The organism is Candidatus Poriferisodalis sp. (assembly GCF_965262965.1).
GTDB lineage: Bacteria > Actinomycetota > Acidimicrobiia > Acidimicrobiales > Poriferisodalaceae > Poriferisodalis.
The window spans coordinates 749729-807399 of record NZ_OZ253573.1 but is presented as its reverse complement, the minus strand read 5'-3'; the positions used below and the strand labels follow the sequence as shown (position 1 = coordinate 807399).

The following is a 57671-nucleotide window of genomic DNA, read 5'->3' as shown; positions in this document are numbered from 1 at the left end:
CGTGCCCCTGTTCCTGGGTGATCGAGACGAACTCCGCCGGCAGATCGCTGGATCGGGGCACGCGGTAGTCGACAAGCCTCCCGTTGGCAAGCACAGGGCCATCGAAGCGCATGGTCTCGAACAGAGCACCGCCAAGCCCCATGATCGCGGCACCCTCGTCCTGGCCACGGCAGGCTCCGTCGTGCAGCACAGTCCCCGCATCGCCGGACACCACCAAGCGGTGCACGGTGACCACTCCGGTGTCGGCGTCGACGGAGACTTCCGCAGCCCCCCAGCCGTACTCCCACGACACGCATGGTGATTCGAGCGGGGCCCGGCTGTCGCTGGGAGCCTTGAAGAAGCCCTCGCCGGTGAACTCGTATCCGGTCCCGCCGTAGGTGCTCATGACCAGTGGGGCAAGCGGGCGGCGGTCCGGTTCGCCGGCGCCGTCCTGGGGTGAGACCAGCACCATGCCGTCGGTGAAATCGGTGCGCTCCACCGGTACCTCCAGCGCTGTAGCTGAGAATTGCAGGATGCGCAGACGAGCGGCCTCGGCGGCTTTCTGCACGGCCTGACCCATCACCGAGATGGACGAGGAGGCATTCGTGCCTTGGTCGAACGGGGTGTGGTCGGTGTCGAGGTCAGACCAATGGACCCGTGATCGGGGCACGTCGAGCACACGAGCCGCGACCTCACGCAACGCTGTCTGGGCGCCCTGGCCCATCTCGACGGTGCCGCATTGCACCCACGCATCGCCGCTGGTGGCCACCTTGATACGGGCTTGTGCCGGCTTGTTGACCCCGCCCGAATCCTTGAAGCCCACTGCCACGCCTCGGCCTCGGCCCGCAGGGCGCGCCTGGTCCATGCCGATGCGGTCGGCCACGAGCTCGAGTCCCTCAGCGAGGTCGGAGTCCATGGCCGATTCGCCCGGCACGTAGGCCTCGCCCAATCCGATCAGGTTGCGGCGGCGAAGCTCGACGGGGTCAATTCCCAGCCGTTCGGCGATCATGTCGATCTGGCTCTCGCAGGCGAAGTTGGCCTGGGGGCCGCCGAAGCCCCGGAACGGGCCCGCGGGAGTGGTGTTCGTGAGCACCGCATCGGTGACCGTGCGGATGTGCTGCCATCGGTACGGCCCGGCGACCCGGTAGCCCGCCTTCTCTGCAACCAGGGGACTCGCATCGGCATAGGCACCCGCGTCGAGCAGCACCTCGGCCTCGCGGGCTACCAGGGTGCCGTCGGACATCACGCCGGTGCGCAACCTCAGACGTGCGTTGTGCTGGCGCATGGTCAAGAAGCCCTCGTCCATCGTGAGGCAGTACCGAACCGGCGCTCCGGCCTTGCGTGCGAGCAGCGCCGCTATCGGCTCGGTCTTGCAGCCGTTCTTGGCGCCGAAGCCGCCTCCGAGATAGCTGACCTGCATGCGCACCCGGTGCTCGCCGATGCCCAGCAGGCGTGCCATCTCCTTGCGGACCGGGAACGGGTTCTGGCAGCTCGACCAGAGCTCGAGGCGGCTGTCGTCAGATGTGCCGCCCGCCCATCGGGCCACTGCGACGAACGGTTCGAGATGCAGGTGCTGCTGGCGGCCGTCGAAGCCGAACTCGTCAACGAAGACGTGGTCGCAACAATCGAAGGCCGCAGGGTCGCCGGTCTCGTAGGCGAACCGGTAGCAGACATTGGGCCTGGGCCGGGTACCGCCGCTGGCGCCTTGCCCGTAGACGGGAGTCATAGCCAGCGGCGCTTCGGGGAATATCTCAGGTGCGTTGTCGGCGAGTGCTGCGTCGAAGTCGGCCACAGGGGGTAACAGCTTGTAGTGGACCTTCACACGCGACAGGGCGCGCGCCGCTGCCAGCTCGGTGTCCGCGGCGATCGCGACTACGGAGTCTCCGACGTAACGCACTCGATCGAGTGCCAGGATCGGCTGGTCCTTCACGAAGTAGCCGTAGCTGTGCGACGCCACGAGCGGTCGATCTGCGGGTCGATGCTGCACGTCGCCGCCGGCCCAGCGCTCACGAAGCTCGGTGTCGAGCAGATCGCGCCGTGTCAGGATGGCCCGAACGCCCGGGGTCTGCTCGGCCTCGACCGTGTCGATGCGGGTGACGAGCGCGTGCGGGTGGGGCGAGCGCAGCACCTTGGCGTGCAGCATCCCGGTGATCGCGACGTCGACCGCGTACGGAGCAGTGCCGGAAACCTTCGCCGCAGCGTCCGAGCGCGTCATTGCGTCTCGTCCTGCGCAGAATCGGGCGCGGAGCGCAGCGCAGCAGCGGCAGCTTCGACTGCCTCGATGATCATCAAGTAGCCAGTGCAGCGGCAGACGTTCGAATCGAGCCAGTCGCAGATGGTCGTGCGGTCAGGGTCGGGATGGCGCGCCAGCAGGGCGCTCGCGGTGAGGATCAGGCCGGGCGTGCAGTAGCCGCACTGGAAAGCGCTCAGCTCGGCGAATGCTCGCTGGACCGCCGGCAGTGCAGCGGCAGGACCAGTCACGACGTCGCCGGCCGCTGCCGAGCGGCCCGATTCGATCGTGAGCACGTCACGACCGACGGTCTGCCAGGCGAATGTGGAGCACGACGCGATGGGATAGCTGTCGGCGAGCACAGTGCAGGCACCGCAGACGGCCTGGTCACAGCCGACGCGAGTGCCCCCCAAGCCGGCGCGTGACTTGATGGTGTCCACCAGCATCTCCGACGCCGGCACAGTGACGCTGAGCGGTAGCCCATTGAGCCGCAGCTCGATGTCCACTGAGCCGTCCGACGGGGAGTCCGCAGGCTGGCCGGATGCCGCTAGGGCGTCGCTGTGCGGTGCACCAGGCCGAGGCGGATCGTCGTCTCCGTAGCCACCCTGATCAGCCCCACCTGTGGCATGGCGCTGCAGACATCGGCCGACAAGGACTTCGATGACACGGCGTCGGTAGGCGGTCGAAGCGAAGACGTCATCGGTCGGATCGGCTAGTTCGCCGAGTCCAGCGCGTACAGCGTCGGCATCCGCAGCGCCATTCGGGAACACCTCGACATCGGGATAGGCGCAGCCGATTGCAATGTGGTTGTCGCCGACAGCCACAGAGGCAACCGGCTTCAACGATCGGTCATAGACGACACGGCCGGCGAGCGGCACCTCACAACCGACGAGCAGGCGGTCGCGTGGCCGGTCCGCCACGGTGCAGCGACGCTCGGAGCCATCGGGCTCGACGAAGACCAGCACCGCGCCGGCGGCGGCCAGGATCGGTGCGGCGTCGTAGCCAGCGTCGAACGCCATGAGGTTGCCCCCCAGCGTGCCGGTGGACCGGATGCGCACGTTGCCGATAGTCCGCCATGCATCAGCGAGGTCCGGTCGGTGAGTCCACACAAGTCGATCGCTCTCGATCCGGGCGTGGGTGACGGCCGCACCGATGAACAGCACACCGTCCCCCAGCGAGATCTCATCGAGCAACGCCAGCCCGTCGGCGGATCCACGCCCGGGCCTGCACAACGGGACGAGGCTTGGGGCCACCTCGCCAGAACGGAGCCGCTGTGCAACGTCGATCCCGCCGGCATGCGCCCACGCGCCCGCAGCGATCATCGAAGCGGCCTCTGCCAGCGAGGCAGGTCGGTTCAACGAGAACGGCTCGATGCCCAGATGGCTCCGGGAGATCAGTCCAGCCGGAGCCGCGTTTGCAGCGGGATCAGCGTCGGCCTTCATGTCGGAGTCGTCGGTGGCATCTCGACCGGGGGAACGAACGGCACCGGCATGGGTCCGAGCGCCTCGCAGTCCACCCGGATCATCTGCGGGCATCCTGCTGCGGTCGTGGTTTCGAACGCGCTGGCGAATTCCTCGGGCGTCGATACATCGAAGTAGCCGAAATCGAACGCTGCCGCTGCCGCAGCCAGGTCCGGGGTGAACAGATCCACGCCGGAGCGGCGACCGAGGTGCCGGTCTTGCGTGTTGCGCAGCACCCCGTAGCCGCCGTCATCGAAGGCCACGATGGTGACGGACAGGTCTTCTTGGGCCAGCGTGGCCAGTTCGCCGAGTTGGGAGACGAGACCCCCGTCGCCCACCACCACCATGGTCGGCTCATCTGCACGGGCAACGGCTGCGCCGATCGACATCCCGACGGCCTGTCCAATGCCGCCTCCTCGGGGAACCACATTCGTGGAGGAGTCGATCACGGGCAGCAGACGATTGCCCCACGAACTGTTCGGGATGGTGATATCGCGCACGCGGGGTGACCGGTCGCCGAGCACGTTCGCCATGATGTCGCAGATTGACGCGTACGGCCCGATGTCGCGCCGCAGCTGGGCCCTGCACTGTTCGCGTGCGGCAGTAATGCTTCCTCGCCACTGGGGCTGGCAAGCACCCGGACGGCCGGCAAGCCGGTCCACGAGCGAGGCGATCACTGTGCATGCGTCGCCCACGATCCCGACCTCTGCGAGGTAGACGCGCCCGATTGCTGCTGGGTCGATGTCGATCTGAATGTGGGCAGGGGGCACCGCGAGTCGGTAGCTGCGGGTCTCGTTCGAGCGGAAGTGCGTGCCGACCGAGATGAGCAGGTCGGCGTGGGCAAGCAGCTCGGCTCCTGTTGCAGACGCTGCGAAATTGCCGATGACGCGGTCGTCGGTCTCGGGCACGACGCCACGGCCCGCGTTGGAGGTGAACAGGCCGGCACCTGTGCAGCGCAAGAGCTCGTCAATCGGGCCGCTGCAATCGATGGCGCCCCCTCCTGCCCACACCAAGGGGCGCTCCGCTGCGGCAATGAGCTCGGCGACCCGATCCAGCGTTGCCTCGTCGGGCTCAGGCGCACCCTCGATGTTGGCCGAATTCGGCTTCGTGGCGGCGGCCTCAGCGCCATTGTGTGACGGTGCTGGCTCGCCGTATTGCAGGTCGATCGGCCATTCCAAGCTGACGGGGCCACGCGGGTGCTGGGCCAGTCGCCCGGCGGCTCGGGCGAAGTCGTCCGCGGCATCGGGCCCGACGGTCGCCGCCCATACCGAGCAGGACCGCAGCATCCCCAACTGGTCACGGGTCTCGTGAATGACCCCACGGCCGGCGCCGAGATGCTCGCTGGGAATCTGACCGGTGACGTGCAGCACGGGCGAACCAGCCGTGAGCGCCTCCACCAGCGCGCCGGCTGCATTCGCTGCGCCGGTACCCGTCGAAGTCACCGCGCACCCGGGCGTGCGTCGGACCCGGGCGTAGCCGTCGGCCGCGTTCACCGCGGCTGCTTCGGTGCGCGTGGGAACCCACCGCAAGCGATGCGCCAGCGCGTCGACCAGCGGGAGATTGTGGACGCTCACCACACCGAAGGCAACATCGATGCCGAGCGATTTCAGCACCTCGACGAGCAAGTTGCCGCCGTTTCTTGGCTGGGCTGCGCTCATGGCATCACGAATCCGCCGTCGACGACGATCGTCTGCCCGGTGATGTAGGCAGCAGCATCCGAGAGCAGGAATGTCACAGTGCCTGTCACATCACCGGGCTGCTGCGGCCGGCTGATCGCTCGATTCTCTGCGTACAGAGCGTGCCGCTCGGCGGGGATCTGCTTAGACGAGGGCCCCTCGACGAGACCGGGCGCAACGGCGTTGACGGTGATGCCGTGGTCGCCCAGCTCGCGGGCCATCGCCCGCGTGAGAGCAATGAGCGAGCCTTTCGAAGCGATGTAGTGCGAGAGGCGCGGCGAGCCGTACAGCGCAGCATCCGAGGCGATGTTGACGATCCGGCCTTCGCCCGCAGCCAGCAGCTGCGGAACCAGCGCCCGACTCACCAGCCACGGTCCGCGAGCATTGGTGGCCTGAATGCGATCCCATTCGACGGGCGTGATATCCCAGAACGTCTTTCCGCCCACGGCGTCGGCCAGTCCGGCATTGTTCACGACGCCCCAGAGGGCCCCCCCGGAGCCGAGACGCTCGGCCAGATCGGCGACTGAGTCTTCATCGCTCACATCGGTCGGGACGAACTCGGCGGCGCCGCCGCTGGTCCGGATCTCGCTGACGACACGTTCGCCTCGTTCGGGAAACAGCTCGGCCACGATGACCGACCCGCCTTGCGAAGCGATCGCGTGTGCCATTGCTTCGCCGAGCCCGCGCCCGGCACCGGTGACGACGACACGGCGACCGCGCAGGCTCATGATCGAGGATCGAGTGGGTGGCTCAGTCCCGCGTGATCCCCGCCATGGGGGAATGCGGGGGGTAGGTGGGCAACTGCGGCCTCGACGCCCCGAGCATCACCACGAACAGCGCGTCGGTGTCACCGACGTTGCGCAGCGACCGGGCGGTGCCGGCGGGGATCTTGATCAGGTCGCGATAGCCGAGCAGCCGGCTGGCGGAGTTGTCTTCGTCATAGATCGTGACTTCGAGCTCGCCTTCGAGCACAAAGAACGCCTCCTCCACGTCATGGTGAGTGTGCTCGGGACCCTCGGCGCCCGGTGGCAGCAGCATGTTGGAGAACGTGAAGTGCTCGGCGGCCAGGGCTTGCTCGTCGCCCTCATGATTGCCGGTGCCGCCCGAGCCGATATAGCGGATCTGGGCGCGCCGGTACTGTGGTCCCGCCTTGGTTTGGAACGCCAGCGTGTCCCAATCCTCCCGCCGGGTGTCGCGCATAGCGCACATGGAGTCGATGCGCGCCATGAGGTGTCGTGATTCCTGGGGTGACGTATCCATTGCTTTGATCGGGTCGGCGGCGGTCTGGCTCATCGTTCGTGTCCTGGGGTCGTCAACGGTTGGCGGCTAGGTGCGGGTCGGCGTCAGTCGGCGAGCGCTACGGGCGCCTGAATCGACTCGGGTGCCAGCCCAAACCGTGCCCGTTGTGCCTCGAAGTCTGGTTCGAGCGCCCGGCGCAAGTGGACCACGGGCCGGTCGGCTTGGGCGAGATGCTCGTCACGCCGAGCCTCCTCAACGGTGCGCAGGCTCTCGAGCATCTCCTTGTCCTGGTTGAGCACGTGGAGATGGGTGCCGCGCAGGCGCAGCCGGTACAGCGCCCGCCAGATGCGGCGCTCCCGGCCCGCCACCTCCCGAAAACGCGGGAAGTGCACGAGCGTTGCAGCGTTGTCGCGTGGCGTCAGGAATCCCAGGATCCGCAGCGGGGGACCGGGCCCGGCACTGGGCGGCAGCGGGATATCGAGACGAACGTAGGCAAGTGCACCCGTGTGGATATCGATCCAGTCGAAGTTGGTGCCCGCCTGGTCGCGCCGGCGAATTTCGAAGCCGTCCTCGTGATCGTCGACAACGACGCGGTCGTCGGTGATCCCATCGTTCAGCGTGATCGAGCGTGCGTGCAGGAACGGCGCATGCATGAGATCCACGAGATTCTCGAGCGCGAGCAGCCAGTTCGCGCCCCATTCCACGGTCTCGGGAAATGTCGAGTAGCGGCTGTCGCTGAACTCCGTCGGAAGGTCGAGCGGAGCAGCCTCGGCTTCGCCGATCCAGGCCCACAGGTAGCCGGCCTGCTCAACGACTGGGTAGCTCACGCTGACCCGCGTCCGTTCGGCCAGCGAGCACGCACCTCCCTGGGACGGCACCGAGATGCACTGCCCGTCGCCGTCGAAGCGCCAGTGGTGGTAGCTGCATCGCAGCTCCCCATCCACGACATCGCCGATCGACAGCCGGGCTCCTCGATGGGGGCACAGATCGCCCATGAGGCGTGGCGCGTCGCTGCCGTCGCGCCAGAGCACCAAGTCTTCGCCGAGCAGGCGAGTCGCCACGGGTTCGTCGGACACCAGGTTCGAGGTGCCGAGCAGGTACCAGCGGTCTCGCAGCCCGAGCCTCGGGTCGCCCTTCGGCAACTCGGGCGACGGCAGCCAGGCCGGTGGTCGCCGCGCGATTCGCCGGGTCCCGATGCCGGTGTACTGCGAGACGCCAGCCCGTGCGCGCCCGGTCAACGCCCGAGCGGTCTGCTCCAACGTCGGTCGGGCGGGCACCGGCGTCTCAGTCCCCGGCGAGGTGCGCCACCCGCGGCATGACGTCATTGGCCAGCAGATCCATCGACCGCCTCCACGCTTGTGCCGTCTCAGGCGTTTCTGCGTAGTCGAAGCAGAACAGAAGCAGGTGGCCGAAACCGCCCACGTCGGCGTACACCTTCTCGATGTCTGCAGCGACCGTCTCGGGGGAGCCGATGAACCAGTTGTTGCGGGCGCAGTACTCGACGGTCACTTCGCCGCCGACGGGCGGGTTGCGCTCGTCGATGAGGAACTTGTGAAAGTCGAACGCGCCGAGCAGCGGGATGAAGTAGTCGGTCATCATCCGGCCCATCATCCCGCCGTAGGACAGCTCCCAGGCTTCCTCGTCGGTGGGGGCCACGAACACTTCACGCACCATGCGCCACTCGCTGCGGCTGGCCTCGCGTCCAGCACGACGAGCGCCGGCTTCGTAGGAGTCCCAATGCCCGCTGACGTACTGCGGGTTGAGATTCAGGCTCATCGGGATCCAGCCCTTTTCCCCGGCCATCTCGAGCGTCGGCGATGGCGAGTTCAGTCCGGCGACACCGATCGGCGGGTGCGGCTGCTGCAGCGGCCGCAGGTGATGCACGAGCTCCATGTCGGGCATGCCATGGGGTACCGAGCCCTTCCAGTGTTTTCCCTCGTGTGTCCAGCCGGGTTCCTGGCTCCACATGTTCAGGATGAACTCAACGGCTTCCTGGGTCATTTCGCGGTTCTCGCCGGCCATGCCGTCAACACCGAACATCTCCCAGTCGCTGGGCAGGCCGCTGGCCGCGACACCGAAGTTGAGACGGCCTTCGGAGAGATGGTCGAGCAGGGAGATGCGATTCGCCAGCTCCGCGGGGTGGTAGTAGGGCAGCAGGAAGCCGCCGGGACCGATCCGGATGTTCTTGGTGCGACGCAGCGCCTCGATCGTCAGCAAGTCCGGCGCGGGGTGGGGCTCCCATTTCGCGGCGTGATGCTCGCCGATCCAGGCCTCGCCGAAACCGAACTCGTCAGCCCATTCGATGACCTGCAGATCCCATTCCCAGCCCTCTCGCAGATCGCGCTCGGGCGGATGGCTCGGCATCGTGAACAGTCCCAATTCCATGATCTACCCCTGTCGTCCCGGCGACGCCACGAGCCGCAGCATCTAACAGCCGAAACTTAGTGCGGCAGACAGCCGGCGGGTGTGGCGACCTGAGCGGTCGCCGGGCGTGGCTTGTTCACCGTTCGAGCGTGCCCCGGGGCACCTCTCAGTCGGGCCGCCTGCTCCCATGCCATCGGCACTATCGAGCGTCGCCCCATACATTCGTAGTGATGCTGAGCGACCGCGTCTGCGGATTGCGCGGCCGAAGTTTGCGGGACGACGTCTCGTTGGGGAGATCGGAGCGCCGAGATGCCAATTGATCCGGATCGGGAGACGTGGAAGCCGGGGATGACCTGGGAGGACGCGCTTGACGAGATCGCGTACCTCAAGGAACTGGTCGCAGAGATGGGCGGTCCCGAGCGAATCGAACGCCAGCACCACGGCGGCCGATACACGGTGCGCGAGCGCATCGCCAAGATGGCCGATCCGGATTCGTTCGTCGAGATGGGCGGGCTCATGGGCGGTCCGGAGTACGACGACGAGGGCAACATCATCGGGTTCACCCCGGGCGGTTACGTCATGGGTCTCGCTGAGCTCGACGGTCGTCCGGTGGCCATCGGGGGCGACGACTTCACGCTCTCGGGAGGCAGCCCGCACAATGTGCACAAGATCCCGCACCAGTTCGCTCAGCCATTGGCGATCCAGTACGGCATCCCGTATGTGCAGCTGCGCGAAGGCGTGGGCCACAGCTCCAAATCCGACGAGGAATCGGGCCAGATGGCCTTGCCCTCGGGCGACATGTGGTGGCAGTCAGTGGAGATGATGACCAAGGTCCCGGTGGCGTCGGGGATTATGGGCTCGGTAGCGGGCTGGCCTGCTGCAGCCGCGTTGATGTCTCACTTCACCGTGATGGTGAAAGGCCAGTCGCAGATCTTCCCGTCCGGCCCGCCGGTGGTGCAGCGCGCCATCGGGGAGACGCTCTCCAAGGAGGAACTCGGCGGCTATCGCATGCACGTCTACGAGAGCGGCCAAGTCGACAACGTCGCCGAAGACGAAGAGGACGCCTTCAACCAGATCAAGCAGTTCCTCTCGTACTTGCCGAACACCGTGTCTGTCGTGGCACCGCGGGTGGACACCGGCGATCCCCCCGATCGCCGCCCCGAAGAACTGCTCAACATCATCCCGACGAACCGTCGGGCGGGCTACGACGCCCGAGCACTCATCCGACACGTCGTCGACAACGGCGAGTTCTTCGAGATGCGTCAGCACTATGCCGGTGCGATCATCACCGGGTTTGCCCGGCTCGACGGCTACTCCGTCGGCGTCGTCGGCAACGACCCGATGCGCCTCGCGGGTGCCATGGACGGCGACGGGGCCGATAAGTACGCGCACTTCATCGACCTGTGCGACGCGTTCAACCTGCCGATGGTGATCTTTCTGGACATGCCTGGTTTCATGCTGGGCTCCGTAGCCGAGCGCAAGGCCACGATGCGCCGTGGTGTGCGTGCGTTGATTGCTTCGGCGGAAGCCAACGTGCCCAAGGTGGAGTTCAACGTCCGCAAGTCCTACGGCGTCGCAGCAGATGCGCCCAACAGCATCGGGTTGCCCCATGGGCTGAACCTGCGTTTCGGCTGGCCGGCGGGGGAGTGGGGCGGCATTCCCATCGAGGGCGGCGTCGCAGCGGCGTACCGGCGTGAGATCGAAGCCGCGCCCGACCCAGAAGCGCACCGGGAGATGATCGAGGAGCGCCTGCTGCGCCTGCGGTCGCCGTTCAAGGCCGCCATGGGTGGCGATGTCGTCGATCTCATCGACCCCCGCGAGACCCGCAGGCTGGCGTGCACGTTCGTCAAGCTCGCTCAGCCCGTTCTGGAGGAATTGGCGCGACGCCCCCACAAGCGTGCCGTCCGCCCCTGAATGCGCCTGGTCGGGCGCGCTGAAACCCTAAGAATCCCCAGTGCTCACTTGGGTTGAGCCGCGCAGCACCGCAGCGCTGACTATGTCGTGGCAGTAACCGACCGCGAGAGCTCGGTCAGTCCGAGGTGTACAGACATAGGTTCGAAGTCACGATCTGCGTGGAGCAGCTGGTGCCCGTTTTCCATGCAGAAGGTCGCGATCAACATGTCGATGGTTTTGCGGGGGGTGATGCCCTCGGCGCGTAGCTTCCGATAGTTGAGAGCGCTGGCCATGGCGATATGCCGTCCCACCATCGGCTCGTAGAACAGCGTGTCCATCGTCGCTTGGGCGCTGCGCAGGTGAGCGTCGCTTCGCAACCCTTGCAGCACCTCGGCGAGAGTCAGGTCACCGATGAGAATCGGCTGCACTCCCAGCAGCTCGTCCAGCAGATCGGTCTGGCGAGTGTCGATGCCGTTGAAGAAGTCGATCCACACCGATGAATCGACGACAATCATCGGTCAGTGCGCATCTCGTCGAGCGATCCCTCCCACGGGAGCTTGCCTCGCAGACTGCGGATGCGGCCCTGCGTCCTCGTTTGAACCAGCAGGCGAAGTCCTTCCTCCACAGCTGCACGCTTGGTGCGAAAACTGCCCCATTTCATGGCCTCAGCCATCAGTTCGTCGTCGATCTCAATGTTGGTGCGCATCGCCGCCCTCCTGAGGCCCGGTTGTCGGTGCATGCTTGCTTGTCGATGTACGCGACGTGCTCGATGTGTATATTTCGTACAAATGTACACATTGCAGAGCGAGTTGAGAAACCTCAGAAATTGAGGTGAATTCTGTTCCCACCTGAGGGCACAATCGCGGGGTGGATAGAACTGAACGTGACTGGATTCGATTCGGCGATGCCGTTATCGACTACGAAATCAGGCGCAGCACGCGTCGGCACAAGACTTTGGAGATCACCACAGGCCCGGACGGCGTGCGTGTTGCGGTCCCGGCAGCAACACGTCCTGAAGATGTGGCGGCCTTCGTGCGAAGCAAGGCGCGCTGGATTCTGGATCGCATGGCGACCGTGCCCGCCGAGCGCCCTACGCCCCCGCTGCCTGACTCGCTGCCATATCTCGGACGCAGCCTGAGCTTGTCTGCATACAGTGACGACATCGCCGACGTTGACGTGAGATTCAGACCGTGGGCACTGCAGGTGATGTTGCCGCTGAAGATGGATCCTGACGATTCGGCACTCCAGATCCGCAGCGCCATCGTCGAGTGGTACTGGCTGCGTGCTAGCGAACATGTCTCGATTGGCGTCGATCGATGGTGGCCGGTGATGGGGAACGGCGCCAAACCTGAAGTGCACCTCGGGGATCAGCGCAAACGATGGGGGAGCTGTTCCGCCAACGGGCCCATCAGGTTCAATTGGAGGCTCGTGATGCTCGAGCCGAGGTTGCTCGACTACGTCATCGTGCACGAGTTGGCCCACCTCACCGAGCTCAACCATGGGCCCGATTTCTGGGCACTGGTGAAGTCAGTGCTTCCCGATGTCGCCAAACGCAAATCGGCGCTGCGGGCCGTCACAGGAACACTGCCGCTGTGACAGCGGCCTGCTTTGGCGATCAGTCGAAGAGAAGTCGAATTCGACGATCACGAGCGCAAACCTCGCTGACCAGGGCATTAGCGTGACGCGGTGAACGATGCTGCGGGCGCTTCAAGCGCACTGAGATTCGGGTGGCTGTCGCCGTGCATCGGGAACCGGTGGAGCGACTATCGGCCGATCGTTGCCGACCAGGTCGAGGCGCTGCTGCCTGAAGTCATCGGGCATTTCGACTCGCTGTGGATCGCTGACCACTTCTACGGGTTCGACGCCAAGACCGATCCGTTTCTTGAGGCCTGGACGACCATCACCTGGTGCGCCGCGCGTCTCGACGGAGTGGATCTGTGCCACCACGTACTCGGGCACGGGTACCGCCCACCTGCGCTGACGGCGAAAATGGCAGCGACGCTGCAGTACCTGTCCGGCAATCGCTTCATCCTGGGCATCGGGGCCGGCTGGCGCGGCGACGAATACACCGCATACGGCTACGAATTCCCGTCACCGAAGGTGCGTTTCGAGCAACTCGCAGAGGTCATCACGATCTGCCGGCTCATGTGGACACAAGACGACCCGAGCTTCGAGGGCAAGCACTACCGCATAGACGGAGCGGCGGCGCCGCCACTTCCTGGTGTTCCGCCGCCGATCTGCGTCGGAGCTTCGGGCGAGCAGATCGGGCTCAAGGTGGCAGCCCGGCATGCCGACATCTGGAACACGCCGTGGCGGCGCGATCTGGAATCGCTGCGCCGCAAATGCGGGATCGTTCTGGACGAGCTCGAGCGTGTGGGGCGAGACCCCACGGGACTGGAGATGTCCACCACCGTCGAGCGGGTACTGCCCACCACCGACAGCGAGTCAGCCGAGTACGCCGAGTTCCTTGCAACGCTCGCCGAGGTCGGCATCGGGCACTTCGTGCTTGACTTCGGCAACCCTGACAGCGCCGAGCCGGCACATCGCTTCGCTGAGCAGGTCATTGCTCCGCTGCGTAGCGGCGCTATCTGAGCAGTTCGAGTCGCACGGGTTGAGCGATCCGAGCGCAGCGTCAGTCGGCCAGGAGCTCCAGCTCGGCAGGGGTCGGCGGCCAATCTGGTGTTGCGGGCGAGAGTTGCTCGGCCCGCGCCAAGGTGTCGGTGTAGGCGCCGTGTGCTGTTCGTCCGTGCGGAGTGAATGCCACGACGTCTGTGCCGATGAACTCGACTGCGACGGAGTCGCCGCGGCTCACGTCGGGATCGGGCCCGCAGCGAACTCGAAGATGCGTGCCATCGAGGTTTGCCACAACCATCGAGTCGTGGCCGTAGAACTCCACGAGTTCCACTTCGGCCGTGGTGCCGGTGGCCAGCCGGAGCTGCTCGGGTCGCAGCATGACGTCAACCGGACCGGCGCTCGTGGTGTCATCGCTTAGCTCGTGTCCGCCCGACGGCGTCGCAGGGCTGATTGGCAGACGCCCGAGCGCGGTGTGGGCAACTCCGCCCGAGGCGATGCAACGCAGCCACGATGCTGTTCCGACGAAGTCGGCCACGAACGGGTCGTTCGGTCGGCGGTAGAGACCGTCGGGCGCGTCCATTTGGGCAAGACGGCCCTCGCGCAACACACCGACGCGATCGCCGACGACGAACGCCTCATCCTGGTCGTGAGTGACGAACACCGCCGTGATCCCCAACTCGAGCAGCAGGCGACGTACCTCGCTGCGGACTTCCTCACGCAGAGACGAGTCGAGATTCGAAAACGGCTCGTCCAGCAGGAGCACGCCGGGACGAGGTGCCAAGGCCCGTGCCAGGGCGACACGCTGCTGCTGGCCTCCCGAGAGCGTCGAGGGTATCCGGTCTTCAAAGCCGGCCAAGCCCACTAGGTCGAGAGCCTCAGCGATGCGACGTGGCGTCCGCTTGGCCCGCTCGAGCCCATAGCCGACATTGCGGCCCACGGTGAGATGGGGAAACAGCGCCCAGTCCTGGAACACCATTCCGACGCGGCGGGATTCTGGTGCGATCCAGATGCCGCCCCGCCCAGACGGGCCTGCGACAAACCTGTCGCCGAGTTGGATGGTTCCCGCGAGGGGACGCTCGAGACCGGCGATCAGACGAAGCAGGGTGGTCTTGCCGCAACCGCTCGGCCCGAGCAAGGCAACCGACTCGCCAGGCTCGACGTGCAAGGACAGGTTGCACACCGAATAACCGTCGCCGGCTGGCGGAGCACCATCAGCCGGGCGCGGCACCTGAGCTTGGCTGTACGCATGTGAGACGCCGTCGAGCGTGATGGAGCGTGCAGCCGGCCAGTGGCGCTCGTGACCGCGATGACGAGGTCCAGCCGATGCCGCCGGAATGGCTGATCGTCGGCTCCGCTTCGACCGAAATGCCCGGACGGTGCGCACCGCAGCAGTATAAGCAGGCGCTTCAGGTTGTATCCAGATGGGTGAATGCTCAGTAGTGGTGAACCCTGTCGCGCGACGGTAAGCATGGCTAACGAGGTTGAGTACCGATGCCGGCGCCGCCCGCGTCGAAGTAGGTTGACGCCAACACGCTTGAAGAGCACTGGGGGAGCGCTGTGGCCTTGACAAATGACGACCGTGTCGAGATCCGTGACTTGATCTCTCGTTACAACAAGGCCATCGACACCGGCGACGCCGATGGCTACGCCAACACGTTCACTCCCGACGGCGAGTTCATCGGGATCGTCGGGACGTTCAATGGGCGTGACGAGCTGCGGGCCTTTGCCGCCGCGTACTCAATCGAGGAGCAGTACGCCGAGTTCGCCTCTGCGCAGCACTGGGTGACCAATGTCGTGGCCGACGGCGATGGTGGGGAGGCCACCGTGTTCAGCCATCTCCAGATGGTCAAGCCCCTGCCTGACGGCGGAAGGCTCCTGCTGGTGGGGCACTACGACGACATCGTCCACAAGGTTGACGGGCAGTGGCTGTTCGCTCAGCGGATTGTCGTCTCTGACGCCTGAACCATCGGACGCGCAGACAATATGTCAACGACAGAACAAGCGCACGCTTCCTTTGACGTGCGGTCGAAGATGGCGGCGGGTCTGCCAAGCCCCGCACCCGAGTGGGGTCCGATCCCGCGGTACAGCTTCGTCGGTGGGAACAATGACTCGCCGAGCGTGCCGGTAGGCGGGCTAGCCGAAGCCGCCGTCAACGCCATCAACAAGCACGGACCGGCACTTGCCACCTACAACCTCGGTGGCAACCCGCAGGGCTACGACGAGCTGCGCGAGTTCATTGCCGCGAACCTGGGGGTTGAGGCCGCCCTGCCGATCAGCGCCGATGAGGTGCTGGTCGTTTCGGGCTCGTTGCAGGCACTCGATCTGGTCATCGAGACCTTCGTCGAGCCCGGCGACGTTGTGGTTGCCGAAGAGGCGACCTACGGCGGGATCATCTCGAAGCTCACTCGCGCCGGTGCAATCTGCGAGCCCGCCCAACTCGACGACGACGGCATCGTGCCCGAAGCGCTCGACGGGCTGCTCTCACGGCTCGCCTCGCAAGACCGACTGCCGAAGCTCATCTACACGATCCCGACTGTGCAGAACCCGACTGGCTCGGTCATGCCCGTCGAGCGGCGCCGCGAGTTGTTGAGCGTCGTCCGGCGATGGGATGTCGTGATTTTCGAAGACGACTGCTACGCCGATCTGGCATGGGAAGGCGATCGCCCGCCGGCCATTGCGGCGCTCGCTCGTGACGGTGGCGATGTCGGCCGCGTCGTGTATTGCGGCTCGTTCTCTAAGTCGATCGCGCCGGCGCTGCGACTCGGTTTCGTGGTGGCAGAACCTCCGGTGATGCGCCAGCTCGTGGCGCTCAAGGACGATGCGGGCACCGGAGCTGTCGAGCAGCTGATTCTGGCGGAGTACTCCTCGGCACACTTCGTCGACCATGTCCGCGAGCTGAGGGCCACGTTGCGTGAAAAGTGCCGTGTCATGCGCCATGCCGTCGCCACCCACTTCGGCGCATTGTCCGCGGTGGCGATTGCGCTCGGCGGGCCGGTGCAGGTGACCGATCCCAAGGGCGGAATCTTCGTTTGGCTGACGTTTCCTCGAGGCACCGACACCGCCCGTTACCTCGCACCTGCTGCGGAGCGGGGGATTCAATTCAACGAGGGCGCGGCCTGGTCAGTCGACCCGCAATGGGGGGCGCGCCGCATGCGCCTGTGCTTCGGAAGCCTGTCTCACGAGGACATCCGCGCAGGTGTCGCCACTTTGGCAGAGGTGATCGCTGCGGCGTGATGCGGCGCGGCCGCTCGCCGCTCTGTGTTGTTGGGGCCGCTAGCCGCGGCCGTGGCGCAGGAGCTTGCCGGGCGTGGCCCCAGTGCACTCGCCGTCTTGGAAGGTCTCGACCCCGTTCACCAGGATGTGCCGGTAGCCGTGCGCACGCTGGACGCGCCGCCACTCGCCGCCGGGCAGGTCGTAGGTCGCCTCGCCGATCCACTCGGGATCGATCGCCAGCTCGTCCATGTCGTACACCAGCACGTCGGCCGGGGCGCCTTCGGTGAGCACGCCACGGTCCTTGAATCCGGCCGCATGGGCTGCGAGCGCCGACATCCGGTAGTGCGCTTCCTCAACGGACACGCGCTTCTCGTCCCGGACGATCCAAGCCAGGAAGTCGGTCGTCCACGCACCGCCGGAGAAGAACTTGGTGTGCGCTCCGCCGTCGGACACGCCGGGGATCGTGTACGGCGAGTCGGTGTACACGGCGGACATGTGGTCCACGTTGAAATCGGGACCCTCGCCCAGGAACTCGGTCCGAAGGTCTGTCTCGAGCGAGAGGTCGAGCATCACGTCGATGTAGTGCTTGCCTTCCGTTTCGGCAATCTCGCCGAGCGACCTGCCCACGTACTTCTGCAGGTCTTCGCGCCGGGTCACGCCCTGCACGATCAGCTTGCGGGGCGGCCCGCCGACTGCGCCTTGGGTGTTGGCGAACAGCGTCGCGGCCTCGTCGGTCTCGGCACGCAGCCGTTCCCGGATCGCCGGGTCGGACATCTTGCGGATCTTCTCTTCGATGGTGCCCGTGGTGGCCTCGCGCCATGCGGGGCTGGAGTCGTACAGGTTCCACTCGTCGAGCGAGAACGCGAAGCCAGTGCGAATCGAGGCGCCCTGACCGAAGATGCGCAGCCCGTCGTTGTGCGCCTGCTCGAGCCATTCCAGCCGTTCCTCGTGCACTCGGGGGTTGCGTTGGCTCACGGGCACCACATTGTCGATGATCGGGCGGCCGCACACCTCTGCCAGCCGGCGCTTGAAGTCAAGGTCTTCGGCGTTGTTGACGTCGGCGCTCGTGGCCTGCGTCAGCTGGATGAAGCCCTCATCACGTTCGCGCAGCACTTCGGCCAGCACGAAGATGTCGTCGTCGATCATGGTGTCGGTGACCATCGGTGTGCCGTCGAAGTCCGATTGCGTCGAGTTCGGTCCGAGTCGCTGGATGGAAAAGCCGCACAGCCCGGCGTCCATGCCCTCGTGAAGCAGGCGTTGCATCTCCTTGCGCTCTTCGTTGTTGGCCGGCCGCGACTTCGCCGCTTCCAGGCCCATCACGTAGATCATCAGCGACGCGGTCGGCATGTACTGCAGGACGTTGACGCCCTTGGGTGCCGCGTCCAGCGAGTCCAGGTACTCCGGGATGGTCTCCCAGTCCCACTTGGGCAGCATTCCCTCTTGCATGGCGGCAAGCGGGATCGCCTCGGTGCGGACCATCGTGAGCATCGACCGCTCGCGGAAGTCGGGCTTGCACGGGGCGAAGCCGAAGCCGCAATTGCCCAGCACCACCGACGTCACCCCGTGCCAGCTCGAAATCGAGCAGTACGGATCCCAGCGGATCTGCGCGTCGTAGTGGGTGTGCAGGTCGATGCTGCCCGGGGCCACGATGCAGCCGCCAGCGTCGATGACCTCTCTGGACGGCTTATTCGGCCGGCCGCCGATCTGGGCGATGCGACCGTCGGAGATCCACAGATCGCCCCGATAGCTCGGCACCCGTGTCCCATCGACGATGGTGCCGTCCTTGATGTGAATGTCGTATTCGTCCACTGTTTCCCCTCGGCAGTGATCGGCGCGTAACGAGACCGTTTACGCCGTGAAGTTCGAGCGAGCACCGGCGTGCACCCCGTGCGCCGCATGTCGCCGCTGATTGGAATGTTAGGCGCGCCCGGTCGCGCGGCGCTGAACCGCTGCTGACGCGGCAGTGCCGCTAGCGCTGTGTTGTCGCCGTCGGACTCAGAAGATGCTGAATCCGCCGTCGATCTTGATCACGTCTCCGGTGTGCCAGCGCGCCGCATCGCTCATCAGGTACACGGCGATTGCGCCGAAGTCGTCCGGCGTGCCCCAACGCCGCATCGGGATGCGGGGCATGACGGCGGTGACGAACTTGTCCCAGTTGAAGGCGCGCTCGGTCATGGCCGTTTCGACCCAGCCCGGGATGATGGCGTTGGCGTTGATCTTGTAGCGAGCCATCTCCACGGACAGCCCCATCATCATCGCCAGCATGGCGCCCTTGGTCGCCGCATAGGCCTGACCCCGCGCCGCCCCCTGTATGGCGGTGCCGCTGGAGGTCAGCACCAGCGATCCGCCTCCGCCTTGGGCGATCATCTGGCGGGTGGCCGCACGCAGTGTGTAGAAGACGCCGTGAAGGTTCACGTCGATGACTCTGAACCAGTCCTCGTTCGAGTGCTCGTGGAAGCCCGCTCGGTTCTGCGTGCCGACGCCGGCGTTCGGAAAGCACGCGTCGACGCGGCCGTAGCGCTCGATGACCGCAGCCATGCATTCTTCGACCTGCTGCTCATCGGAGACGTCACACCCCAGGGCTGACGCCGACGGGTTGAGTGCCTGCAGTTCGGCCTCGGCGACAGCGTTCTTGTCGGGATTGGTGCCCCACACGCTGACATCGGCACCGGCCGCGGCGATGGCGCGGGCGTAGCCCAGCCCGATGCCGCTGTTGCCGCCGGTGATGACCGCGACCTTGCCGGTCAGGTCGAATCCGTCGTAATTGTTGGCCACGGCCGGTTCAGCCGCCCTTGATCTGGCGCATGAACGTGCCTTGGTCGAAGTAGTCGCGCCAGAACGTGATGAGGCCGTCATTGACCTCGAAAATGCCCATGACGGGCAGCTCGATCTGGCGGCCCGAGCCGGTGTGGAACCGGTCGACACGCTCGTTCATGACCGTGTTGCCGGTGACAGTGTGGCGCAGGACTTCGAATTCCACGGGGCCGTCGCCGCCCAGCATCGGGGTGAGGAAGTCGCGCATCTCGTCGCGGGTGTTCATGTCGCCGATCGGGACGTTGTCGTAGTAGCAATCCTCCGCAACGTGGCTCATCGCGGCATCGAGATCCTTGCGACAAATGTCGGCGATGAAGTGATCCACCACTTCGACCGGTGAATTGCCTTGGCTTTGTGACATCGGTTCCCCCTTCGGGTGACGGCGGCATCCGACTGGACACGCCGACGTGAGTGTTCGAACGACAGTGGTGTACCACGCCCGAAGCCCAGCCGCAGCCGGAAGTCACGGCTGCAAGGCCACCGGACGGCGAGGACTAGTGTCCCGCCCATATAGGGGAGGCACAGGTGGCGGACGAGCAGGGCAGCGAGACCGGCAGGGGCGCAGATGCGCGACCGCTGGCAGGTGTTCGGGTATTCGAGATCAGCATCGCGGTCGCGGCGCCGTGCTGCGGCAAGGTCTTGGCGCATCACGGCGCTGAGGTCTTCAAGGTGGAGGCCCGCAGCTACCCCGATGTGGCCCGAGCATTCGGCTCGGCGTGGGCCCGTGACCCCGAGCTCGCCGATGTGTTCTGCGACACCGGCCCGTACGTGCCGGAGATGTCGGCCGGCAAGCGGTCGGTGGGTTTCGAGCTGAAGCTGCCCGGAGGACTCGAAGCAGCACGGCGCTTGCTGACCACCTGCGATGTCTTCCTCACCAACTTCGCTGCTCCGGGCATCGCCGAACTCGGGCTCGACTACGAGTCGGTGACCCAGGTGCGGCCGGACATCATCTACGCGGGCATGACCGGCTTCGGAGTGGACCCCGAGATGCCGTACTACCCGTTTCGCGCCTTCGGACCGAACCAGGCGCCGCTGGTGGGGTGGGACGCGCTCACCGGCTTTCCTCACGAGGAACCTGCGGGCATCCCCTCGATCGCTCCGCCTGACTACATGGGCGGCCTGCACACGGCCGTGGCGATCCTGAGCGCCCTGGTTGAGCGCGACCAGACCGGCCAGGGCCGCTTCATCGACATCAGCCAGCTGGAGACCACGGTGTCGTTCTTGGGGCCGTACCTGGTGGGGCAGGGCATGGGTGTGCCCGAGCCCTTCCGCAACGGCAACCGGGTGTCGTGGGCAGCACCCGCAGGCATCTACCCCTGCGCCGGCGACGACCGCTGGGTGGCCGCCGAAGTGCAGAGCGACGAGGCATGGCAGTCGCTTGTTGGGCTGGCCGAATGGTCGGGCATCGAAGGACACGACGGCAGCGGGCAAGCAGCCCTGTCCACCTATCCGCACGAGACGCTGGCCGAACGCATCGCCAACCATGACGCCATCGATGCGGAGCTGTCTGCGTGGACCTCCCGCCGGAGCGCGCAGCAGGCCGCTGCTCAGCTGCAGGCCTTGGGCGTCGCGGCCTATGAGGTACTGGATCATCGTGGCGTGCTGGCCGACCCGCAGGTTCACGACCGCCGCCCCTACTCGGTGGCGCCATGCGCGCGGCTGGGACGGGACCTGTTCGTGCGTAATCCGCTGCGCATGAGCCGGACACCGCCGTATGTCACACGGGCAGGTCCAAACATGGGGGGCGACACGGCCGACGTGCTGGCCGAGATCGGATATTCCGGCAGCGAAGTGGAGCAGATGGTCGCCGACGGAGCCGTGTTCACCGATTCGCGACCTGAATTGGTTCTCGAGCGTCCCTTCGACCGGTGGTACGAGTCGGTGGGGATCGCAGAGTTCTACGACGCAGAGGGCCGTGTCACAGGCGGCAGGCAATGAGCGCCGCACAGCAACAACCACATCAACGACGCGGCCCGTGGACCGGCGTCCGGGTGCTCGACCTGACGGGCTTGTCAGGCGCCTACGGAACTCGGGTGTGGGCAGCACTGGGCGCGGACGTGATCTGCGTGGAGCCGCCCGAGGGCAATCCCATTCGCCGGATGCCGCCGCTCGCTCCGGGCCATTCCGGCCCCGAAGCCAGCCTGTGGTGGGCCTATTACGGCGCCACCAAGCGCAGCGTGGTGCTCGACCTCTCCAGTGATGACGACATCGCAGCGCTGGTGGAGCTGATCGGTTCCGCCGATGTGGTGCTCGACGACGCACCTCCCGCCTCCCAGGAGACGTATCCCTGGTTGACGGACCGGGCGCAGGGCGCTCTGGGCGTTGCTGGGATGGTCGAGAAGTTCCCGCATCTGACGTGGGTGTCGATCACGTCCTTCGGCATGACGGGGCCGCGACGCGACTGGCGTTCGTCGAACCTCATCGGCTGGGCATCGTGCGGGTTGGCGTCCACCGTGGGCTTCCCCCACGGCCCGCCGCTGACACCTGCAGGGGAGATCGGCGTGCTCATGCACGGTGCTTCGCTGCATGCGCTGATCGGCTCGATGCTGTCGCTGCGTGCTCGCAATCAAGCCGTAGCAGCTGGTGCACCAGCGCTGGGTCAGACCATCGATCTCTCGCTGCAAGAAGTCGGCCTGTGGCTGTCGCCCGAGACCGGCGTCCCCATCTACCTGGACGACCAGGTGCCTCGTCCGAGGGCGGGCAATCGCCGTCCGGTCACGAGCCCGATGGGCATGTACCCGGCATCTGACGGCTATGTGGCGATCATCGCCATACAGCCGACTCACTGGAACGCAGTGGCGCAGTGGGTTCACGAGCTCACCGGCAACGAGGGCATTCTCGACGAGATCTTCGTCGACATCGTGGTGCGCCGCGAGGCGCTGGAAGCCGTGGACGCGTGGGTCGAGGAGCTGACCACTCAGTTCACCAAGCAGGAATTGTTCGTAGAGGGCCAGCGGCGGCGCATTCCCATCACGCCGGTCAACACCGTCGGCGACCTGCGCCACGACCCGCATCTCGAAGCGGTCGGCTGGTGGCGCACCGAGGAGCACCCGGTGCTCGGCACCTATACCGTGCCCGGCTCGCCATTCACGACCGACGGAGACTGGTGGGCCTGGCAGCGTGCCCCGATGCTGGGTGAGCACACCGACGAGGTGCGGGGCGAGCTGACCTGATCTGACCGGCAGCAAGTTGTTCTCGGAGGACCCGGATGATCAGGCTCACCCATGACGGTGCAGTGGGAGTGGTGACGCTGTCGCACCCGCCGCACAACCTGATCGGCGCCGAATTCATCGACCGGTACTGCACTGCGCAGGAGGACGCCTCACTGTCGCTGGCACGCCAGCTGGCCGCCGGTCCTACGGTTGCGCTGCGAGTCATCAAGCGGGTCGTCAACATCGCTGTGAATGAAGGCACTCGTGCCGCGGACGAAGCGCTGAGCGACGAGCTCGCAGCCATGTGGGCTTCGAACGACGTCCGGCGAGGCACCGAGGCCATGTTCACCGGCGGGCCTGGCACCGCAGTCTTCGAAGGCAACTGAGCGACGGGAGGCGACGACGTGACTGACGAATCACTCGACAGAGCCGATGATGCGGCTGCGCCCGACGCAGCAGCGCACGCGGCACCCCTGGCGGGCATCACGGTGGTGGACTTCACCCGGGTGCTTGCTGGGCCGACGGCAACACGGATTCTCGTCGAGATGGGAGCCTCGGTGACCAAGGTAGAGCCGCCGGCTGCCGACATCGCCCGAGCCGCATCACCCTCGGCGGGCCCGACCTCGGGCTACTACCTGCAGCTCAACGGGGGTAAGCGCAACCTCAGCATCGACCTGAACTATCCAGAGGGGCGCGAGGCGGTCTTCGAGCTGTGCAGCCGCGCAGACGTGATCGTGGAGAACTACCGGCCGGGCACGATGGCCACCTTCGGACTGGACTATCGGTCGGTCAGCGCCGTCAACCCTCGGGTCGTGTACGTGTCGATGTCGGGCTACGGGCAGGACAATCTGTGGTCGTCACGGCCGGCGTTCGCACCGACCGTTCAAGCAGAGAGCGGTTCCACGGCCACGCATCTAGCGCACTTTTCGGCGACCTGCTCGTCCGTCCGACGACCGACTCGACCAGTCAGGCAGACCTCTACACCGGCGTGCAGGGTGCCCTTGCGGCCATCACCGGGCTCTACCAGCGCAGTATGACCGGCCGTGGCACCCACGCCGACGTGTCGATGATGGCCACGATGCTGTCCGTCAACGAGCGGCTGCACGCTGAAGCCAACGGTCTGGACCCGTTGGGTGAGCCAACGGCACTGAGTGCGCCCGAATCGCCGATCTTCGAGCTGGCAGACGGCTCATTGATCACGATCGCCGCGTCACCGGTGTGGACGTCGGCGTTCGGGCGCTACTGCACGATGATGGGTCGCAACGACTTGAAGGCCGATCCCCGCTACAAGACGCCGGAGTTGCGTCGTGAGCACTACGACGAGTTGATGGCCGAGGTCGCAGCGTGGATCCGCACCTTCGGCAGCATCGACGAGCTGGAGCATCAAGTGTCGGGTGCGGGCGGGCTGGCCGTCGGTCGCATTCGGACCTCGGGCGAAGCGCTGGACACTGAATGGGCTGAAGCGACCCAGCCCTACTACTCCGTCGATGTGGACGGTCGCGAGCTACGCCTCATGCGTGGCCCTTGGCGTTTCGACGGCTTGTCCACGGCACCGCTGCGGTTGGCCGGCCCCCAGGGTGGCCACAACGCCGAGGTCATGGCCGAATTGGGGGCCACGCACGAAGAGATCGCCGATCTCGCTCAGCGAGGCATCCTCCGCTCAACCGAGTGATCGCAAGACCGCCTTCGTCTGCTGCAGCGGAAGGACTTGGTGCGAGTTTCTACCCGTTGGGGCTCTGCGTTGTTCGCACCACTTCTGCCCCGGCCGCGCCCGCTGCAGCCTCGGCTGGCATGCCGATGCCCAAGTAGCCCTCAATTCGCGCGAGACGTTGGCCGTTCTCGGTGGCTACCGAGTGCACCACTGCCAGCTCGTTGCGTATCCCGCCTGTCTCGTTGCGTATCCCGCCTATCTCGTTGCGCACATCGTCGCGGAGCTTGTCGTTGGATCTTTGCTGATGCCACACGATCGCCATCGCCGCCAGCACCATCGTGCCAACTTGTGCAAGTGCGCTCAGCTCCATGTACCGAACGGTAGCACTCCGCCTCCAACTGACCCTTCAGATTTATTGAAAGAGTCTGAAATGCCAACTTTCAGATCAGGTCACAGCATCAGCCGGAAGTAGCCGGAACGGAGGGCCGAGCAGTGCGGGGCCGGTCTGGGTGACCGCTACCGGATCGCCGACGTTCAGCACGGTGCCTTCGGGGTCGATGGTGCAGGCGATGCCGAAGATGGCGTTGCCTTCGAGGACCTTGCGCATACCGGGGGAGTGGCCTTCGGCGGTGTAGCACCAGCGGTGCTTGCGCATCACCAGTGCGGGTTCGCGGTGTCGCTCGCCGGTGTCCTGGTCAATCTGGGGCACGGCACAGCGTGGCCATGCGATCCGGGCGACGAGATCGGCATCGCCGATCGAGAACTCCGTCCAGGTGTCCTCTGACCAGGGCTCGTCGTTGGTGACGATGAGGTTCGCCCGGAAACGCTCGATCCCGAACGGCTCGATAGCCCGGGCCACGAGATCGTCGAGCGAGGCCATGTTGGCGACGAGCACGGGGGCGGCGTCGGCAAACGTGGCAAGGCGTCCCCGGAACAGCCGGACCGGGCGGGACGATTCGGGTGTGAGTGCGGCGAGCCTTGCCGGCATTCCCAGCACCTCGCTGAAGAACGCGGCGGCCTCGTCGCCCGCGTCTGCGCAGGCGACTTCGTCACCGATCAGCGCATGCACGGTGACGTCATTGGCGTCAGGCCGCTTCACGTCGATCGTGCCGATGTCAGATGCACTGATCGTCAGGCCGCCGTCGATCGGCACGGGGACGACCGTGGCGAGTACGGCGCTTTGGCGCTGAGTCACTGCCTCGCCGATGGCACCGTCCTCATCGGGTGCAGTCACCACCTGCCATTCGCGGTCGCCGTCGAGCCCGGCTGCGGACACCGTCACCGATTCCAGCTCGACGCGACGGCAGCCCTTGATGGGATGGATGGTGATACCGGTGAGCGTTCCGCCGTCGTGTCCCGATCCTGCGTGCTCCGATCCTGCGTTCCCCAATGAAGTCATTGCCAGACCCTAGGCTCGCCGCAGGCCGAGGGCTGGAGTAGGCGGACCGAACCGAGGGCTGTCAACTATGGAGCATTCGGGGTCTCAGTGGCGCCACCGACCGAAGATCGGAGTGGCTCGGGCTGAGCCGCCCGTATGGCTGCTCGATCATGCTGACCTCAACATGCACGCGCTCGGCCCCGGCGCAGAGCTGGAAGCCGAGTGGCTGGCCGCGGGACTTTCGCTGCCGGACCGGCCCGCTCTTCGGCGCTATCGGCTGGAACGGGTTCGCGAACAGTTGCGAAGCGCCGACTGCGACGCTGCGCTGCTGTACGACCCGGTCAATATCCGCTACGCCACCGATACGACCAACATGTCGCTGCGGGAGATCGCCGAGGGGGCGTGGTACCCCGACCCGGACGAGTACCGCCACTACACATCGGTCTCGCACGGGGTCGGCCTGTGCGATGAGTACCCGTCGGTGACGTTCCGGCACAAGTGGGAGCGGGTCGGATACGACGGCGTGCTGGAGCTGGGCATGGTCATGTGCATATAGGCGTTCGTCGGCCCCAGATCAGGCGGAGAAGGGGTCAAGCTGGAAGAGCAGGTCCTGATCACCGAGACGGGCAACGAGGTGCTGACTCGCCTGCCGCTCGGACTCCTCTAGCCGCGAGGTGTCCGGGTCGCAGGGGATGCGGATCAGGCGTGGACGAAGCTGACCAGGACTTGGTTGGCCTCGACGGCGTCGCCGGGAGTGCAGCGGACCTCAGCGACAACGCCGGCTCCCGCTGCGACGAGCGAGTGCAGCATCTTCATCGCCTCGACCGTCACGACAGCGTCCCCGGCTGCAACCGCTTCGCCCGCCACGACCGAGACCTCGACGACCACAGCAGGGAACGGTGCGGCGATGTCGCCGACCGAGCCGGTGCCGGCAGTGCCGGCCGGTGCCCAGGCATCGGAGCGGTCCGGCACCTCGAATGTGACGGTGTGCCCGCACACGTTGACCGCCACCGATCCCTCGTCGGAGCTGCTTGCCCCTGTACTCATCCCCGCAGCACTCATCCCCGCAGGTGCATTGTGTCCCTCGATCGCGTCAGCGGAGACTTCGTGAAGATCGCCTGCGGCATCGCGCAGGAGCACTGCGGCCTCTGGGCGGTGCTCGGTCAGTCGGAACGGCCCGAGCCGTGACCACGGCCCGTCGTGGCCAGCGTTGCGATCGTGGCGTAGATGCCTCAGCCAAGCCGCGGCGGCTGCGGGTGCTGCATCGGCTGCGGGAGGCGGCGCCGGGAATTCGGGGGCGCCCAATGCGTCGATGATGTTCGTCGTCATGTCGCCGCCTCGAAGCTGCGGCGTGCCGACAAGCCAGCGCAGGAATCCGGCGTTCGTCGGCACGGGTCCCAGCACGAGACCGTCCAAGGCACCACGCACGGCGTCCAAAGCAGCGGCCCGGCTGGGACGATGCACGATGAGTTTCCCAATCAGCGGGTCGTAGTAGGGCGAGATCTCGCTGCCCGGCTCGACGGCAGAATCCCAGCGGACGCCGTCAGGCACGGATACATGCCGGACATCGCCGGCTCGCGGGCTGAATCCGTCGGAAGGATCTTCGGCATTGATCCGAGCCTCGATGCTGTGCCCGCTGAAGGTCACCTCAGTCTGGGAGATGCCGAGGTTCGCGCCGATCGCTGAGCGCAGCTGCATCTCGACGAGGTCGAGCCCACAGATGGCCTCGGTGACGGGATGCTCGACCTGCAGCCGGGTGTTCATCTCGAGAAAGAAGAAGTCACCGCTGTCTGTGTCCACGATGAACTCAACAGTGCCAGCGCTGTCGTAGCCGATGTGACGGGCCAGAGCCACCGCGGCCTCATGCAGCCCCTCGCGGGTGGCGTCAGGCAGGTTCGGAGCCGGCGCCTCTTCGAGAAGCTTCTGGTAGCGCCGTTGCGACGAGCAGTCGCGCGTGCCGAGGTGGACGATGCTGCCGTGACGGTCACCCACGATCTGGACTTCGATATGGCGAGGTCGTTCGATGTAGCGCTCGACAATCAGGCGGTCGTCGCCGAACGAGCGAAACGCCTCGGTTCGGGCCTCGCCCAAGGCCGCCGCGAAGCCGTCGGGGGAGCGGACAATGCGGATGCCCTTGCCGCCCCCACCTGCGGAAGCCTTCACGAGCACCGGAAAGCCGATCTCGCTGGCCGCTGTGGCGAGATCTCCCTCGGATGCACCAGGGATCGTCGGCACCCCAGCTCGTTCTGCGATGGCACGCGCCTCGACCTTGGCGCCCATATGTGCAATGGCCTCCGGATGGGGCCCGACCCAAGTCAAACCGGCGTCAATGGCGGAGCGCGCAAACTCGGCGTTCTCGGACAGGAATCCGTAGCCGGGATGCACGGCATCGGCTGACGCGTCTGCGGCTGCGGCCAAGATTCGCGGGACGCTCAGATACGACTGGTCCAGTGCGGCGGGTCCGATGCAGCGAGCTTCGTCGCCTTGGCGCACAAACGGCGCATTGCGGTCGGGCTCGGCAAACACCGCGACGGTGCGCCAGCCCAGTCGGCGGGCAGTGGCGAACACCCGGCTCGCGATCTCGCCTCGATTGGCGACCAGCAGCTTCATGGCGCTCTCAGTCACATCCGGTAAACGAGACCGCTGCCGGGTTCCGGCGCGTCTTGGCGGGCGGCGAGCGAAAGGCACAGGCCGAGGGCGTCGCGGGTGTCTGCTGGGTCGATGAGACCGTCGTCCCAGAGGCGGGCCGTGGCGTAGTACGGGTCGCTCTGGCGTTCGTACTGGTCGGCCACCTCCGCCTGCATTGCGGCGATCTCTTCGTTCGTCGTCTCGGTACCGCGCATCCCGGCCAGCCTGATGTCGACGAGAACGGTCTGGGCTGTCTCGGCGGACATCGTGGCGATACGGCTGTTGGGCCACGCGAACAGGAACCTGGGATTGAAGCCCCGCCCGCACATGCCGTAGTTTCCGGCGCCGTACGAGCCGCCGATGAGCACCGTGTAGCGGGGGATCGTCGCGTTCGCGACCGCAGCAACCATCTTCGCCCCGTGCTTCGCGATGCCAGCTGCCTCAGAATCGCTGCCCACCATGTAGCCGGTCGTGTTCTGCAGGAACAGCAGCGGCACCCGGCGCTGCTCGCACAGCTCGATGAAGTGTGTGGCCTTGAGGGCGTCAGAGGAGAAGATGATCCCGTTGTTGGCGATGATGCCCACCTGGTGACCCCAGATGCGGGCGAAGCCGCAGGTGATGTCGGTGCCCCACTCGGGCTTGAACTCGCCGTAGCGAGAGCCGTCGACGAGCCGGGCGATGATCTCGCGGGCGTCGAAGCCGATGCGGTCATCCGCGGAGATGACCCCATAGATCTCGGTTGGGTCGTAGTGAGGCGGCTGGGGCTCGGTCCACGACAGCCAGCCTTCGCGATGGTCGACTGCCCGTTGGTTCACAGCCGAGCACAATTCGCGCAGCTTGCCGTAGGCAGAGCGCTCGTCGGGGGTCATGTAGTCAGAGACCCCCGAGACGCGGGTGTGCAGTGCCGCACCACCCAGGTCATCCGGCTCGATGATCTCGCCGAGGGCCGCCTTCACGATGGGCGGGCCGCCCAGGTAGATCCGACCGATGCCCGAGACCATGATGACCTCGTCGCTGAGTGCCGGAACGTACGCGCCGCCGGCGGTGCAGCCGCCCAGCACTACCGAGATCTGCGGCAGGCCCATGGCCGAGAGCCGAGCTTGGCGGTAGAAGCTGCCGCCGAAATGGTCCTTGTCGGGGAAGATGTCGTCCTGCAGCGGCAGAAACGCCCCGCCCGAGTCAACGAGGTAGATGATGCCGAGGCCGTTCTCGGCAGCGATGTCCTGGGCGCGCACGTGCTTCTTGATGCTGACCGGCAGCAGCGATCCGCCTTTGACCGTGGCGTCGTTGGCGATGAACATCCACGGCACACCGCACACCACGCCGATGCCGGTGACGATCCCGGCGCCGGGAGCGCTGTTGTCGTAGAGCTCCCAGCCGGCCAGCGTGGACAGCTCCAGCAAGGGCGTGTCGGTGTCGCACACGAGATCGATCCGGTCCCGCGGCAGGATCTTGCCCCGAGCGTGGTGCCGCTCGATGGAGCGCTCCCGGCCAGCCCCGCCAGAGATCGCGAATTGCTGACGTTCCCGCAGCACCGCCAGCAGGTCGGCATACGCGGCAGCGTTCTTGCCGAACTCATCGCTGCGAGGATCGATACGGCTCGCGAACTGTCTCATGTGCCGGGGGGCTCCTGATCGGCCTAGCGGATCTGGGTGATGCGAGCGCTTGCGCCCCATGATCGGTCTGCGGTGAGTATCACCGCATCGAGCCGCTCGCCGAGCGCGAAACACAGGCGGTCAGCCAGCGACAAGCCTTCTCCGGGCCTCCAGCGGTGGGCTGCCCACTCAGCGTCAGCGGAGGTGACCGGCTCAATTCGCAATTGGTAGCTCATCAACAGGGCGCGGGCTTCGTTCCATCTGCGACCGGCAGCCAACATCTTCTGTGCTGCCTCGCTCCAGTTTGCAGCACCGCATCGGGCGCCGCCGAGGAGAGCCTCCTCGACCAGTTCGGTGCCGGTCTCGCCCTTCAGCCGGGCGAGCAGCGCGGAAGCATCCAAGACGGTGGTCACCCGGCGTCTTCTCGCGCGGACTCGCTCCGACGGTCCCTCAGCAGCTCGCTGACGAGGTCCGTGCCTTGAAGATCGTGCCGCACGCGAGCACTCAGTTGCTCCCGAGTCATCAGGATCATCCCGTCCGGAGCGTCGAGGAGCACAAGCGGCGTTCCGGGTGTCAAGCCTGACCGACTCCGTACTTCGGCGGGAACGACGAGCCGGCCTCGGTCTCCCATCACGATATTAAATGTCCCACTCACGCTTCTACCATACCAATCATATATCCGTAGTGGGATTTCCGCGTCACCCCGGGTGGCAGCACCGCCCATCTTCTCATGTCCCCTCGGATCATCAGGACTCTTGGCCAACTCGGGATGGAGATTCGCCGTCTGTGGCACAAGGCCGAACTTTCTCAAGAAGCGCTCGCCGACATGGCGGGTGTATCGAGGCGCTGGGTTGGTCGCTTGGAACGTGGGCATCGGGGAGCTGAGATCGCCAACGTCATGAGTGTCGTGAGCGCACTCGATATGGGCGTGGCGCTCGTCCCCATCGAGGATCCGCAATGAACGGATCAGACGCACTCGTCGTGATGATGAATGGTGTCCGCGCTGCGGTGATCCACCACGGCGGCAATGGGCTCGAATTTCGCTATGACGATGACTACATGGACTCGGATGCTCCGCCTCTGTCATTGTCGTTGGCGTTCTCTCATCGCCCGTACATCGGTGGAGAGCCTGACCGTTGGATTGCCGCTGCTCCCAGACGACTCGCGCGTGCTCGCAAGGTGGTACCGCCGTCAGCAAGTTCTGGAACACACTCCATTCGGACTCCTGTCGACGAGCGCGGGTCTCGACTGCGCTGGCGCTGTTCAGTTCTGCCGGTCGGGCTACGAAGACGAACTCTCGGAGCCAGCAAACGGGCTTCGTTTGCTCAGCGACGCAGACGTCCGCGGAGAGATAGCGCAGATTACGAGCAACCCGGATGTGTGGACGCCAGACGATGTGGAGCCGTACTTCAGCCTCGGTGGCTTTCAATCGAAAGTGGCGTGGCATCGAACGGAGGATCGATGGGCTCGGCCGTTCGGCAATACGCCGACCACGCACATCTTGAAACCCCGTGCCGAGGCGGCGGAAACGGTTGCTATCGCAGAGCACTTGTGCCTCGGGGCTGCTCGCCGACTCGGCATTCACGTCGCAGAATCGTGGATCGCGAGCTACGGGACTGACGTGGCCACCGTAATTGTCCGCTACGACCGTTCGCTCGTCGGCGATCAGTGACAGCGCATGCACCCAGAGGACATGTGCCAAGCCATGGGACTTCCCGGTGCACGCAAATACGAAAACGATGGCGGACCCGGTATGTCGAAGATAGCTGATCTCATCTGGAACCATTCCGCAGCCCCCCACGACGACATCGGCAGATTCGCAGACGGGTTGCTGTGTGCTTGGCTGGTCGTGAACAGGGACGCTCACGCGCGCAACTACGGCCTGATCCATATGAATCTCGGCGAGACACGCCTAGCCCCGCTGTATGACGTGAACTCATCCCTGATGTTCGACCACAAGAAGATCGGCGAGCGGGAACTGGCGATGCGCTACCGCAGCGACTACACGGTGTGCAAGGCAAGTTCCAAAGAGATGGCGAACTCCATCGGTGGTTGCAAGTGAACGGTCATGGCCACACGGAAGATCATCGGTCGCTCCCCAGGAACCGACAGAGCGTCTCAACCACTGGTTACGCCTCCTGCGCTGTCAGCATGTCCCAAGCGCGTCAAATCCACGAACCTGCCATGCCTGCTGCGGTCAGGGCACAAGGGTTGGTGCAGAAGCCGTTGAGAAACCGGCGCCGCTGTCAGAAGTTGCGGTCGCCTGAATCCTGGCCCAGCAGCACCCGGCCGGCGGTGTCCATCTGGTAGCTGCCCACCATGAAGTGCCCGGCCACGGCTCGCACATCGTTGAGCAGGGCGCCGAGTGGCGACGCCGTGAAATTGGCAGTGCTGCCAGCGGCTGTCACGAGGGTCTCGACTGCCGCGATGCAGTTCTGCACGCTCCACGAACACGCCAAGCGCGCCCGGGCATGCTGTTGCGGGGTGACTTCGCCACCGGCCGAGGCCGTGTCCCACAGCCCGTCGAGCTGATCGGCCACGAAGGCTCGACCCGCGCCCAGCAGCGCCTCGGCGCGCGCCATCGCAGCGTGCGCGTCGGGCCGCGCCACCAGTTCCGAGCGGGCGAACAGCGGCGTTTTCGTGTCGGCCAGGGCGGCGAACTCGTCGATGGCTCGGCGGGCGATTCCTGAGGCAACACCGGTCTTGGGGAATGGGAAGCGGAGTCCCGACGGCAGCCGGTAAAAGGGATGCTCGTTGGGCTTGGGCAGCGAGTAGTTCTCGACGACTGCTGCGCGGTCGGCGGGCACGAACATGTCGGCGAGCACCACATCGTGGCTTCCGGTGCCTCGCAGACCCACGGTGTGCCAGGTGTCTTCGACGCACGCCGGGTCGGCCGGCATCAGGACGTGGCAGACCTGCTTGGGCATGGTGCCCTCGACGACGTTGGCGACGACCCACCAGTCGGCCGCCGTACAGCCGCTGACGAATGTCCAGCGCCCGTTGACTCTCCAGCCGCCGTCGACTGGGTTCACGATACCGCGCGGTACACCCGATCCGGCGATGACCACGTCGGGGTGGGATCCGTAGAAACCTGACACGCTCTCGGACTCGAGGTGGGCGGCGAAGATCTCGGCCTCCTCGTTGCAGGTCATGGCGACCCAGCCGGTGGAGGGGTGCTCGTACGACACGCAATGTGTGAACTCGATGAACTCGGCAGGGTGGCGACCCAGACCGCCCAGTTCCTCGGGCACGATCATCCGCATGAGGCCTCGTCGCCCCATCTGCGACAGAACGTCACGATTGGGATTGCGTTCGGCGTCGCTGCGATCGCCGCCGGCCCCGACGCGAGCCAGCAGGTCATCGCTCAGCTCTGCGGGCCTGTCGACTGGCTTGCCGGTGCGACGCGTGGACGCAGAGTCGGCCATCCGGGCAAGCTAACCGCAGCCAAGCCACGGCCGCCTGCGTATCGTCTCGGGCGACCCATGTCGGCGCTCGGCCGACGCTCATCTGTTGGACGGCGATGGACCCACACGACGACAGCGGCCCCGACACCTCAACTGCACCGCTCGCTGGCATGACCGTGCTCGACCTGACCGATCATCGCGGTGAGCTCGGGCCGTGGATGCTGGCCGAGCTGGGGGCCGAGGTCACCAAGATCGAGCCGCCCGGCGGCACACCGGCTCGCGGCGAATTGCCGTTGGACCCGGCTGCGCACAGCGAGGATCTCCGCAGCCTGCAGTTCTGCGCCTACAACTCCAACAAGCGCTCTGTCGTGGTGGATTTCACTGTCGAATCTGACCGGCACCTCTTCGGTGGCCTCATTGCCGGGGCCGACTTCGTCTACGAATCGGGTGTGCCAGGCGCCCTTGCCGAGGCCGGATACAGCCACGAGGATCTCACCGCGCTGAATCCGCGGATCATCCATGTGCAGGTCACGCCCTTCGGCCTCGACGGGCCACGCAGCGGCGACCCTGCGTCCGAGCTGTCCTTGGCGGCATTGGGGGGCTCAGCAAACTTGCAAGGCAGCCGCGATCGGCCCCCGGTGAAGGCATCCATCGCGCAGGTGTGGCGTCACGCCGGGGCCGAAGCGGCCGTCGCCGGACTGGTCGCCCATGCACGCATGCGGCTGCGAGCCGAGCCGCAGCACGTGGCTGTCTCCGCCCAGGCCACGGTCACCTGGACGCTGCTCAATGCGATGGAGACCCATGCCATCTGCGGCCGCGACTTCGAGCGCTCCGGCACCATGGTGAGGCTTGCGGCGCCGCTGCAGCTGCGCTTTGCGACTCAGGACGGCTGGGCCATCACCGTGGCACGGGGAGTGGCGATCGGTCGACTGCTGGACTGGCTGATCGACGAGGGTCTCGCAGATGAGAGCTGGCGAGTCGAGGACTGGGACACGTTCGATTTTCGGGCCAGCAGCGGCAAACCGGTCACCCGCACGTTCGACGAGCTCTACAAGGCGATGGTCGCTCTGTGCGAGCGCTACCCGAACGGTGTGCTGATGCGCAGATCGCTCGAATACGGCGAGACCATCGCCCCGATCCACACCGTGGCCGACCTGCTCGACTTCGACCACTTGCGAGCCCGCACATTTTGGCGTTCGCTCGATGCGCCGGCGGGCAGGCCGGGCGGGCAGGGCGAGTCGGGCGGACCCATTGAGCTGCCCGGAGGACCGACATCGATCGACGGTGCTCGCATCGGGGGAGTGCGCCGACCGCCGAGAGTCGACGAGCACGGCGCCGAGATCCGGGCCTGCGACGCTCAGGCCTCCGCTGGCCCGGACGGGCAGGTCGCTGCAGCAGACGAACCGCTGGCCTGGCAGGTGGGCGATGCCGATCTGCCGTTGAGCGGCCTGAAGGTCGTGGACTTTAGCTGGATCGGCGTGGGCCCGATCACGGCGAAGGCGCTGGCAGACCACGGCGCCACAGTCGTGCGTGTGGAATCCGGCGGACGTCTCGACGGGTTGCGGGTCAACCCGCCGTTCAAGGACGACGTGGTCGACGTTGACATGGCCCACTTCTACGGAACGTTCAACACGTCGAAGCTCAGCATCGACATCGACCTCAAGACGCCAGAGGGCGTCGACATCGCCCAAAGGATGATCGCCTGGGCAGACGTCGTGGTCGAGGCCTGGACGCCGGGCACGTTCGCCCGCAACGTCGCCGACGACGACCTCATCGCCGAGCTGAACCCCACAGCGATCGTGGTGCACACGTCGCTGATGGCGAGCGGCGGGCCGCTGTCGCCGCTGGGCGGCTTCGGTTATCACGCAGCAGCCATCGCGGGCTTCTACCCGATCGTGGGATGGCCCGACCGGCCCCCGGACGGGCCGTATCTGGCCTACACCGACACCATCTCGCCACGATTCATCACCGCCACGCTGCTGTCGGCACTGGAACGCCGGCGACGGACCGGCCGCGGATGCACCATCGAGGCTGCGCAACTGGAATGCGGCCTGCAGTTTCTTGCGCCCGAGCTGGCTGACTTCCAGGCCAGCGGCACCGTGGCGAACCGCACGGGCAACCGTGACCCCGACGTTGCTCCCCAGGGTGCATACCCGTGCGCCGGCGACGACCGCTGGTGCGCAATCACCGTGGCCGACGACGCTCAATGGCACACATTGGTCCAACTGATGGGCGCACCGTCGTGGGCCACAGCACCAGAGCTTTCCGAGATGGCCGGTCGTCAGGCTGCCCATGACGTCATCGATGATCACATAGCGGCATGGACGGCCACCCAAGACCCAGCCGACCTGGAGCGTCGCTTGCTTGATGCGGGAATCCCGGCGGGCATGGTGCAGCGCAGCAGCGACCTGCTCGCCGACCCGCAATACGCGCACCGAGGCTTCTACCGATGGCTGGAACATCCCCGAATGGGCGCCGTGCCCTACGCCGGTCATCAGTACCGGATCGCCGGCTACGACCACGGTCCCCGCTTCGCGGCTCCGATGCTCGGTCAGCACACCTTCGATGTGCTGAGCGGTCAGCTCGGCCTCAGCGACGAGCAGATCGCTGACATCGCCGCCGCTGGCGCGTTGGGGTGAGCGGCCTCTATGACGGGCACCGCCGGCGGTGTTTGCATCACCACGCTCTTGTGCGGGCGGCATGCGCATGGCGATCCTCCCAATTCATGTGGTTGTTCGCATGAGGCGAGACATCCTTCGGTCAATGGCGGACCGCAGCAACCCCGAATCCGCTCCGCGTCGCTGGTGCGCGGTGCCCTACCGCGATGCTGCTACAGCTAATGTCCGTGAATACCGGGGCATCGCTGTGAGCACGGGTGCCGACTATGAGCCGTTGCTGAATGGGCGCCTTGCGGACCTGCTGCGGGGGTTCGGCATTGATGCCCGGGCTGAACAGCGACGCCACGGTTGCCAACTCGCTGTACGGGCCGAGGTTGACCATCTCGTTATCGCGCTGGAAGCCGAAATCGGCAACGAGAGCGGAGCTTGGGCCGATGCCGACGCTCGGCTGCGCCAGGCGTCGGCTGGCGAGATCGATGTTCACGAGGCGGTTGCCGTGGTGTACGCCGGCGATCTCACCGCGGCCGAGTTCGATGCTGACACGGCGCTGAGTTGGGCACTGTTGCCAGAAAGGACATTTACTTCGGGAAACGCTGCTTCCCTGGCTGCGGTATTGCGCCGAGTACCGCAGGACCACGGCGATCCTGATCGCATTGCCAAGTCATTGGACGTGGCCTTGGAACAGGCCGTCCAGATGCTCTCTGCGGCACAGCGAGCGCAATTGTGCGCTGCTTTGGACTTGCCGACAGCACGCATCGTCAATGGGCGCGAACGCGACGTGTCTGAGGCGGCGGCGAAGCGGGCACTCTTGGTCCTCGCCTGCGCAGCAATGTTCCATACGCGGCTCGACGACCACCTCGTCTTGGAAACTCGGCCCGCAGTCCACTCAGCCACGGACGAGCCGTACATGGGGCCGTGGCCGCCTGCGATGAATTCGGCATGCGTTGCATCATCCGACGTGGTCGGCGCGATCGAAGCCGCGTGGCAGGCGATTCTCGCCATTGACTACCGGCCGATCTTCGAATCGGCGTGCCGGGTCCTGCGGGCCCCAGCCCAGAATCCGCGCTGGACCGATGCGGTGCGCAAGGTTGCTGCGGCGGCCGAACGCGCTGCACGCCATGCGGCCGCTGCCCGCCATGACCTGCTTGGCCGCGTGTTCCACTGGTTGTTGGACACTGCCCGCTACGACGGTTCCTATTACACGTCTTCTGCGGCAGCAGCATTCCTCGCCGAATTGGCGATCCGGCCGGACGATCTGCCAAGGGATCTTTCGGGCTGGAGTGTGATCGACCCCGCATGCGGAACTGGGACGCTGCTGATGGCAGCGGCACAGCGAGTCCACGACATACGGGGCCAGGCCACGGCGGCGGCTGACGGTGTAAGGCTGATCGAAGAGTGCATCACGGGCCTCGACATCAACACTTCTGCCTGTCACATGGCTGCGACAACTCTCGGCCTGCTGTCACCGTCTACCCGGTTCCACAGTATGAACATTCGACGGATGCTGTTTGGGGTGCAGAACCCCGACGCAGTCCACGACTCCATGCTCGATGCACGGCTCGGGTCGCTCGAATTGCTTGATCCTAAGGCCGCCGATGTGAATGAAGTCGGACAAGGACGCCTAACGACCGTGCACTGGTCATCAGGGGAGCACATCGACACTGGGGAACCACTGGGCATCCCCGCCAACAGCCACCGCCTCGTGATCATGAACCCGCCGTACACCCGAGACAGTCTCCGTCACGATCAACTCGGCCCGCGGGCTGAGCGATCGATGAAAGCCCGTGAGAAGCGGCTTACCGAAGGACGATCTGGGCACGGGTCGTCGTCGGGCACGATGTTCATGGATCTCGGCGAGCATCTCGCGTCGCTCGACGAGAGCTCGACACTCGCGGTTGTGTTCCCGCTCGCAGGCGCCGCCGCGCCTTCCGCTTTGCCGATGAGGAAGCTGCTTGGGCAGTGGTTCCATGTGGAGTGGGTCATTGCGTCGCATGACTCACATCGACCGTGGTTCAGCGAGAACACCACAATTTCGGAAATGCTGATCGTGGCCCGACGGCATCCGGCCGATGCGGCTAATCGTCCGCCTACAAGGTTCGTGCGGTTGCGACGGAATCCGCGCACCGCCGCAGAAGCGATTCAAGTAGCCGCAGCACTCAACTCTGGTGACGGTGGTGGAGCGCGTCAGGCCGAAGTCACTTCGTGGCCCGCGCAGCGAATGGCCTCTGGCCGTTGGGCGCCGCTTGGCATCACCTCGGCGCATCTAACTGCGGTGGGCGAGGAGATCGCGGCCGGCGAGATGATGCCGGTTGCGTCGCTGGGAGGAATCGCGGCAGTTGGACCGGCCGGTCAGCGCATTCGAGACGCCTTCACCAAGCATCCGCTTGCAGACGCGCACGGCCGCCGCGCACTCTGGCACAACGACACTGGCACGATTCGGACCATGCGCGCTGGTACGGACTCCTACATTCATGCAAAGCCCGATAAGGCTGATCTCGCCGACTCATACTGGGCACAGCGTTCGCGTTTGCTGCTGGCGGCCAATCTGCGACTGAATACTGCTCGGTCCGTTGCCGTGCGGCTAGACCAACCTGCGGTGGGCTCGGGCTGGATCCCAATACGACCGCACGCACCGGACGGCGACGTCGAAATGTGGACAAAGGTTCTGGCTACATGGTTGAACTCGACGCTTGGCATCATCACCATCACTTCGGCGGCATCACCGAAGACGCTGTCGCGGCTCGCCTTGTCCCTCGATGCCATCCGATCGCTGCCGATTCCGTCAATGACTGCTTCCCAAGCGTCCGCCATGGCAGGGGCCTATGACCAGTGGGCAAGCCAGCCGTTTCAAGCATTGGCGAACGCAAATGAAGGGGCTTATATCGGGTGTTAGCCGTTTGTTTGTGAGGATCTCGGTAGCCGCTGGTGCGGTTGGGCTGGTTTCCCTCCGGCCCGGTCCTCTTTCGACGGCGAAGTCCCGCGCCGCCGGTTTGGTGTCCTGGTTGGCTGTGAGGGCTTGCCAGGAGAGTTCTTTCACGTTGCGGGCTGCGAGAGTGTCGGCGTTGCCGACGATCCCGCAGTCTTTGCACCAGTAGCTGGATTGGCTTTCTCTGGCTACTAGCGCACCGCATCGGTGGCAGAACATCGACGTGCCCGCGGCAGGGACGCGTATCACAAGGATTCCGCGTTTGACGCCGGCGCGTTCGAGGGTGGTGCGGATCCCGCCGAAGCGGGCGTCCGACAGTGCCCGGTTCAGGCCGCGTTTAGCGGCCACTCCTTTGCCGGGGTGTTCTTTGGTGCCTGCTGCTGAGGCGAGCATCCCGACGGTGTTGGTTCTCTCGACCCCGACCACGGACACACCCGGCGTGGACACGATCTCAGCAGCGATCTGGCCGGCGCTGTTGTCGCGCCGGTTCGTGCGCTTGGCGTGCAGGCCGCGCAGCTGCCGCGACAGCGTCCGCCAGCGACGCGACCCGTGATCGCAACGCGAGCGTTGCTGTTGCAGTTCCCGGATCTGTGTGTTGAGATCGGTTTCGTCGGCCATGTTCAGCATCCGACCGTCCGACAGCGCCATATGCTCCACCACCCCGGCATCAGCGCCGATCACCTCATCACGTGACTGGGGGGCTTGCACCGGTTCGGGATCGGTGCGGCGCAGCTGCACATGCATCACATATTTGCGATGCTGCGGGCGGGTGCGGACAGTGACTTTGCGGGTGGTGTCCACGATCTGTATCGCGCCGGTCCATTCGTGGCCCTCAGGCGGACGCCACCCGGGGTCAGCGAGCCGCAGCCGTTTGCCGCCCGGCAGCCGCACCGACCCGTCTGCGCCGAGGATCACTCCTCCGCGGTACACCAACGCAGCCGCGTTCGCGGGTTCGCTTTCGAACCGTTTGCGGGACCGGAACAGGCGACCGGTGCCCTGCTTGTTGTGCCGGTCTTGTCGCTGGCGGGCTTTGGCCAGCCTCGTCTCGCAATAACGGACCTCGCCGGCTGCGGTCTTGCGCAGCTTCCCTTTCGAGTTCACCGCCCCGCGCACCGCCGAAGCTGACCGGTGCTCACCTGCAGCGTCGAGCTCTGCTGCCGCGAGCCGCACTGCCCAGAACACCACACTGCGCTCCAGACGGCCACGGGCCTTGTCCCATTTGAGGACAGCGTCGCGGCCCGCTTCGATCCCCGGACGCTGCAACGCAACCGGCACCTCGCCTGGCATACGGCCGCTCGCACGGTCCGCTGTCAACAGTTTGTGAAGATCGAACTTCGACGGCACCCGGTTGCCTGACTCGACCGCTTCGAGACACAAACCCACACCGCGATTGAACGCCTGACGCTGCTCACCCAGCAACAACCAGATGCTGAGCCGATCCCTCCGACCGCTCAACCGCACCGGCACACGCACCGTCACATACGACACCACCCGAACATAAACAGCACCCCCACCCGGTGGAACGGCTAACACCCGATATAAGCCCCAATCGAAGCCATCAGAGAGACTGCAAGCCGATCACGGCGATTGCTCTGAGGGAGCGTCCGAAGAGCCGGTGTGCATATTCAAGATCACGGCTGAACACCGGAGGCATCAGATGAGCAACGAGTCGCATTCACACTGGACGCTTAGATACGCTGCGGGCGCTGTTGTGCTGGCGGTGACGCTGGGCGCGTGCTCTGCCTCGAGCAACGGCAGCCCGCAACCCCCGACCGATCCGGTGCCCTCCGAGTCAGCGCCTGCCGTCACGGAGCGATCGCCGGTAACTACGACAACATCGACGGCAGTCAGTTCGCCGGCAGCGACGACACCAACTGACACCACCCTGCCTCGTGTCGCCCAGCTGCCAGATGAGATCCCCGTCACGGTCGAGCCGGCAGGGAACGCCAAGACGAGCAACGGCAACTGACCTGCTGCTGGTCGACTACACCTGGCAATCCACGCCAGGGAGTGCCACACCCCGTTGGGAGAATGAGTCCAACCGGAAAAGGGAACACAATGCCCCAGCAAGCCCGAAACAACCGAGCAAACCACCCCGCCAACCGCGCTCTTGCGGCGATGGCCGCAGCCGTGCTGCTGTCAGTCGTGCCGCTAGTTGCTCACGCCGGGGCTGCGCCTGATGATCTTGCGTCCGTCCAAGTCGTGCGCTACGGCGGCGCTGATCGCTATGCGACGTCGTTGGGGATTGCTGAGGCGTTCGCCGCCGAAGCGGACGGATCTTTGGACACCGTGGTGATGGTGTCGGGTGTGCATTGGACTGACGCTGTAGTGGCTGCGTCGGTGGCGGGCCGTTTCGACGCGCCGGTGCTGATGACCCCGCCGGATCGGCTGCTCGGCGACACGCTCGTGTGGCTGTCCAACGTCGGCGTCGAGCGCGTTGTCGTGGTCAGCGCTGACCCGCCTGACCGTGATCCGACGGTCAGCGCTGATGTCACTGATGCGCTCCGGCTCGGCGGCTTCGACGTGGAGCGGGTGTCGGGCAACGACCAGTACCGCACCGGCGTGGCCGCAGCGCAGAGGCTGGGCGGGGCAGGCGGACTCGCCCGTTTCGGTCCGACCGCGATCATCGCATCGGGCGAAGTGTTCGCCGATGCGCTTGTCGCCGGCCCGCTTGCCGCCAAGAACAGACTGCCGCTGTTGCTCACACCCAAGATGGGGCTGCATCCCGACGTTTCTGAGTATCTGACCGACGCGGGCGTCAAGCGTGTCGTGTTGATGGGCGGCACTGCTGCGCTGTCCGCTGACGTCCAGAGCGGCATCGAAGCGCTGGGCATCATCGTGGACCGCATGGCCGGAGCCACCCGGTTCGAGACCGCCACGAAGTTCGCCGCCTATGCCGCCCGTCACGGCGGCGACTGCTGGGCCGACGATGAGGTCGGGCTGGCTCGAGCGTTCCTGCCGTTCGACTCGTTCAGCGCCGCTCCGCTGCTCGCCCAACTGTGCGCCCCAGCGGTGCTCACCGACCCGGCTGCGATCCCCGACACGACCACTGAGTTCCTCAACGAAGCCCGTCAAGGTCACGAGCGGATCACGCTGCGGGTGTTCGGCGGCGACGCCGCCGTGTCCCAGGACGCCATCGACACCTATCTCGACGCGACCGAGCCGACAGCCGACGGCAACTACAAAAACCGTTCAGAGAACAGCGTGCTGCCCGCGACCGACCGGTACTTCATCGACCACGACGAAGCCGCGGCACTGTTCCCGGGCTGCCCACCGCCGCCGTCAACGACGAACCAGAACACCCTTCGTTTCCGACGCGAACTGCAAGAGCGCTACGCGGGCTTCGACACCGAGATCACCACCGGCCCGTTCGGAAGCACGACCATCGACTTCACCACTGGCTGGTGGACCGACGACGCGCTCCGGTTCGTCTACGGCCCGACCTATCCCGAAATCGACGTCGCATGGGCCAAACAGAACATCACGATGTGGGCATGGAACCAGATCGGGTTCGGCTGGCGCGCACAATTTGCGGCAATCCCGGGGGAGAAGCACGTCTCGGCTGACGGTTTCCGAGGCGTCTACGAGCGCATCGTGCTCGACGGCTACGACGAATCCGTCAGCGCCCATGAGTACGTCCATCACCTCGGTGCTCATCGGGCGCGCCGAGTCGACATCGACAACGACAAGGCGTGGATCGCTGACGGCGGGCAACTGCTGTGGAATTGGGCCGGGTTCATGCACGCCTTCCCGCCGGTCGATCGTGAGCCTGCCGCGTGGGGGATGCAAACCCTGCTGACCACCCGTCACGCCTCGTGTGTGGCCCGTGAGACTCTGAAACTCTGCGACGCACCGTTCTCCGCTGCCACGTCGCCGCATCTGCGCAACGACGAGCACGCCTCGCCGCTGGGGATCGCGCTGTGGAACCTTGTGTGCGGGGAGCACCCGCAGACCTAACGGGACTGTTCAGCAGAGCCTTCCGCAATGGGGCCGGTTGCGGAAGGCTCGACGCTAGGCGCCGACAGGCTCAGCGGGGATGCCGACTCGTTCCTCGATGCGAGCCACCCGTTCCCTGACTCTGGGCTCCATCCATGGCGTAGCCGCTCGGCTGCGCCCTCAACCGGAGGCCAGGTTCCGAACGTTCTTGCGATTCCGAACGCGCTGGATGTGCCCCAGTACCCGCCTCCACAAAGACGGTATTCCGAAGTCGAATATCAGCCCGCGGCTGACGTCAGCACTCGGGAAGAGCGCTTCTTGCTCATTGGGCGACGCTTCCAGGTCCACGAAATTCACCGTAACACCGTAACCAAAATGGCTGCGACCACGTAGACGACCAAGAGTGTGAGGGCTGCTTGGGCGCCAACCAAGCGTTGCGTCCAACGCACGATGCGCTCGTTGTGATTGAAGTGCCCCAGGAACGCACCTACGAGGTGGCGTTGCAGGCGCGGCAGTGCGTTGACGGTGCCAGGGAAATCCGTCAGCACGTCGAACTCGGCGATTTCTCTCCAGTGTCTCGCAGCGGTGTGAGTCTTGATCCAGAAAACGCCGTTGACGAGCGCGGCCACCACGAAGACAACAGCAATGAATGCCAACCATCCCGACTGCAGGCCCATAGCAGTCTCCGTGTCGGCCCCCTCCGACCGGAATGCGGGAGCGACGGAAACGGCGGTCACGAAGATTGCCGTCATGGCGAGGAACCCAGCGACGATCATCTGGGATTGCCGCTGGGCACTAACAAGGCGGGCATCCTGCTTGTTGCGGATCTCCCGGACCTCAGTGAGGACTTGCCCCCACGCGAGAGCCGCATCGCTGTCAGTTGGGCCGTTTGACACGGCACATCTCGCTGATCTGGTCTGAAATCAGAGCAACGATCACGATCTCAGTTTCCCAGCCCGACCCCATGTGCCTCAACCTAACGGTCTTCACCTGGTCGCTGATCGGCAGGCCCTTGGGGTGCGGCGAACGGGCCGATGCCCATATTCGACGGTATGTCTCTACGTCGGAGGTCTCCGATGGATGCCATTGCCGAAAACCCCGTCGACAACACGACCCGCTGGCGTTTTGTCGTCGCGGCGCTGTTCGTCATAGCTGGCGCGGCCGTAGCAGCGGTCTTGCTGGACAGCGAACCGGCTGCGGCGCACGATCCGACGTGCGGACTCTGGGGATGCCAACACACCGACCATCCCCCGCCACCGCCGCCACCGTCTTGTCAGCCATGGCCCAACTGCAACCAAAACCCCCCACCGCCACCACCACCACCGCCACCGCAATGCCCCGTCGGCACAACAGGCACCCCGCCGAACTGCGCACCTGTCGAAGACGACGATGAGGAATTCGACGAAGACTTGGAAGACGACGATGACCAGCCGACGTACAGCCCTGATGACACGGCGTCGGGCCGTTGCGGAGGCAGCGATGTCGAGGAGACCGGCTCGAACGGGAACACGGTCTGCCGCCCTTTGACCGATGAGGAACTCGAGGATGACGAAGGCAACACGCGGGTGCAGTGCATCCGCCGCGACGGCGAGCTGCACACGACGACGTTCTTGGCGCTTGACCCGCCGGGCTGTCCCTCCGGAAGTGTGGGTCCTGCCACGAGCGAAACCACCAGCGATGAGTTCTGGCAGGACGTGTGGGACGACAGGTGCGTCGCCGAGGGCGGCGGCGGTTGGGACGCGGCGCTGAATGGCGGCGCTGGCGGCTGCACCGGACTGGTCGACTCTGACGGCAACAACCAGCACCCATGCTTCGACGGCGAAGCATGGGTTCTGGTCGATGCCGACACAGAAGGCTGCGGCGTCAGCCAGTGCCCAGTGCCGGGTGATCTCGGCAACTTCATCGAGGGCACTAACGGCATGTGGGACGAGGAGACTCAGACCTGCGGTGGCGGTGGCGGTGGATCAACTACCCCGGGGAACAGCGACACTCCAGGAGGCACGGTCGACACAGAGTTGTGCCACGACAACGTTTACCGGCCTGCTGGCACCTGCCCGACGCCGCCACCGGGCTACACGCCGCCGCCGACTGAGCCGCGTCCGGGCAATCTGCTGGCCTGCCGCTCGAGTTCGACGGTGCGCCTTTCATGGTCAGCAGTGACGGTCTCGAACCCGCAGGTCGGCTATGCGCTTGACGGCTGGCAGGTCGAGTGGGGCGTGCAGGGTTCCGCATTGACTAGCACCGATGATCTCGTTGCGGCAGAGCGTGCCTACAGTCGCACGCTGTCGACGACGAGTGCGTGGACGCTCACGCTCACGCCGATGCTGGAGTCCGGCACAGCCGGGATGCACTCAAGTTCGATCAACATTCCGACGGGCAACCCGACCTCTGGTCAGTGCCCTGTGCTTCCGCTGCCGATTCCGACTGTCACTGCGTGCCGTTCCGCTGCGGGCATCGAAGTCGAATGGACCGTGCCATCAGGCACATGGGGTACTGGCACCGGCTGGATCATGGACGTGAACGTATGGCTCGGCGGGAACAACATCAGCACATATCTGTCCGCGTTCAGCGCCAACAACTACAACCCGATCCCGTGGGCTGACCGTTCGGCGACGCTGACGATCCCAGACGGAACGGGGATCATGATCACTCTGCTCGCGTTCGACGTTGGGCCTCCAGGCCAGTACGGCACACAGAGACAGACAACCGCAGAAGCGAATCCTGAACCGGGCTGCGGAGGTACGCCGACCCCAGCTGCACCGGGCATTGTCCCTGACCCGGGTCCGACTCTCGCATGCACCACCACGTCGCTCTCGGGCACGTTCACCGGATGGGATGACGCCGCTCCGACTGACTGGGAACGCGAAGCCGAATACGAGGTGCGGTACCGCCGCAACGGCACCACCGGCACATGGACCTATGCGACGGTGGGAACGAATCCGTCCGGCGACTTCACGATCAACGGCAACTCTGACCCGGGGTACGAACTCGAAGTTCAGACCCGCGGCCGCGGCCGCCACCGCCAGCAAGTGAGCGGCGTGTGGAGTTCGTGGTCCAACTGGGGTCCGTGGAGCAACTGGCACACCGACACGACCAGCACATGCCCTGTTCCGCCGCCGAGCGCACCAGCGGGGCTGCCGGACCCATCGCCGTCGCTGGTCTGCGGATCTGCACAGTTCACAGGCATGTTCACCGCATGGGCTGACAGCGCGCCGACGAACTGGGAGCGTGAGGACCGCTACGAAGTCGAGTATCTGAACACCTCGTCGGTATGGACAGCAGCAACCATGTCCCGTGTCGGCAACGCCGTGACCTTCACAGGGCCGTCCGATCCGAACAACGTCGTGCAGACCCGAGTACGAGGACAAGGCCGTCAGCGTCAGCAGATCAACGGCACATGGTCGCCGTGGTCATCGTGGGGAGCATGGGGTTCGCTGCACACCCACGACACCCCGACCTGCCCCGCTGCGCCGCCTCCGACGACACCGGCTCCGCCTGCCGCTTTGCCCGCTCCGACTGTGAGCCTGCCGTGCACAAGCGCGGGCTTCTCCGGCATGTTCACCGGGTGGGCAGCGGGAGCAGCAGCGAACTGGGAACGCGAGCACGAGTACGAGGTCGAGTACCGCCACTCGGGCAGCAACCCGCTCGCCCCATGGCAGACAGCGACTGTCACGTCACTGTCGGGTGATCGCGTGCAAGTCGACGGGCCGGTCGACCCAGGGCACACGATCGAGGTCCGAATCCGAGGCCGAGGCCAGCATCGCAACCAAGTCGGCGGCGTGTGGTCATCGTGGTCGGGCTGGGGCCCATGGAGCGGCTGGAACACCTACACGACCGGCACCTGCTCAGGCACGATCGGGACGACCCCGCCGGCACCGGCCATGCCGACGATCACGTGCCTCAGCGCGACAGCGACGAGCGCCAGGGTGTCGATGCCTGTCACCGGGTCCACCGGCCTGCGCGAAGTGCGCTACCTGGTGCGCTGGTACGAGGGTCACGCAGTCATCGCGACACAGGTTCAGCATGACTTGCTGATCGGCCCGTTCGCCAGCAGCGCACCTCAGACGTTGACGCTCACGGTCGGCACTGACATCGCTGCGCTGTTCGACGTCGTGAGCGTGCGGGTCTACGCGCAGCAGCGCACCAAGCCCAACGTTTGGGGCTTATATCGGGTGTTAGCCGTTCCACCGGGTGGGGGTGCTGTTTATGTTCGGGTGGTGTCGTATGTGACGGTGCGTGTGCCGGTGCGGTTGAGCGGTCGGAGGGATCGGCTGAGCATCTGGTTGTTGCTGGGTGAGCAGCGTCAGGCGTTCAATCGCGGTGTGGGTTTGTGTCTCGAAGCGGTCGAGTCAGGCAACCGGGTGCCGTCGAAGTTCGATCTTCACAAACTGTTGACAGCGGACCGTGCGAGCGGCCGTATGCCAGGCGAGGTGCCGGTTGCGTTGCAGCGTCCGGGGATCGAAGCGGGCCGCGACGCTGTCCTCAAATGGGACAAGGCCCGTGGCCGTCTGGAGCGCAGTGTGGTGTTCTGGGCAGTGCGGCTCGCGGCAGCAGAGCTCGACGCTGCAGGTGAGCACCGGTCAGCTTCGGCGGTGCGCGGGGCGGTGAACTCGAAAGGGAAGCTGCGCAAGACCGCAGCCGGCGAGGTCCGTTATTGCGAGACGAGGCTGGCCAAAGCCCGCCAGCGACAAGACCGGCACAACAAGCAGGGCACCGGTCGCCTGTTCCGGTCCCGCAAACGGTTCGAAAGCGAACCCGCGAACGCGGCTGCGTTGGTGTACCGCGGAGGAGTGATCCTCGGCGCAGACGGGTCGGTGCGGCTGCCGGGCGGCAAACGGCTGCGGCTCGCTGACCCCGGGTGGCGTCCGCCTGAGGGCCACGAATGGACCGGCGCGATACAGATCGTGGACACCACCCGCAAAGTCACTGTCCGCACCCGCCCGCAGCATCGCAAATATGTGATGCATGTGCAGCTGCGCCGCACCGATCCCGAACCGGTGCAAGCCCCCCAGTCACGTGATGAGGTGATCGGCGCTGATGCCGGGGTGGTGGAGCATATGGCGCTGTCGGACGGTCGGATGCTGAACATGGCCGACGAAACCGATCTCAACACACAGATCCGGGAACTGCAACAGCAACGCTCGCGTTGCGATCACGGGTCGCGTCGCTGGCGGACGCTGTCGCGGCAGCTGCGCGGCCTGCACGCCAAGCGCACGAACCGGCGCGACAACAGCGCCGGCCAGATCGCTGCTGAGATCGTGTCCACGCCGGGTGTGTCCGTGGTCGGGGTCGAGAGAACCAACACCGTCGGGATGCTCGCCTCAGCAGCAGGCACCAAAGAACACCCCGGCAAAGGAGTGGCCGCGAAACGCGGCCTGAACCGGGCACTGTCGGACGCCCGCTTCGGCGGGATCCGCACCACCCTCGAACGCGCCGGCGTCAAACGCGGAATCCTTGTGATACGCGTCCCTGCTGCGGGCACGTCGATGTTCTGCCACCGATGCGGTGCGCTAGTAGCCAGAGAAAGCCAATCCAGCTACTGGTGCAAAGACTGCGGGATCGTCGGCAACGCCGACACTCTCGCAGCCCGCAACGTGAAAGAACTCTCCTGGCAAGCCCTCACAGCCAACCAGGACACCAAACCGGCGGCGCGGGACTTCGCCGTCGAAAGAGGACCGGGCCGGAGGGAAACCAGCCCAACCGCACCAGCGGCTACCGAGATCCTCACAAACAAACGGCTAACACCCGATATAAGCCCCCAAATGAAGATCGCACTCGTATCGGCTTGGACAACGCCGTCGCTGCCACATTTGGTCTCACGTCAGATCGCGTTGCGCTGGCGAGATCCGAGCTGGCCAGCGAGCCCTCGGTGGGTGGAACGTCGTAGGTCCGTCCCGTATTCTCAGATCGGTGATGTTGAGCCGGTCCTATGCTGATGGTCACTGACGCCACTCGGTGCGTGTTGTCAGCCAAAGCACACAAATTCGTAACCTGATGACGTGATCCTGGGCCATTCGATGCCGCTGTCGGTGCTGGACTTGGCGACCGTTTCCGAAGGCGGCACGAGCGCGCAGGCGCTGGCGGAGACCACGGAATTGGCCCGCGCCGCCGACCGGCTCGGCTACGAGCGGTTCTGGGTGGCCGAGCATCACAACATCGACACCGTTGCGAGCACGTCGCCGGCCGTGCTCATTGCGCACCTGGCCGCACACACCGAGCGGATCAAGCTGGGCTCGGGCGGCGTGATGCTGCCCAACCACAGCCCCGCTGTGCTAGCCGAACAGTTCGCAATGCTCGAAGCGCTGCATCCGGGCCGCATCGACCTAGGTGTCGGGCGAGCACCCGGCAGCGATCGCATCACGGCTGCGGCGGTACGCGGACCCGACCCTGATGGCGCTGTGCCAGACCCGTGGCAGGTGGACGAGTTCCCCAGCCATCTCCTTGATCTGATGGCATACCTGGGCGACGTTCGAACCGCCGAAGGGCCGTGGGCCGATTTCCGAGCGACGCCGAGGGCTACCTCGGAACCGTCAGTGATGCTGCTGGGATCCAGCGGTTACTCGGCCCAGCTCTCGGGGTACCTGGGCCTGCCATTCGCATTCGCGCACCATTTCGACGGCGGAGGCGTGCTGGGCGCTCTCGACCTGTACCGGCAGCGCTTCCAGCCATCGCCCGTGCTCGACGAGCCCTATGTGATCGTCAGCGTGGGTCTGGTGGCCGCAGCCGATGCCGACACGGCTCGCTATCACGCCGCACCGTCGCTGCTGCGGCGGTTGGGCATCCGCACTGGCAGGTTCTGGCCGTTGCTGTGTCCTGACGAGGCGATGTCGCATCCGGAATGGCAGCGCGCCGCGACGATGCCGACGAATGCCATCGTCGGCGATCCCGACACGGCCGTGGCTGGATTGGTCGAATTGGCTTCGGCTACCGGGGCAGACGAGTTGATGATCCACACGTCAACATTTGGGCTGCCGGAGCGAATCACCAGCCTCGAACTGCTGGCCGAGGCGTGGGAACAGCGGGTGAACGAACCCAGCGATGCGACATCGAAGCGCGGCGGCGCCGTTGCCATGCCGGCACATGGGCCTGGGAGTGCTGGAACGGCGGCATCGTGAGCGACGGTACGGCGCCAATCCCCGGCGTCAGGACCACGGCGATGGGAACGCACTTCGGGTCGTTCTTGGTGGACTCACGAGACGGCGAGGTGCTGGCGGTGCGCGGCCATCCGACCGATCCCGAGCCGTCGCACTTGGGCGAGTCGCTGCGGCACTTCGGCGAGAATCGTGTGATGCGTCCTGCTGTTCGGCAGTCGTGGCTGCGCGACGGACCTGGGACGGCCACTCATCTGCGAGGCAGCGAGCCGTTCGTCGAAGTGGACTGGGACACGGCGCTGGAACTGGTGGCGGCGGAGCTGACCCGCGTTCGTGACGACCACGGCCATTCTTCGGTCTTCGGCGGGTCCTACGGGTGGGGATCGGCGGGCCGCTTCGGGCTGGCGTCGAGCCAACAGCACCGCTTTATGCGCTTCTTCGGCGGCTGCACCGACCAGAAGGGCACTTATTCGTCTGCGGCAGCCGAGGCGATCTTTCCCTACATGCTGGGGATGGGCTACCACGCCGGGATTGCGCGTCAAACCTCGTGGTCGGTCGTCTGCAAGCACACCGAATTGTTCGTGTGCTTCGGCGGCATGCGCGCCTCCAACAACCACGTCACCTACGGCGGTCAGGGCCCGCACCATCACAACGACTGGGTGGCCCGAGCGACCAAAGCGGACGTGGAGTTCGTGAACGTCGGACCGCTGCGTGACGACTTCGACAAGGAGGCGGATGCTCGTTGGCTCCCGATACGACCTGGCACCGATGTGGCGCTCATGGCGGGGATCATTCACACCCTGGTTACCGACGGGCTCGCCGATGAGGAGTTCCTGACGACGTACTGCTCGGGGTGGGATCGGCTGCGGGCACATGTGTTCGGCGAAGGCCTGGCAGCAGCCTGCGGCGACTGGCGCGGCCCTACGCCATGGGCTGATGCGGTCGACTACGACACGCCCAAGACGGCGCAGTGGGCGGCGGAGGTGACGGGCGTCGACGCTGGTGACATCGTCGAACTGGCGCACGAGATGGCCCGCAAGCGGACCCTCGTCAACCTGAGCCTGTCCACGCAACGGGCTCACCATGGCGAGCAGCCGTACTGGATGGCGCTCGCACTGGCGTGCGCCCTCGGCCAGGTCGGCCTGCCCGGCGGAGGATACGTCTTCAGCTTCGGCACCCAGGGCAACACCGGCGCGGGGCAGACACGCGCTCGCATCCCGGGGCTTCCGGTGCCCATGCGCCAGCCCGGACCCCCGACGATTGCGGTGTCACGCATCACCGAGATGTTGGAAGGGCCGCGGGAGCCGTTCGACTTCGACGGGCGCAAGGGACGCTTTCCCGATGTGCGGCTCGTGTACTGGTCGGGCGGCAACCCGTTCCATCACCACCAGGATCTGAACCGCCTGATGCGGGCGTGGCAGCGACCCGAGACGATCATCGTCCAGGAACCGTTCTGGTCGCCTATCGCACGCCGTGCCGACATCGTGCTGCCAGCGACGACGCCGCTCGAACGCAACGACATCGGCGGCGCCGAGACGATGTTGATCGCCATGGCAGCAGTGGCCGAGCCGGTGGGGGAGGCGCGGGACGACTACTGGATCTTCGCCCGTCTTGCTGAACGGTTGGGCTTTGGCGAACAGTTCACCGAGGGCCGCACGACGGACGAGTGGGTGGAGGTCATCTACGAGATTCACCGCGCAGCGGATCCCCAGGCGCCGTCGTACGAAGAGTTCCGGCGTGAGGGCTACGTGATGGTGCCCGGAATGGCGTTGATGGGTGACCCGGAGCAGATCTTTTTGGAAGCGTTCCGTGCAGATCCCGTCGGCAAGCCGCTGCGTACTCCGAGCGGTCGAATCCAGCTTTGGAACGACACGATCGCCGAGTACGGCTACGACGACTGTCCACCGCATCCGGCGTGGATGGAGCCGTTCGAACGGTTGGGCGGAACCCGCAGCGATCGCTGGCCGCTGCACGTGGTGTCGAATCAGCCCCGAGCGCGCTTGCACAGCCAGTTCGACCATGCAGCGCCCAGTCAGGCAACGAAGGTGGCAGGTCGCGAACCAGTGCGGATGCATCCCGATACCGCAGCCGTGCGCGGCATTGGTGACGGCGACGTGGTCCGTCTGTTCAACGACCGCGGGGCAACGCTGGCCGGAGCAGTGCTCGACGACGCGGTGATGCTGGCGGTGGTGCAGCTGTCGACCGGGGCTTGGTACGACCCTGCACCCGATGGCACTTGCCGTGCAGGCAATCCCAACACGCTTACCGCCGACGTCGGCACCAGCCGCTTGGGCCAAGGTCCGTCGGCGCACACCTGTCTCGTCGACGTCGAACGCTTCGAAGGCCCGCCGCCGCCTGTCGAGTCCTACACACCGCCACAGATCGTGACGCTCGACGATCGCTGAGCACACACGAGCCCGAAATGCCCATCGTTGCGAGCTGGCGTCAACGGCAGCTCTAGAAGTCGAGCCCGACGGCGCCACACAGGAACGTCATGAGCGGGCGAGTCTCGCGGCACCAGTCGGCGATCTGAGACGGGAACGCCGGATCGAATGCTTTGCTGTGATCGAAGTCGCGTACTGCGATGAAGCTCTTGCGCTTGAGGTCCTCGATCATCGGGTGATCGATGGACCAGTCCCGTGGCGCACGCTTGAGCCGGTCACCTTCCATCCGCCAACCATCGGTTTGACACCTGTCCCGAGCGAGGGTCCACACGTCAGGGTGATCGTCGATTGCCGCCCGATACCCAGCCAGTGCCTCTCGATCCGGCATCCAGCTGCCGGCGCCGAAGAAACACGAGTCCACCGCAAGATGGACGTAGTAGCCCGGTGCGTGGACGTCGTTGGCCCGAACGTGGCGGAACTGGATGCCTACGTTGGTCTTGTACGGGGTCTTGTCCGCAGAGAAGCGGGTGTCTCGGAACACGCGCATCAGGGATCCGCCGACTTTGCGGTCTCGTGCCGTCATGTGCAGCGAGATCTCCTCCAGCATGGGCCGCACAGCCCGCACGAGGTCGAACGCGGGCTCTCGAACATCTTCCTCGTAGCGTTCTCGGTTGACGTCGAACCACTCCCGGGTGTTGTTGGCTTCAAGTTCTTCCAAGAACTCGTACAGCTCGGGTCCGAAGATGCCCTCGTCGTTGCTCATAGCGGTCCCCTGTGGTGTGCGCAATCTGGTCGCTCGCACCGTATCGATCCGATTCGCCGACTGGCCGGCGTTCTTGGGAACGTCTTGACCCGTCATACGTACGCTGGGGTCATGAGTGACGAGACGGGTTCGCAACCGCCGGACACGACGGCGCAGCAGTGGCTGGCGGGCTTTGCAGATGTGATCGGTGCGCCCGCGCCGGGCGAGGATGTCATAGAGGCACTCTTGGACCTCGCGGGCGTCGCGGCACACGACTCCGAACGGATCGCTGCGCCGATTGCCTGTTGGATGGCGGGTATCGCCAGTGTCGAACCAGCCGAGGCGCTCGAACGTGCCCGGCAGTACGCCGCTGGCCGGCCTCGCTGAGCCGAGCCGCGGAACGGGCGAACTCACTGGGCCAAGAGCCCGTCGTAGGCTGGAACCGATGACCGATCACCAGTTCGGGTTTCGAACCCGAGCACTGCACGCCGGGGGCCGGCCCGATCCGGCAACGGGCGCACGAGCGGTGCCCGTGTACCAGTCCACGAGCTTTGTGTTCGAGGACACAGCGGACGCCGCCGACCTGTTTGCACTCCAGAAGTACGGGACCATCTACACCCGTATCTCGAACCCCACGGTCAACGCGTTCGAAGAGCGCGTGGCCAGTCTCGAGGGTGGCATCGGTGCGGTAGCCGCAGCGTCCGGCATGGCGGCCGAATTCCTCACCGCGGCGGCACTGTGCGAGGCGGGCGACAACCTCGTCACCTCGTCGGCGCTCTATGGCGGTACGCACACGATGTTCGACGTGACGCTCGGGCGCTTCGGCATCGACGCCCGATTCATCGACGGCGATGACATTGACGCCTACGCGTCGGCCATCGATGACCGCACGAAGTTCTGTTACACCGAGATTGTCGGCAACCCGTCGGGCTCGATCCCGGACCTGACGGCAATCGCCGAGGTGGCGCATGCGCATGGTCTGCCGCTAGTCGTCGACTCGACGTTCGCCACGCCATACCTGTGCCGACCGATGGAGCATGGCGCGGACATCGTGCTGCACTCAGCCACCAAGTTCATCGGCGGGCACGGCAACTCCATCGGCGGCGTCGTCAGCGAATCGGGACGCTTCGACTGGGGCAGCGGGCGGTTCCCGAACATGACCGAACCCGTGCCCAGCTACAACAACATGAAGTTCTGGGAGAACTTCGGCGAGTTCGCGTTCTGCACCAAGCTCCGGGTCGAACAGCTCCGAGACATCGGTGCCTCGATGTCTCCGTTGAATGCCTTCCTGCTGCTCCAAGGGCTTGAGACCCTTCCGCAGCGCATGGACTGCCACGTCGCCAACGCACAAGCGGTCGCCGAGCACCTCGAGGCGCATCCAGCGGTGACGTGGGTCCGCTACTCGGGGCTCGACAGCTCGCCGTACCGAGAGCTCGCCCGCCGGTACATGCCACAGGGGCCGGGAGCGATCTTCACTTTCGGGGTCAAGGGCGGTCGCGAAGCCGGCGCCGACTTCATCGAGGCGCTGCAGATGATCAGCCATCTGGCCAACGTTGGTGACGCCCGCACGCTGGTGATCCACCCGGCGTCCACAACCCACCAGCAGCTCTCCGACGAGGCGCTGGCCGCGGGTGGCGTCGGCGCTGACATGATCCGGCTGTCGGTGGGGCTCGAAGATCTCGACGACATTCTCTGGGACCTCGATCAGGCCCTGGCAAAGGCGGTGCCCGCATGACGATCCTCCACGAGCCTGTCGAAGGCTGGACCGAACCGGGGGCCGCCGATCGTCTCGCGCTGATGGAGCACACCGAAACGGTCGCGATGGTGGGAGTGTCGGCCAACCCGGCCCGACCGTCCAACTTCGTTGCGACCTACTTGCTCAGCTCCAGCACTGACTTCGACGTGTATTTCGTGAATCCGGTGGCTGACGAGATTCTGGGCCAGCCGTGCTACCCGAGCCTCGCGGACCTGCCGCTTGTGCCCGATCTCGTGGACGTGTTCCGCCGACCAGCGGACCTGCCCGGTGTTGCTTCCGAAGCCATCGACATCGGTGCCAAGGCGTTCTGGGTGCAACTCGGGCTGTGGAGCCCCGAAGCCGCACACCTTGCGAACGAGGCCGGCCTTGACGTCGTCATGGATCACTGTCTCAAGATCGAGCACGCCCGCTTCCACGGCGGGCTGCACCTGTCGGGATTCGACACCGGCGTCGTCGACTCCCGCCGCTCCCGGCGCAGGCACTGAGCTCGATGCGGCGATCTGGGCCGCTCGCAGGCTGTGCGGTACTGGCGGCTGCTGCGTTGTTGGCTGTGTCGTGTACCGCTCAGTCCGCCGACGACGCAGATCCCGTTGCCAGCGATTCCACTGCAGCCCGCACCGACACCGGAGCCGGTGAGCCAGCGACAGACTCTGGGGGCGACGCCACACCCGACGACTCGTCGGTTGCGCCTACGCCGGTCTCATTGACGTTTGAAGGCACCGCCGCGGCGCCCGAGTTCCCCGCCGGCTACGACTGGTTCAACGTCAGCAGGCCGCTGTCGATGGCAGGCGACTTGCGCGGCAAGATTGTGCTGCTCGACTTCTGGACGCAGGGCTGCATCAACTGCATCCACATCATCCCCGACCTCCACCGGCTCGAGCAGGAGTACCCCGAAGAGTTGGTGGTGGTCGCGGTTCACTGGGCCAAGTTCGACAGCGAGCGCACCTCAGAAGCCGTCGAGGAGTCGGTGCGGCGCTACGGGCGGCTGCACCCCGTCGTGAACGACGAACAGGAGATTCTCCGGTCGGCGTACGGGGTGCGTGCTTGGCCCACGGTCGTCGTCATCGACCCCAACGGCAATGTCGTCGGGCCGTACGCCGGGGAGGGGGTATACGCCGTGTTGGAGCCGGCGATTGCCGTCATGGCGGAGGAATTCGGGCTCAACGGGCTCATTGACCCGACTCCGCTCGGCGATCTGCTGGCTGTCGCTCCCGCATTGCCGACGGTGCTCAGCTTCCCCGGCAAGGTGCTGGCCGACGAACCCGGAAATCGATTGTTCATCTCGGACACCGGTCGCCATCGCATCCTGGTGGCGACCCTCGACGGCGAACTCATTGACGTGATCGGCACGGGAGCTGAGGGCGTCCGCGACGGGGCATTCGACGAGGCAGAGTTCCGAAGACCGCAAGGGATGGCGCTGTCCGCCGACGGAAACACGCTCTACGTCGCCGACCGCGAGAATCACCTCATCCGGGCAGTCAATGTGGACGCGGGCGAGGTCAGCACGATCGCAGGAACAGGTGAGCCGGTCACCCAATTCCGGCCTGGTCCAGCCGCTGACGTCGCGATCGCGTCGCCCTGGGACCTGAACATCGACGGCGATCTGCTGTTCATCGCCGGCGCTGGACGCCACCAGCTGTGGGTGCTGAACCTGTCGAGCGGGAACATTGAGGTGTTCGCCGGAACGGGAGCTGAAGGGCTCGACGACGGTCATCGTTTGGCGACGACACTGTCGCAGCCGTCCGGGCTGGCCAGCGACGGCTCGCTGTTGTACTTCACCGACCCCGAAGCGAGTGCGGTGCGGCAGGTCTCGCTCGGGCTCGATGGCCAGCTCACGACCTTGGTCGGCAAGCACCTGTTTGTCTGGGGTGACACGACCGGGACGTTCTCCGACACCCTGCTGCAGCACGCCATCGGAATCGAATACGTCCCGAGTGGGAACCCAGATGGCGCTGCCGGCTCGGGGCGCCTGTTCATCGCTGATACGTACAACCATCGGATCAAGGCGCTCGACTTGGACACGATGATCTCTGCCGTCGTGGCAGGTGACGGGATTGCCGGGTTGCAAGACGGGCTCGGCGAAGCGGCACGGCTGGCCGAGCCCAGCGGACTCAGCGCCACATCGACGACGCTGTACGTGGCCGACACGAACAATCACCGCATCCGGATACTGGATCTCTCAACAGGCGAGCTCGGCACGCTGGCGCTCTCGAATCTGGAGATCGCGGCGGTGCGGGCCACTGGGATTATCGACGACGAGGTGGTGCTGCTGCCGCAGCGTGTCGCGCCGGGCCCCATTGAGATCGTGCTCGACCTCGAGCTTCCTGACGATTACAAGTTCAATGCCGAGGGCCAATTCACGTTCGACTGGTCAGCCGGCGATGCGGTGATTACCGCAGTCGATTCGGCCCACTACGAGGCCCGCGGACCTCAGATGCCGGTGCGACTTGGCGCGCAAGCCCACGCGGGAACAAGCTCGGGCGTGCTCACCGCGACTGCGACGGTGTTCTATTGCCCCGCGGTCGACGAGGTGTTCTGTCTGGTCCGAGACGTGAACTTCACCGCACCCTTTGAAATCGATCCAGCAGGCGCCAACCACATCGAGCTGCCGCACCGGTTGCTGTCTGCGGAGGAGTTGGACGAACGTCTGGCCTCGTGATGACGTCGCCGCGCCACAGCGGTGTCCCAGCGCCGCCCGGGCGCCCACGGTCGCGGCACCGCCGACGTGCATCACTGGGAGTCGCCGCACTGGCGGCGTGTGTGAGCTGGCTGCTGCCGATTGCCGGCGCCGCGGCGCAGAGCGCGGACGACGAAGCGCCCGAGGGCAACGGCGGACTCACGCTGGTGACCGTTGTGCCACAGCTCGAAGACGACGACGTGGTCGCAGTTCTGCGTGGTCCTGGTGGCGTTGGCTACTGGGTGATCAGCGCCGACGGCACTATCGATCCCGTCGGGACAACGATCCTGC

Annotated in this window: 48 protein-coding genes and 2 pseudogenes (2 of these 50 running past the window's edge); 26 read left to right on the top strand and 24 right to left on the bottom strand. The window is 65.7% G+C overall.

Annotated features, from left to right (window positions below; all coding sequences use genetic code 11):
- The 7 genes from ACQY5K_RS03745 to ACQY5K_RS03715 form a co-directional block, all read right to left on the bottom strand.
- Positions 1 to 2194: the 5' portion of a xanthine dehydrogenase family protein molybdopterin-binding subunit gene (locus tag ACQY5K_RS03745; RefSeq protein WP_428120181.1), read on the bottom strand. The gene continues 167 nt to the left of window position 1, outside the view; the window shows 2194 of its 2361 coding nt (coding positions 1-2194); the start codon lies at positions 2192 to 2194; the stop codon falls past the left edge of the window.
- Positions 2191 to 3651 carry a 2Fe-2S iron-sulfur cluster-binding protein gene (locus ACQY5K_RS03740; RefSeq protein ID WP_428120179.1) on the bottom strand — a complete coding sequence of 487 codons (1461 nt, stop codon included), beginning with the start codon at positions 3649 to 3651 and terminating at the stop codon, positions 2191 to 2193. Before ACQY5K_RS03740 ends, ACQY5K_RS03745 begins: the two co-directional genes overlap by 4 nt.
- On the bottom strand, positions 3648 to 5327 hold the full coding sequence (locus ACQY5K_RS03735) for a thiamine pyrophosphate-binding protein (RefSeq protein WP_428120177.1): 1680 nt from the start codon (positions 5325 to 5327) through the stop codon (positions 3648 to 3650). The genes ACQY5K_RS03740 and ACQY5K_RS03735 overlap by 4 nt, the downstream gene beginning before the upstream one ends.
- Positions 5324 to 6073 (bottom strand): 3-oxoacyl-ACP reductase family protein, encoded by a 750-nt coding sequence (locus ACQY5K_RS03730; protein ID WP_428120175.1) that lies wholly within the window; start codon positions 6071 to 6073, stop codon positions 5324 to 5326. The genes ACQY5K_RS03735 and ACQY5K_RS03730 overlap by 4 nt, the downstream gene beginning before the upstream one ends.
- Positions 6074 to 6095: 22 nt before the next feature.
- Entirely contained in the window at positions 6096 to 6605 is a 510-nt protein-coding gene (locus ACQY5K_RS03725; RefSeq protein ID WP_428122531.1) for a cupin domain-containing protein, read from the bottom strand.
- Between the two features lie 83 nt (positions 6606 to 6688).
- Positions 6689 to 7861 (bottom strand): Rieske 2Fe-2S domain-containing protein, encoded by a 1173-nt coding sequence (locus ACQY5K_RS03720; RefSeq protein WP_428120173.1) that lies wholly within the window; start codon positions 7859 to 7861, stop codon positions 6689 to 6691.
- Positions 7862 to 7868: 7 nt separating this feature from the next.
- The gene (locus ACQY5K_RS03715; RefSeq protein WP_428120171.1) at positions 7869 to 8969 is read right to left on the bottom strand and encodes an LLM class flavin-dependent oxidoreductase; all 1101 of its coding nucleotides are present in this window, start codon (positions 8967 to 8969) and stop codon (positions 7869 to 7871) included.
- Between the two features lie 288 nt (positions 8970 to 9257).
- On the opposite strand from ACQY5K_RS03715, the gene ACQY5K_RS03710 reads away from it, so the two are divergent.
- Complete coding sequence (locus ACQY5K_RS03710) at positions 9258 to 10862, top strand: acyl-CoA carboxylase subunit beta (RefSeq protein WP_428120169.1); 1605 nt, start codon at positions 9258 to 9260, stop codon at positions 10860 to 10862.
- Between the two features lie 80 nt (positions 10863 to 10942).
- Here the strand turns inward: ACQY5K_RS03710 and vapC are convergent, their stop codons facing one another.
- The gene (gene vapC / locus ACQY5K_RS03705) at positions 10943 to 11356 is read right to left on the bottom strand and encodes a type II toxin-antitoxin system VapC family toxin (protein WP_428120167.1); all 414 of its coding nucleotides are present in this window, start codon (positions 11354 to 11356) and stop codon (positions 10943 to 10945) included.
- Positions 11353 to 11547, bottom strand: coding sequence for a type II toxin-antitoxin system VapB family antitoxin (locus ACQY5K_RS03700; protein ID WP_428120165.1), 195 nt, complete (start codon positions 11545 to 11547; stop codon positions 11353 to 11355). The genes vapC and ACQY5K_RS03700 overlap by 4 nt, the downstream gene beginning before the upstream one ends.
- A 161-nt stretch (positions 11548 to 11708) precedes the next feature.
- On the opposite strand from ACQY5K_RS03700, the gene ACQY5K_RS03695 reads away from it, so the two are divergent.
- Positions 11709 to 12437 carry a M48 family metallopeptidase gene (locus ACQY5K_RS03695; RefSeq protein ID WP_428120163.1) on the top strand — a complete coding sequence of 243 codons (729 nt, stop codon included), beginning with the start codon at positions 11709 to 11711 and terminating at the stop codon, positions 12435 to 12437.
- Positions 12438 to 12527: 90 nt separating this feature from the next.
- A complete protein-coding gene (locus ACQY5K_RS03690) occupies positions 12528 to 13433 on the top strand; it encodes an LLM class flavin-dependent oxidoreductase (RefSeq protein WP_428120161.1) in 906 nt (301 codons plus the stop codon).
- A gap of 40 nt (positions 13434 to 13473) precedes the next feature.
- On the opposite strand, the gene ACQY5K_RS03685 is transcribed toward ACQY5K_RS03690, so the two are convergent.
- On the bottom strand, positions 13474 to 14799 hold the full coding sequence (locus ACQY5K_RS03685; RefSeq protein ID WP_428120159.1) for an ABC transporter ATP-binding protein: 1326 nt from the start codon (positions 14797 to 14799) through the stop codon (positions 13474 to 13476).
- 173 nt (positions 14800 to 14972) lie between these two features.
- On the opposite strand from ACQY5K_RS03685, the gene ACQY5K_RS03680 reads away from it, so the two are divergent.
- Together ACQY5K_RS03680 and ACQY5K_RS03675 are read left to right on the top strand one after the other, a co-directional pair.
- Complete coding sequence (locus ACQY5K_RS03680; RefSeq protein WP_428120157.1) at positions 14973 to 15377, top strand: nuclear transport factor 2 family protein; 405 nt, start codon at positions 14973 to 14975, stop codon at positions 15375 to 15377.
- A gap of 21 nt (positions 15378 to 15398) precedes the next feature.
- Entirely contained in the window at positions 15399 to 16649 is a 1251-nt protein-coding gene (locus ACQY5K_RS03675) for a PLP-dependent aminotransferase family protein (RefSeq protein ID WP_428120155.1), read from the top strand.
- Positions 16650 to 16688: 39 nt separating this feature from the next.
- Here ACQY5K_RS03675 and ACQY5K_RS03670 read toward each other — a convergent pair whose 3' ends face one another.
- The 3 genes from ACQY5K_RS03670 to ACQY5K_RS03660 form a co-directional block, all read right to left on the bottom strand.
- On the bottom strand, positions 16689 to 18437 hold the full coding sequence (locus ACQY5K_RS03670; protein WP_428120153.1) for an N-acyl-D-amino-acid deacylase family protein: 1749 nt from the start codon (positions 18435 to 18437) through the stop codon (positions 16689 to 16691).
- A gap of 186 nt (positions 18438 to 18623) precedes the next feature.
- Positions 18624 to 19403, bottom strand: a complete 780-nt coding sequence (locus ACQY5K_RS03665; RefSeq protein WP_428120151.1) for an SDR family NAD(P)-dependent oxidoreductase — start codon at positions 19401 to 19403, stop codon at positions 18624 to 18626.
- 7 nt (positions 19404 to 19410) lie between these two features.
- Positions 19411 to 19803, bottom strand: coding sequence for a limonene-1,2-epoxide hydrolase family protein (locus ACQY5K_RS03660; protein WP_428120149.1), 393 nt, complete (start codon positions 19801 to 19803; stop codon positions 19411 to 19413).
- Between the two features lie 164 nt (positions 19804 to 19967).
- Here ACQY5K_RS03660 and ACQY5K_RS03655 point away from each other — a divergent pair, with 164 nt between their 5' ends.
- Genes ACQY5K_RS03655 through ACQY5K_RS03635 form a run of 5 tightly spaced genes read left to right on the top strand, consistent with a single transcriptional unit; the run spans position 19968 to position 24266 of the window.
- Entirely contained in the window at positions 19968 to 21380 is a 1413-nt protein-coding gene (locus ACQY5K_RS03655) for a CaiB/BaiF CoA transferase family protein (protein WP_428120147.1), read from the top strand.
- The gene (locus ACQY5K_RS03650; RefSeq protein ID WP_428120145.1) at positions 21377 to 22615 is read left to right on the top strand and encodes a CaiB/BaiF CoA transferase family protein; all 1239 of its coding nucleotides are present in this window, start codon (positions 21377 to 21379) and stop codon (positions 22613 to 22615) included. Before ACQY5K_RS03655 ends, ACQY5K_RS03650 begins: the two co-directional genes overlap by 4 nt.
- Before the next feature lie 35 nt (positions 22616 to 22650).
- Complete coding sequence (locus tag ACQY5K_RS03645; protein ID WP_428120143.1) at positions 22651 to 22980, top strand: hypothetical protein; 330 nt, start codon at positions 22651 to 22653, stop codon at positions 22978 to 22980.
- 18 nt (positions 22981 to 22998) lie between these two features.
- Positions 22999 to 23631, top strand: coding sequence for a CoA transferase (locus tag ACQY5K_RS03640; protein WP_428120141.1), 633 nt, complete (start codon positions 22999 to 23001; stop codon positions 23629 to 23631).
- On the top strand, positions 23583 to 24266 hold the full coding sequence (locus ACQY5K_RS03635) for a CoA transferase (RefSeq protein WP_428120139.1): 684 nt from the start codon (positions 23583 to 23585) through the stop codon (positions 24264 to 24266). The genes ACQY5K_RS03640 and ACQY5K_RS03635 overlap by 49 nt, the downstream gene beginning before the upstream one ends.
- Positions 24267 to 24315: 49 nt before the next feature.
- Here ACQY5K_RS03635 and ACQY5K_RS03630 read toward each other — a convergent pair whose 3' ends face one another.
- Positions 24316 to 24615: a hypothetical protein gene (locus tag ACQY5K_RS03630; protein ID WP_428120137.1), complete on the bottom strand. Its 300-nt coding sequence runs from the start codon at positions 24613 to 24615 to the stop codon at positions 24316 to 24318.
- A gap of 75 nt (positions 24616 to 24690) precedes the next feature.
- Positions 24691 to 25644, bottom strand: a complete 954-nt coding sequence (locus ACQY5K_RS03625) for an MOSC domain-containing protein (RefSeq protein WP_428120135.1) — start codon at positions 25642 to 25644, stop codon at positions 24691 to 24693.
- Between the two features lie 67 nt (positions 25645 to 25711).
- On the opposite strand from ACQY5K_RS03625, the gene ACQY5K_RS03620 reads away from it, so the two are divergent.
- Positions 25712 to 26179, top strand: a complete 468-nt coding sequence (locus ACQY5K_RS03620; protein WP_428120133.1) for an aminopeptidase P family N-terminal domain-containing protein — start codon at positions 25712 to 25714, stop codon at positions 26177 to 26179.
- Positions 26180 to 26322: 143 nt separating this feature from the next.
- Here ACQY5K_RS03620 and ACQY5K_RS03615 read toward each other — a convergent pair whose 3' ends face one another.
- From ACQY5K_RS03615 to ACQY5K_RS03600, 4 genes are read right to left on the bottom strand one after another with little or no spacing between them, the layout of a single operon-like run.
- On the bottom strand, positions 26323 to 28248 hold the full coding sequence (locus ACQY5K_RS03615) for an acetyl/propionyl/methylcrotonyl-CoA carboxylase subunit alpha (RefSeq protein WP_428120131.1): 1926 nt from the start codon (positions 28246 to 28248) through the stop codon (positions 26323 to 26325).
- Positions 28245 to 29867, bottom strand: a complete 1623-nt coding sequence (locus ACQY5K_RS03610) for a carboxyl transferase domain-containing protein (RefSeq protein WP_428120129.1) — start codon at positions 29865 to 29867, stop codon at positions 28245 to 28247. The genes ACQY5K_RS03615 and ACQY5K_RS03610 overlap by 4 nt, the downstream gene beginning before the upstream one ends.
- A gap of 23 nt (positions 29868 to 29890) precedes the next feature.
- Positions 29891 to 30259, bottom strand: coding sequence for a PIN domain-containing protein (locus ACQY5K_RS03605; protein ID WP_428120127.1), 369 nt, complete (start codon positions 30257 to 30259; stop codon positions 29891 to 29893).
- Positions 30256 to 30501 carry an AbrB/MazE/SpoVT family DNA-binding domain-containing protein gene (locus ACQY5K_RS03600; RefSeq protein WP_428120125.1) on the bottom strand — a complete coding sequence of 82 codons (246 nt, stop codon included), beginning with the start codon at positions 30499 to 30501 and terminating at the stop codon, positions 30256 to 30258. The genes ACQY5K_RS03605 and ACQY5K_RS03600 overlap by 4 nt, the downstream gene beginning before the upstream one ends.
- 114 nt (positions 30502 to 30615) lie before the next feature.
- Here ACQY5K_RS03600 and ACQY5K_RS03595 point away from each other — a divergent pair, with 114 nt between their 5' ends.
- The 3 genes and pseudogenes from ACQY5K_RS03595 to ACQY5K_RS03585 all read left to right on the top strand — a co-directional run bounded on the left by ACQY5K_RS03595 (position 30616) and on the right by ACQY5K_RS03585 (position 31908).
- On the top strand, positions 30616 to 30807 hold the full coding sequence (locus ACQY5K_RS03595) for a helix-turn-helix transcriptional regulator (protein WP_428120123.1): 192 nt from the start codon (positions 30616 to 30618) through the stop codon (positions 30805 to 30807).
- Positions 30804 to 30929, top strand: a pseudogene (locus tag ACQY5K_RS03590) (hypothetical protein); the annotation flags it as partial. The gene ACQY5K_RS03595 and the pseudogene ACQY5K_RS03590, both read left to right, overlap by 4 nt.
- Positions 30874 to 31908: pseudogene (locus ACQY5K_RS03585) on the top strand (HipA domain-containing protein). The pseudogenes ACQY5K_RS03590 and ACQY5K_RS03585, both read left to right, overlap by 56 nt.
- A 184-nt stretch (positions 31909 to 32092) precedes the next feature.
- On the opposite strand, the gene ACQY5K_RS03580 reads toward ACQY5K_RS03585, so the two are convergent.
- Positions 32093 to 33271 carry an acyl-CoA dehydrogenase family protein gene (locus ACQY5K_RS03580; protein WP_428120121.1) on the bottom strand — a complete coding sequence of 393 codons (1179 nt, stop codon included), beginning with the start codon at positions 33269 to 33271 and terminating at the stop codon, positions 32093 to 32095.
- Between the two features lie 95 nt (positions 33272 to 33366).
- Between ACQY5K_RS03580 and ACQY5K_RS03575 the strand changes: the two genes are divergently transcribed.
- Together ACQY5K_RS03575 and ACQY5K_RS03570 are read left to right on the top strand one after the other, a co-directional pair.
- Positions 33367 to 35889: a CoA transferase gene (locus ACQY5K_RS03575; protein ID WP_428120120.1), complete on the top strand. Its 2523-nt coding sequence runs from the start codon at positions 33367 to 33369 to the stop codon at positions 35887 to 35889.
- A 100-nt stretch (positions 35890 to 35989) separates the two neighbouring features.
- Complete coding sequence (locus ACQY5K_RS03570) at positions 35990 to 38761, top strand: N-6 DNA methylase (RefSeq protein WP_428120118.1); 2772 nt, start codon at positions 35990 to 35992, stop codon at positions 38759 to 38761.
- Here the strand turns inward: ACQY5K_RS03570 and ACQY5K_RS03565 are convergent.
- Positions 38651 to 40282 carry an RNA-guided endonuclease InsQ/TnpB family protein gene (locus tag ACQY5K_RS03565; RefSeq protein WP_428120116.1) on the bottom strand — a complete coding sequence of 544 codons (1632 nt, stop codon included), beginning with the start codon at positions 40280 to 40282 and terminating at the stop codon, positions 38651 to 38653. The genes ACQY5K_RS03570 and ACQY5K_RS03565 overlap by 111 nt on opposite strands.
- A gap of 246 nt (positions 40283 to 40528) precedes the next feature.
- Here ACQY5K_RS03565 and ACQY5K_RS03560 point away from each other — a divergent pair, with 246 nt between their 5' ends.
- On the top strand, positions 40529 to 40672 hold the full coding sequence (locus ACQY5K_RS03560; protein WP_428120114.1) for a hypothetical protein: 144 nt from the start codon (positions 40529 to 40531) through the stop codon (positions 40670 to 40672).
- A 180-nt stretch (positions 40673 to 40852) separates the two neighbouring features.
- Entirely contained in the window at positions 40853 to 42751 is a 1899-nt protein-coding gene (locus tag ACQY5K_RS03555; protein WP_428120112.1) for a cell wall-binding repeat-containing protein, read from the top strand.
- 159 nt (positions 42752 to 42910) lie between these two features.
- Here ACQY5K_RS03555 and ACQY5K_RS03550 read toward each other — a convergent pair whose 3' ends face one another.
- Together ACQY5K_RS03550 and ACQY5K_RS03545 are read right to left on the bottom strand one after the other, a co-directional pair.
- Positions 42911 to 43087 carry a hypothetical protein gene (locus ACQY5K_RS03550; protein WP_428120110.1) on the bottom strand — a complete coding sequence of 59 codons (177 nt, stop codon included), beginning with the start codon at positions 43085 to 43087 and terminating at the stop codon, positions 42911 to 42913.
- On the bottom strand, positions 43084 to 43626 hold the full coding sequence (locus ACQY5K_RS03545) for a hypothetical protein (protein WP_420443097.1): 543 nt from the start codon (positions 43624 to 43626) through the stop codon (positions 43084 to 43086). The genes ACQY5K_RS03550 and ACQY5K_RS03545 overlap by 4 nt, the downstream gene beginning before the upstream one ends.
- Before the next feature lie 180 nt (positions 43627 to 43806).
- Between ACQY5K_RS03545 and ACQY5K_RS03540 the strand changes: the two genes are divergently transcribed.
- From ACQY5K_RS03540 to ACQY5K_RS03530, 3 genes are all read left to right on the top strand, one after another.
- Positions 43807 to 48666: an RNA-guided endonuclease InsQ/TnpB family protein gene (locus tag ACQY5K_RS03540; RefSeq protein WP_428120108.1), complete on the top strand. Its 4860-nt coding sequence runs from the start codon at positions 43807 to 43809 to the stop codon at positions 48664 to 48666.
- Positions 48667 to 48729: 63 nt separating this feature from the next.
- Positions 48730 to 49845, top strand: coding sequence for an LLM class flavin-dependent oxidoreductase (locus ACQY5K_RS03535; RefSeq protein ID WP_428120106.1), 1116 nt, complete (start codon positions 48730 to 48732; stop codon positions 49843 to 49845).
- Positions 49842 to 52226, top strand: a complete 2385-nt coding sequence (locus ACQY5K_RS03530) for a molybdopterin-dependent oxidoreductase (protein ID WP_428120104.1) — start codon at positions 49842 to 49844, stop codon at positions 52224 to 52226. The genes ACQY5K_RS03535 and ACQY5K_RS03530 overlap by 4 nt, the downstream gene beginning before the upstream one ends.
- Positions 52227 to 52278: 52 nt before the next feature.
- On the opposite strand, the gene ACQY5K_RS03525 is transcribed toward ACQY5K_RS03530, so the two are convergent.
- The gene (locus ACQY5K_RS03525; protein WP_428120102.1) at positions 52279 to 52968 is read right to left on the bottom strand and encodes a TIGR02453 family protein; all 690 of its coding nucleotides are present in this window, start codon (positions 52966 to 52968) and stop codon (positions 52279 to 52281) included.
- A gap of 111 nt (positions 52969 to 53079) precedes the next feature.
- On the opposite strand from ACQY5K_RS03525, the gene ACQY5K_RS03520 reads away from it, so the two are divergent.
- The 5 genes from ACQY5K_RS03520 to ACQY5K_RS03500 form a co-directional block, all read left to right on the top strand.
- Positions 53080 to 53334: a DUF6457 domain-containing protein gene (locus ACQY5K_RS03520; protein ID WP_428120100.1), complete on the top strand. Its 255-nt coding sequence runs from the start codon at positions 53080 to 53082 to the stop codon at positions 53332 to 53334.
- A 58-nt stretch (positions 53335 to 53392) separates the two neighbouring features.
- Complete coding sequence (locus ACQY5K_RS03515; RefSeq protein WP_428120098.1) at positions 53393 to 54682, top strand: O-acetylhomoserine aminocarboxypropyltransferase/cysteine synthase family protein; 1290 nt, start codon at positions 53393 to 53395, stop codon at positions 54680 to 54682.
- Positions 54679 to 55188: a CoA-binding protein gene (locus ACQY5K_RS03510; protein WP_428120096.1), complete on the top strand. Its 510-nt coding sequence runs from the start codon at positions 54679 to 54681 to the stop codon at positions 55186 to 55188. The genes ACQY5K_RS03515 and ACQY5K_RS03510 overlap by 4 nt, the downstream gene beginning before the upstream one ends.
- Before the next feature lie 5 nt (positions 55189 to 55193).
- A complete protein-coding gene (locus ACQY5K_RS03505; RefSeq protein WP_428120095.1) occupies positions 55194 to 57362 on the top strand; it encodes a thioredoxin-like domain-containing protein in 2169 nt (722 codons plus the stop codon).
- 101 nt (positions 57363 to 57463) lie between these two features.
- Positions 57464 to 57671, top strand: the 5' portion of a protein-coding gene (locus tag ACQY5K_RS03500; protein WP_428120094.1) for a glycoside hydrolase family 3 protein. 1259 nt of this gene lie beyond the right edge of the window; only the first 208 of its 1467 coding nucleotides appear in the window; its start codon is at positions 57464 to 57466; its stop codon lies beyond the right edge, outside the window.

What these genes read in the sequence shown, in the direction of transcription:
- ACQY5K_RS03740 (WP_428120179.1), bottom strand. Translation starts at nt 3,651, where the DNA reads ATGAAGGCCGACGCTGATCCCGCTGCAAACGCGGCTCCGGCTGGACTG.
- ACQY5K_RS03735 (WP_428120177.1), bottom strand. Translation starts at nt 5,327, where the DNA reads ATGAGCGCAGCCCAGCCAAGAAACGGCGGCAACTTGCTCGTCGAGGTG.
- ACQY5K_RS03730 (WP_428120175.1), bottom strand. Translation starts at nt 6,073, where the DNA reads ATGAGCCTGCGCGGTCGCCGTGTCGTCGTCACCGGTGCCGGGCGCGGG.
- ACQY5K_RS03725 (WP_428122531.1), bottom strand. Translation starts at nt 6,605, where the DNA reads ATGGATACGTCACCCCAGGAATCACGACACCTCATGGCGCGCATCGAC.
- ACQY5K_RS03715 (WP_428120171.1), bottom strand. Translation starts at nt 8,969, where the DNA reads ATGGAATTGGGACTGTTCACGATGCCGAGCCATCCGCCCGAGCGCGAT.
- ACQY5K_RS03710 (WP_428120169.1), top strand. Translation starts at nt 9,258, where the DNA reads ATGCCAATTGATCCGGATCGGGAGACGTGGAAGCCGGGGATGACCTGG.
- vapC (WP_428120167.1), bottom strand. Translation starts at nt 11,356, where the DNA reads ATGATTGTCGTCGATTCATCGGTGTGGATCGACTTCTTCAACGGCATC.
- ACQY5K_RS03700 (WP_428120165.1), bottom strand. Translation starts at nt 11,547, where the DNA reads ATGCGCACCAACATTGAGATCGACGACGAACTGATGGCTGAGGCCATG.
- ACQY5K_RS03675 (WP_428120155.1), top strand. Translation starts at nt 15,399, where the DNA reads ATGTCAACGACAGAACAAGCGCACGCTTCCTTTGACGTGCGGTCGAAG.
- ACQY5K_RS03660 (WP_428120149.1), bottom strand. Translation starts at nt 19,803, where the DNA reads ATGTCACAAAGCCAAGGCAATTCACCGGTCGAAGTGGTGGATCACTTC.
- ACQY5K_RS03650 (WP_428120145.1), top strand. Translation starts at nt 21,377, where the DNA reads ATGAGCGCCGCACAGCAACAACCACATCAACGACGCGGCCCGTGGACC.
- ACQY5K_RS03645 (WP_428120143.1), top strand. Translation starts at nt 22,651, where the DNA reads ATGATCAGGCTCACCCATGACGGTGCAGTGGGAGTGGTGACGCTGTCG.
- ACQY5K_RS03630 (WP_428120137.1), bottom strand. Translation starts at nt 24,615, where the DNA reads ATGGAGCTGAGCGCACTTGCACAAGTTGGCACGATGGTGCTGGCGGCG.
- ACQY5K_RS03625 (WP_428120135.1), bottom strand. Translation starts at nt 25,644, where the DNA reads ATGACTTCATTGGGGAACGCAGGATCGGAGCACGCAGGATCGGGACAC.
- ACQY5K_RS03620 (WP_428120133.1), top strand. Translation starts at nt 25,712, where the DNA reads ATGGAGCATTCGGGGTCTCAGTGGCGCCACCGACCGAAGATCGGAGTG.
- ACQY5K_RS03610 (WP_428120129.1), bottom strand. Translation starts at nt 29,867, where the DNA reads ATGAGACAGTTCGCGAGCCGTATCGATCCTCGCAGCGATGAGTTCGGC.
- ACQY5K_RS03595 (WP_428120123.1), top strand. Translation starts at nt 30,616, where the DNA reads ATGGAGATTCGCCGTCTGTGGCACAAGGCCGAACTTTCTCAAGAAGCG.
- ACQY5K_RS03580 (WP_428120121.1), bottom strand. Translation starts at nt 33,271, where the DNA reads ATGGCCGACTCTGCGTCCACGCGTCGCACCGGCAAGCCAGTCGACAGG.
- ACQY5K_RS03575 (WP_428120120.1), top strand. Translation starts at nt 33,367, where the DNA reads ATGGACCCACACGACGACAGCGGCCCCGACACCTCAACTGCACCGCTC.
- ACQY5K_RS03570 (WP_428120118.1), top strand. Translation starts at nt 35,990, where the DNA reads ATGAGGCGAGACATCCTTCGGTCAATGGCGGACCGCAGCAACCCCGAA.
- ACQY5K_RS03555 (WP_428120112.1), top strand. Translation starts at nt 40,853, where the DNA reads ATGCCCCAGCAAGCCCGAAACAACCGAGCAAACCACCCCGCCAACCGC.
- ACQY5K_RS03540 (WP_428120108.1), top strand. Translation starts at nt 43,807, where the DNA reads ATGGATGCCATTGCCGAAAACCCCGTCGACAACACGACCCGCTGGCGT.
- ACQY5K_RS03525 (WP_428120102.1), bottom strand. Translation starts at nt 52,968, where the DNA reads ATGAGCAACGACGAGGGCATCTTCGGACCCGAGCTGTACGAGTTCTTG.
- ACQY5K_RS03520 (WP_428120100.1), top strand. Translation starts at nt 53,080, where the DNA reads ATGAGTGACGAGACGGGTTCGCAACCGCCGGACACGACGGCGCAGCAG.
- ACQY5K_RS03515 (WP_428120098.1), top strand. Translation starts at nt 53,393, where the DNA reads ATGACCGATCACCAGTTCGGGTTTCGAACCCGAGCACTGCACGCCGGG.
- ACQY5K_RS03510 (WP_428120096.1), top strand. Translation starts at nt 54,679, where the DNA reads ATGACGATCCTCCACGAGCCTGTCGAAGGCTGGACCGAACCGGGGGCC.
- ACQY5K_RS03505 (WP_428120095.1), top strand. Translation starts at nt 55,194, where the DNA reads ATGCGGCGATCTGGGCCGCTCGCAGGCTGTGCGGTACTGGCGGCTGCT.